Origin of the sequence: Crenalkalicoccus roseus (genome assembly GCF_004761865.1) — a bacterium.
Classification (GTDB): Bacteria; Pseudomonadota; Alphaproteobacteria; order Acetobacterales; family Acetobacteraceae; genus Crenalkalicoccus; species Crenalkalicoccus roseus.
In genome coordinates this window covers 1-48,693 of sequence record NZ_SJDM01000024.1, presented here as the reverse complement: position 1 = coordinate 48,693, position 48,693 = coordinate 1, and the positions used below count along the sequence as shown (strand labels likewise).

Genomic DNA, 48,693 nt, shown 5'->3' with positions numbered 1-48,693 from the left:
CCGCGCCCTGTGCGGCGGCCGCCCGCCCCTCCTCCGCCGGCCGATGCGCCGGATGGCGACGCGCTGGCGCGGGTGCGCGCGCTCGCCGATCTCGGCGCGCTGGGCGAGGCGCGGGCCGCCTGCCGGGCCGCGCTGCGGGAGGCGCCCACCAGCGCGGCGCTGCACTACTACGACGGGCTGATCGCGCGCGCCCTCGGCGAGGCGGCGGAGGCCGAGGCCGCGCTGCGCCGCGCCCTCTACCTGTCCGGGAGCTTCGTCATGGCCCGCTACCAGCTCGGCCTGCTGCTGATCGGCACCGGGCGGGAGTCGGCCGGCCGGCGCGCCGTCGCCGAGGCGCTGCGCATCGCCCGCGCCCTGCCCGACGCCGCGGCGCTGGAGGAGGGCGACGGGCTGACGGCGGCGGGCTTCAGGGCCCTCGCCCGGCCGCACCTGGCGCCGGGGGCCTGAGGATGGCGGGGGAGCGGGAGGCGGCACGGGCGCGGCGCATCCTGGAGGCGCGGGCGGCGCAGCTCGCGGCGCGGCGCGGCAGCACGGCGGAGGAGGCGGCGCCGCGGGCGCGGCTGCTCGCCTGCGCCGTGGGGGCGGAGCTCTGCGGCATCGCGCTCGACGCCCTGGCCGAGGTGCTGCCGGCGCGGCCCTGGGTGCCGGTGGCCGGCGCCGCCCCGCCGGTGCTCGGCGCCATCGGCCTCGCCGGGCGGCTGTGCAGTGTCGTGGACCTCGCCACCGCGCTCGGCCTCGCCGCGGAAGCGCCCTCCCCCGCCCGCGGCCACCTGCTGCGCCTGCGCCGCCCGGCGCGGATCGCGCTGCGCGTCGAGCGCGCGCTGGCCGTGGTGGAGGCCGAGCCGCTGCCCGACGCGCGGGCGGGCGGGGTGGGCGGCGCCGCGGTCGTCGGCTATGCACGCGCGCCGGCGGGCAGCCTCGGGCCGGGGGAGGCGCTGCTCGGCCTCATCGATCCCGAGGCGCTGCTGCGCCCCCTCCTCTCCCCCGCATCCGCTTCCGGAGCCTGACCGGCGTGTCCATCGTCAATCGCGTCCTTCTCGGCTTTGCCGCCCTCGCCCTGCTGATGCTCGGGCTCGGCGCCTACGGCCTGCAGCAGCTCGGCTCGGTGCGGGAGACGACGGAGACCATCGTCTCGCGCGATCTCGCGCTGCTGCGCCAGCTCTTCGTCATCCAGGAAGGCCAGCACCGCATGCGCGAGGCGCGGCAGGCGGCGGTGACCCGCCACCTCGCCGCCGCGCTCGGCCAGCCGGCGCCGGGTGAGGATCCGCTCGCCCTCTGGTCGCGCCACGCCGTGGCCACCGAGGCCGCGCTGACCGACGGCCAGACGGCGGCGCGCCTCTACGCCTCCCGGGCGGTGTCGCCGGAGCGGGCCGAGGCCTGGCGACAGGTCGCGCAGAATCTCGGCCAGGCCGCCGGCATCCTGCGCCAGATCGTGGCGCAGACCGAGGCGCAGCTCCAGGCGATCCGCGCCGGCGACACCGCCGGGGTGCTGGCGGCCGGGGCGGCGCTCGCGGCGAGCAACGCCGAGTTCGACCGGCTGATGGACCGCGCCGCCGCGGTGCTGGACGAGGTGATCACGACCGGCCAGCGGCGCATCGTCGCGGTCCACGAGCGGAGCTGGCTCTCGGTCATGCTCGTGCTCGGCCTCGCCGTCCTGCTCGGCCTCGGCATCGCGCTGCTGATCCGCCGCTCCGTCCGCCAGCCCCTCGACCGGTTCACCGCCTTCATGGAGCGGGTCGGGCAGGGCGACCTCACCGGCGGGACGGCGGCGACCGGGCGCGACGAGTTCGGGCGTCTCGGCGCCTCGCTCGAGGCCATGGTCGAGGGGCTGCGCCAGCTCGCGCGCCAGGGCCGGGAGGCGACGGAGAACCTGAACGCCGCGGCGGCGGAGATCCGCGCCTCCACCCAGCAGCAGGCGGCGAGCGTCGAGGAGCAGCTCGCCGCGGTGCAGGAGACGGCGGCGACGGTGGACGAGATCACCCACGCCGGTACCCAGATCGGCAAGCGCGCCCAGGAGGTGATCGCCTCCGCCCAGGCCACGGCGCAGACCAGCGCCGCCGGGCTGCGCGCGGTGGAGGAGACGGCGCGCGCCATGGACGCGATCCGCGAGCAGGCCGAGGCGGTGGCCGGGAACATCGTGGCCCTCAGCGAGAAGACCCAGGCGATCGGCGAGATCATCAGCACGGTGAACGACATCTCGGAACGCTCGCACCTGCTCGCGCTCAACGCCGCGATCGAGGCGGCGGCGGCCGGGGAGCAGGGGCGGAGCTTCGCCGTGGTGGCGGCGGAGATGAAGACGCTGGCCGACCAGGCGAAGGAGGCGACCGCGCAGGTGCGCTCGATCCTCGGCGACATCCAGCGCGGCATCAACACCTCGGTGATGCTGACCGAGGAGGCGGTGAAGCGCGTCAACGCCGGCAAGGAGCGCACCGACACCACGCAGTCCACCATCCACGAGATCACCGGCCGCATCCAGGAGAGCGTGCAGACCTTCCAGCAGATCGTCGCCTCGACCAACCAGCAGCAGCTCGGGATCGAGCAGGTGATGACGGCGCTGCAGAACATCCGCCAGGCGAGCCAGCAGACCGCCGCCAGCACGCGCCAGCTCGACGGCGCGGCGGCCAACCTCGCCACGCTGTCGCAGCAGCTCGTCGCCCTGACCGACCGCTACCGGCTGTGACGGCGGCCGGGCGGGCCCCAGGATGGAGCCGGATCTCCGCCAGGAGCTGCTCGCGGTGTTCGAGGCCGAGCACCGCGAGCATCTCGGCGTGCTCCGCGCCCTGCTCGAGGAGGCGGAGCGGGGCCTCCGCCCCGACCTGCGGGAGGCCTCGCGCCGCGCCCACACCCTGAAGGGCGCGGCGCGGGCGGTGGACCTGCCCGCCATCGAGCAGCTCGCCCACCGGCTGGAGACGCTGTTCGAGGGAGTGGAGGCGGGTGCGCGGGCGCTCGACGCCGGGGCGATCGGGGCGGTGCAGCGCGCCCTCGACGCGATCGAGGGCCATGTCGCGGCGCTGGCCGGGGGGGCGGAGCCGCCGGCGCCGCGCGGCGCGCTGGCCGCGCTCGACCGGCTGCTCGGCACCGCCGCGCCGGAGGCCCCGCCGCCGCCCGCCGAGCCGCCGCCCGCCGAGCCGCCGCCCGCCGCCGCCCCCCCGGCCGAGCCCCCCGCTCCGGCCGAGTACCTGCGCGTCGGCGCCGAGCAGGTGGATCGCCTGGGCGGGGCCGTGCACGGGCTGGTCGCGGCGCTGCAGCGCCGCGCCGGCCATGCCCGCGCGCTCCGCGAGCTGGAAGGGGAGGCGCGGAGCCTGGCACGCGCCTGGGAGGAGCTGCGCCGCCGCGCCGCCCCCGCGCGCCCGGCGGAGCGGGCGCGGCTCGAGGCCTTGGGCGGCGGCATCGAGGCCCTGGCGCGGCGCCTCGCCGCCCTGGCCCGCGCGCAGCAGGACGAGGCCTTCGCCCTCGACCAGGCGGCGCGGCGGCTGCGCGAGGAGGCGGGGCGCCTCTCCCTGGTGCCGGCGGAGGAGGTGCTCGGCCCGCTTGCCCGCATGGCCCGCGACCTGGCGCGGGAGGAGGGGCACGAGGTGGCGCTGCGCCTCGAGCATCTCGACCTGCAGGCGGATCGCGGGCTGCTGCAGGCGCTGCGCGACCCGGTGCTGCACATGCTGCGCAACGCCATCGGTCACGGGCTGGAGCCGCCGGCGGAACGCGCCGCGAAGGGCAAGCCGGAGCGGGCGGAGATCGGGCTGCGCCTCGCCTCCCGCGGGGGGCGGCTGCTGGTGACGGTGTTCGACGACGGGCGCGGCCCCGATCTCGACCGCATCGAGGCGGTGGCGGTGCGCCGCGGGCTGCTGCCGCCGCGCGCGCCCGGCGAGCCGCCGCGGCCGGCCGACCAGCTCCTCGCCCTGGTGTTCGAGCCGGGCTTCTCCACCGCCGCCGAGGTGGACCGGCTCTCCGGCCGCGGGATGGGCCTCTCGGTGGTGGCGGAGGCGGCGCGGGCGCTGCGCGGCGGCGCGCAGCTCCGCCCGCGCCGGCCCTGGGGGGCGGAGGTGGAGATCGCCGTCCCGCTCTCGGCGGCGCTGCAGCCGCTCTTGCTGGTGGAGGCGGGGGGGCGGAGGCTCGGCCTGCCCACCCATGGGATCGTGCGCCTGATGCGGCTGCCGCGGGAGGCGCTGGAGCAGGTCGAAGGCCGGCCGGTCGTGCGGATCGCGGAGGGGGATGGCGACGTTGTGGTGCCGCTCGTCGCCCTCTCCTCCCTGCTGGGGTCCCATGATGCGCCGCCCTTTGCCGATACCGGCCATATCCTCGCGGTCCTGCTGCGCCGCGGCGCCCGGCGCTGCGCGGTCGCGGTCGAGGCGCTGACCGAGGTGCGCACCCTGATGGTGGGCGAGGCCGACACCCCGGGCACGGATGCCGGGATCGTCATCGGCGCGGCGCTGCTCGAGGACGAGGCGCCGGTGCTGGTGCTGAGCCCGGAGGGGCTGGTCGGGCGCTGGATGCGCGAGGAGGGGCGGCTCGCCGCCTCCGGGCTCGGCCTCGCCGCGCCGGGGGCGGCGCCGCAGCGGGCGGCGCCCACCATCCTGGTGGTGGACGATTCCATCACCACGCGCACCCTCGAGAAGAGCATCCTGGAGGCGCAGGGCTACCGGGTGCTGCTGAGCGTGGACGGGCTCGACGCGCTCGCGGTGCTGCGCGGGGGCGAGGCGGTGGTGGATCTGGTCATCGCCGATGTCGAGATGCCGCGCATGGACGGCTTCGCCCTGCTGCAGGCGATGAAGACGGATCCGCGGCTGGCACCGGTGCCCGTGATCCTGATGACCTCCCGCACCGACCCGGCGGATGTGCGCCGCGGCCTGGAGCTGGGCGCCAGCGCCTATGTGACGAAGCAGACCTTCGACCAGGGCGAGCTCCTCGCTACCATCGGACGCCTGCTATGAGGAACGCCGCCGCGAAGCCCCGCATCCGGGTGATGATCGTCGAGGACTCGCCCGTGGTCCGCCGGCTGCTCACCCACATCGTGGCGCGCGACCCGCGGCTCGAGCCCGTCGCCGCCGTCTCCTCGGCCGAGGAGGCGCTGCGCGAACTGCCCCGGCTGCGCCCGGACGTGATCTCCATGGACATCCGCCTGCCCGGGATGGACGGGCTGGAGGCGACGCGCCGCATCATGGCCGAGCAGCCGACGCCGATCGTGGTGATCGCCGACGCGGTGGAGGATTCCGCGCTGCGCATCTCCATGAACGCGCTGCGCGCCGGCGCCCTCAGCGTGGTGGAGAAGCCGGTCGGCACGGCGAGCGCGGGCTACGAGGCGCTGGCCGAGGAGATCTGCACCCAGCTCCGCATCATGAGCGAGGTGCCGGTGATCCGCCGGCGCGCCCTCGGCCCCCGCTCCCTCCTTGCCCCGCGGGAGGCCGAGGCGGCGCAGCGCCCCTCCGTGGTTGCGATCGCCGCCTCCACCGGCGGGCCGGCGGCGCTGGCGAAGCTGCTCGGCGCGCTGCCGGCCGACTTCCCGGTGCCGATCCTGCTGGTGCAGCACATGGGCGCGCCCTTCCTTGAGGGGTTCGCCGCCTGGCTCGACGGTCTGGTGCCGCTCGCGGTGGCGCTGGCCGAGGACGGGGAGGTGGCGCGGCCGGGGCGGGTGCACGTGGCGCCCGGCGACCGGCACCTGCTGCTCGGCCCGGAGGGCAGGCTGCGCCTCAGCGCCGAGGCGCCGGTGGACGGCCAGCGCCCGGCGGCGACGCTGCTGTTCCGCTCCGTCGCCCGCGCGGCGGGAGCACGGGGGCTTGGCATCCTGCTGACCGGCATGGGAGAGGACGGCGCGCGCGGCCTGCTCGACCTGCGCCGGGAGGGAGGGATGACGATCACCGAGCACGAGAGCACGGCGGTGGTCTACGGCATGCCCGCCGCGGCGGCGCGCCTCGGCGCCTCCGCCCTGTCGCTGCCGCTCGAGATGATCGCGCCGCGGCTGCTGCGCATGGTGCGCGGCGCCGCGGCGGGGGAGAGGCGGTGAGCGGCCCGCCGGAGGCGCCGCCGCCCGCCGCCGCGCCGACGCGCTGCGGCCTCGTCGCCGTGGTCGGCGCCCCGAACGCCGGCAAGTCCACCCTGGTCAACGCGCTCGCCGGGACCAAGGTGAGCATCGTCTCGCCCAAGCCGCAGACCACCCGCTTCCGCATCCGCGCCGTGGTCCTGCGCGGCCCGTCCCAGGTGGTGCTGGTGGACACGCCCGGCATCTTCGCCCCCCGCCGCCGGCTCGACCGCGCCATGGTCGCCGCCGCCTGGGGCGGGGCACAGGACGCCGACCTCGCCCTGTTCGTCGTGGATGCGCGCGGCGGGCTGGGCGCGCCGGTGCGTGCCATCGCGGAGCGGCTGGCGCGGGCGCGGCGGCGGGTCTGGCTGGTGCTGAACAAGGTGGACCTGGTCGCGCCGCCGGCGCTGCTGCCGCTCGCCGCCGAGCTCAACGCGCTCGTGCCGGCCGAGGAGACCTTCATGGTCTCGGCCGAGAAGGGCAGCGGCCTCGACCGGCTGCTCGACCGGCTGGCCGAGGCGATGCCGCCCGGGCCGTGGCTGTTCCCCGAGGACGAGCTCACCGACCTGCCCGACCGCCTGCTCGCCGCCGAGATCGTGCGCGAGCAGGTGCTGCGCCAGACGCATGAGGAGGTGCCCCACCACGCCACGGTCGAGACCGAGCAGTGGACCGAGCGCCCCGACGGCGGCGTGCGGGTGGACTGCACCATCTACGTCTCCCGCCCCGGGCAGAAGGCGATCGTCATCGGGGAGGGCGGCGCCCGCATCCGCGAGATCGGCCGCCGCGCCCGGGCGGAGCTGACGCGGCTCCTGGAGCGGCCGGTGCACCTCTTCCTCAACGTCAAGGAGCGTCCCGGCTGGGACGAGGAGCGGGCGCGGCTGCGCGCCCTCGGGCTCGAGGAGGAGGGCTGATCCGCCCCCCTACTCCGCCGGCGCCGCCGCCTCCACCGGCGCCTCCCCGCGGCGGCTGCCGCCCAGGCGCCGCGCCAGGCCGTCGAAGCCGAGATAGAGCACCGGCGTCACGAACAGCGTCAGCGCCTGGCTGACCGCGAGGCCGCCCACCACGGCAAGGCCGAGCGGCTGGCGCAGCTCCGCCGCCGCGCCCCAGCCGGCGGCGATCGGGATGGCGCCGGCGCCGGCGGCGAGCGTCGTCATCATGATCGGGCGGAAGCGCACGAGGCAGGCCTCGCGCACCGCCGAGAGGGCGGGCGCGCCGGCGCGCTGGCGCTGCAGCGCCACGTCCACGATCATGATCGCGTTCTTCTTCACGAGGCCGATCAGCAGCAGCACGCCGATCACCGCGATGACCGAGAGCTCCATGCCGAAGGCCCAGAGGGTGAGGAAGGCGCCGAGCGCCGCCGAGGGCAGGCCGGAGAGGATGGTGAGCGGGTGGACCAGGCTCTCGTAGAGGACGCCGAGCACCACGTACATGATCAGCACCGCGGCGAGGATCAGGATCCACTGCCCGGCCAGCGCCTGCTGGAAGAGCTGCGCGGCGCCGGAGAAGCCGGTGACGATGGTGGGCGGCATCCCCATCTCGCGCTCCGCCGCCTGGATCGCGCGCACCGCGTCGCCGAGCGCCACGCCGGGCGGCGTGTTGAAGCCGATCACCACCGCCGGGAGCTGGCCCTGGTGGCTGATGTTCAGCGGCCCGACGCGGCGTTCGATGCTCGCCACCGCCGAGAGCGGCACCAGCCGCCCGGTCGAGGAGCGGAGATGGATCTTGGCGAGGCCGCTCTCGTCCCGCTGGTCCTCCGGCAGCGCCTCGAGGATCACCGGATAGGCGTTGGCCTGGCCGTAGATGGTGCTGATCTGGCGCGAGCCGAAGGCGGAGAACAGCGCCTGGCGCACCTGCTCGACCGAGACGCCGAGGGCGGTGGCGCGGTCGCGGTCCACCTGCACCTGCACCACCGGCGCGTCGAGCTGCATGTCGGTGTTCACGTCCTGGAGCTGCGGCAGCTCGAGGAGGCGCGCCTCCAGCCGCTGCGCCCAGTCGTAGAGCTCGTCCAGCCTGAGGCCCTGCAGGGTGTAGAGGTACTGGGTGCGGGTGATGCGGGCGCCGAAGTTGATGTTCTCGATCGGGCTCAGGAACACGCGCAGGCCGGGGAAGCGGGCGGCCTCCCGCCGCAGCTCCTGGATCACCTGCCCGACCGGCGGGCGCTCGGCACGCGGCTTCAGCTCGAGGAACATCCGGCCCTGGTTGATCGAGATGCTGCCGCCCACCGCGCCGAGGGAGGAGACCACGTTCTCCACGTGCGGATGGCGGCGGAACGCCTCGGCCAGGCGGTTCTGCATCTCCGCCATCGCCTCCATCGAGGCGCCGCGCGGCCCCTCGGTGGAGACGCGGATCTGTCCCGTGTCCTCGGTCGGGAAGAAGCCCTTGGGGATGCTCACCGCCATCCAGGCCGCCGCGGCGAGCGAGCCGAGGAAGGCGAGCCAGACCACGGAGCGCCAGCGCAGCGCCCGGTCGAGCAGCCAGGCATAGGCCCCCTCCATGCCGCGGAAGCCGCGCTCCAGCGCCCGGTCCCAGAGCGGCGGGCGGGCGTGGTGCTTCGGCGCCTTCAGCCGGCTGGTCATCAGCGGCGTCAGGGTCAGCGAGACGACGCAGGAGGCGAGGACGGCCAGCGAGACGGTGGCCGCGAAGGCGTTGAACACCCGCCCCACCACGCCGCCCATCAGCAGGATCGGCAGGAACACCGCCACCAGCGACAGGGTGATGGAGAGGATGGTGAAGCTGATCTCGCGCGAGCCGGTGAAGGCCGCCTGCAGGGGCGGCATCCCCTGCTCCATGCGGCGGATGATCGCCTCCATCATCACGATGGCGTCGTCCACCACCAGCCCCACCGCGATGGTCAGGCCGAGCAGGGTCACGTTGTCGATGCCGTAGCCCAGCAGGTACATCAGCCCGAGCGCCATGCAGAGGCTGATCGGCACCGCCACGGTCGGGATCAGCGTGGCGGAGAGGCGGCGCAGGAACAGGAAGCAGACCAGGGCGACGAGGCCGATCGCGATCATCAGGTGGTGCTGCACGTCGTGCACCGCGTCGCGGATCGAGACCGAGCGGTCGAGCAGCACGTCGAGCCGCGCGCCGGGCGGCAGCGCCGCCTGCATTCCCGGCAGGCTGGCGCGCACCCCGTCCACCACCTCGACCGTGTTGGCGTCGGGCTGGCGCTGCACGGCGAGCACCAGCGCCCGCTCCCCGTTGCGCCAGGTGGCCATGCGGGTGTTCTGCACCCCGTCCACCACCTCGGCGATCTCGTTCAGCCGGACCGGCGCCTGGGCCCGGCCGGCGACGACGAGCCGGCCGAAGGACTCGGCGTCCTGCGGCTGGTCGTTGGCGCGCAGCGTGAACTGCTGCCGCTCCCCCTGCAGCAGGCCGACCGGGGTGTTGGAGTTGGCCTGCACGATCGCCTGCTGCACCGCATCGAGGGAGAGGCCCATGGCGGCGATGCGGTCCGGCGCCAGCCGCACCCGCACGGCGTAGAGCTGCTCGCCGAAGGTGACCACCTGCGCCACCCCGGGCACGCGCGACAGCGCCGGGGCGATGATGGTGCTGGCGATGTCGTTCAGGCGGTAGAGCGGGATGTCCCCGCCCGAGAGGGCGAGCAGGATCACCGGCGCATCCGCCGGGTTCACCTTCCGGAAGGAGGGCGGGATGGTCATGTCGATGGGCAGGCGCCGCTGCGCCCGCGTCATCGCCGCCTGCACGTCCTGCGCCGCCGCGTCGATGTTGCGGCCGAGCACGAATTGCAGCGTGATCTGCGTGGTGTCCTGCCCGTTGATGGAGGACATGCTCTCGAGCCCGGCGATGGTCGAGAATTCGCGCTCGAGCGGCAGGGCGACGCTGGTCGCCATGGTCTCGGGGCTGGCGCCGGGGAAGTTGGCGAAGACGGTGATGACCGGGAAGTCCACCCGCGGCACGGCGGCCACCGGCATGCGCAGATAGGCGACGATGCCGCAGACCACCGCGGCGAGGGTGAGCAGCCCGGTCATCACCGGGCGGCGGATGCAGATCTCGGACAGCCTCATCCCGCCGCCCTCCCCCTCACCGCGCGCTGGAAAGGCGCGGCGCCGCCGGCGGCGGCGGGTTGCGCTCCACCGCCCGGCTGCCGTCGGTGACGCGCTGCGCGCCGTCCACGATCACCTTCTCCCCCGCCGCCAGCTCGCCGCGCACCACCACGCGGTCGCCCACGGGGCGGACCAGCTCCACGCCGCGCCGCCGCGCCGTCCCCTCCTCCAGCACGTAGACGAAGCGGCCCGACTGGCCGGTCTGCAGCGCGGCGGAGGGGATGGTGAGCGCCTCCTCCACCCGCGGCACCAGCGTCACCTGCACGTACTGGCCGGGCCAGAGCCGGAGGTCGGGATTGTCGAAGCGGGCCTTGAGCAGGATGGTCCCGGTCGCGGTGTCCACCGCGCTGTCCACGAAGACCAGCCTGCCCTCCGCCGGCGGGCCGGCGTCGCCGTCGGGGCGCGCGCGCACCACCGGCGCGCCTTCGGCGAGCGCCGCCTTGATCTCGCGCAGCCAGCGCTCCGGCACGGCGAAGCTCACCATGATCGGGTCCATCTGGGTGATGGTGGCGAGCGCCACGTTCTCCGCCTGGCGGACGAAATTGCCCTGCCGCAGCGGCAGGGCGCCGAGCCGCCCGTCGGCCTCGGCGCGGATGGTGGCGAACTCGATGCCGAGGCGGATCTGGCGGATCACCGCCTCGTCGGCGCGCACATTCGCCGCCGCCGCCAGCGCCTCGGCCTGCGCCTGCTCGAAGCGCTGCTGCGCCGCGAAGCCCTGGCCGCGCAGCGCCTCGTAGCGGCGCATGTCGGCCTCGGCGCGGGCGAGCAGGGCGCGGTTGCGCGCCATCTGCGCCTCGCGCTCGGCGAGCTGCGCCTCGGCCTGGCGCGCATCCAGGGTGAACAGGGGCTGGCCGCGGCGCACCATCTGCCCCTCGGTGACGTGCACCTCGGTGATCTGCCCGTCCACGCGGGTGCGCACCGTCACCACGGATTCCGCGGCGACGATGCCGTTGGCCAGGATCTCCACCGGCACCGGGCCGAAGCGGACCGGCTCGGTCGTCACCGGCACGCCCGCCTGGGCAAGCGCCGGACGCAGGGGTGCGCCCGCCGCCAGGAGCGCGCAGGCGAGCAGGGCGAGCAGCACGCGTCTTGTCATGCGGTCTGTCCAAGAACGCTTGGATATGGGCGCGCCGTGGGAAAAGCGCGAGGCGTCGTTACAATCCGTCACGGAACCCGCGCGGTGGGAAAGCGGCGGGCCCGGCGCAGCATCGCCGCGCGCGGCGGGGCTGGCAACGTGCCCGCCCGGCGGCGCATGCTGCCCGCCCGCGCCGCACCGGTCCCGCCCCCATGCGCCTCGCCGCCCTGCTGCTCGCCCTGCTGCTCGCCGCCACGCCGGCGGCGGCGCAGGGCTTCGACCTGCCCGGCCTCGCCCGCGACGCCGAGGCCTATGCCGGGGAGCTTTCCCGCCGCTTCCCTGCCGGCGCCACCGCGGCGCAGCGCGCGGCGGCGGAGCGGCGCGCGGCGGAGGCGGAGCGGCGCGGCGACTGGGCCGGCGCCGCCGCTGCCTGGGAGGAGCGCGTCGCCGGCGGGGAGGCGCGGCCCGAGCACTGGCTGGCCCTGGCCCGCGCCCAGCTCCGCCGCGACCCGCCCGAACCCGCCCGCGCCCTGCAGGCGGCCTGGGCCAATTTCCAGGCGGTGCCGCCCGGCGCGCCGGAGATCCCCGCCCTGCTCGCCATGGCCGAGGCGCTGCACCGGCTCGGCCGCCCGGCGCAGCAATTGCAGGCGCTCGCCGCCGTGGTCGAGCGCGCGCCGGAGGAGGCCCGCTACCGCGAGATGCTGGCCGAAGCCCGCCGCGCCGCCGGCCTTCTGGTCGCGCGCATCAACACCGAGCCGGAGGCCGAGCCCGCGCGCGCCTGCCTCGCCTTCACCGCGCCGCTCGCCCGCCGCGACGACTGGCGGCCGGAGGACTGGGTGCGGGCCGACCCGCCCCTCGCCGTGACGCGGGAGGGGGATGCGCTCTGCGTCGCCGGCCTGCCGCACGGCGCCACCACGCGGCTGGTGCTGCGCGCCGGCCTGCCGGGGGAGGACGGGCTGCGCCTCGCCCGCGACACCGAGCTTCGCATCGCCATGCCGGACCGCGCGGCGCGCATCGCCTTCGACACCCGGCACTTCCTGCTGCCGCGCGGCCAGGCGGCGCGCGTGCCGGTCGCCACCGTCAACGTCGCCAGCCTCTCCCTCCGCCTGGTGCGGGTGACCGAGCGCAACCTCCTGCCCTTCGGCCGCGCCTGGCGGCCGGGCGAGGCGATCGAGGCCTGGGCGGCCGAGGACATCCCGGAGAGCTGGGGCCGCACGGTTTGGGAGGGCCGCGCCGAGCTGCCGCGCTTCGAGGCCAACCGCACCCTCCGCACCCCCCTGCCGCTGCCGCAGGCGGCGCGCGAGGCCGGTCCGGGCCTGCACGTGCTGGTCGCGAAGCCCGCCGACGGCTCCCGCGCCCGCGCCGCGGCGCTGCCGGTGATGGTGACCGATCTCGGCCTCACCGCCTGGCGCGGCGGGGAGGAGCTGGCGGTGCAGGCGCGCGGCCTCGCCTCCGGCCAAGCGCTGCCGGGGGTGCGGGTGCGGCTGCTGGCCACCGGCAACGACGTGCTGGCGGAGGCGGAGACCGGGCCGGAGGGGCTCGCGCGCTTTCCCGGCGCGCTGCTGCGCGGCCGGGGGCCGGCGGCGCCGCGTGCGCTCCACGCCTTCGGGCCGGAGGGGGACATGGCGGCGCTCGACCTCGAGGCCGCGGCCTTCGACCTCTCCGACCGCGGCGCCGCCGGGGCGCCGCGGCCCGGGCCGCTCGACGCCTTCCTCTGGCTCGACCGCGGCATCTACCGCCCCGGCGAGACGGTGCAGGTGGCCGCCCTGCTGCGCGACGGCGGCGGCCAGCCGGTGGACCTGCCCGCCCGCTTCCGGGTGCGCCGCCCGAACGGCAGCGTGCTCGCCGAGGCGGTGCCGGCGCGCGCGCCGGGCGCGGCGGCGTTCTGGCCCGTGGCGCTGCCCGCCGCCGCCCCCGCCGGGGTCTGGACGGTGGAGGCGCTGGCCGACCCCGACGCGCCGCCCATCGGCCGCGCCGAGTTCCGCGTCGAGGCCTTCGTGCCCGAGCGGCTGGAGGTGACCGCCGGCCCCGCCCCCGGCCCGCTGGTGCCGGGCCGGCCCCTGGCCCTGCCCGTCTCCGCCCGCTTCCTCTACGGTGCGCCGGGCGCCGGCCTCTCGGGGAGCGCCGAGTTGCGGCTGCAGGCGGTGCGCTCCCCCTTCGGGCAGTGGCGCGACTTCGTCTTCGGCCTCGCCGACGAGGCCTTCGCCCCCGACCTGCTGACCTTCGAGGTCCCGCCGCTCGACGCGCGGGGCGAGGGCGGGGTCGCCCTGCTGCTGCCCCGCGCCCCCGACACCACCTGGCCGCTGCGGGCCGAGGTGACGGTCTCGCTGGACGAGCCGGGCGGCCGCGCCTCCCGCGCCCGCCTCTCCCTGCCGGTGCGGGCGGCGGAGCGGCTGATCGGGCTGCGCCCGCTCTTCGCCGGCCCCGCCGTGGATGCGGGGGCGGAGGCGGGGTTCGAGATCGTGGCGCTGGACGCCGAGGCCCGCCCCGTCGCCGCCACGCTGCGCGCCCGGCTGGTGCGGGAGCGGCCGGACTGGCGCCTCGTCACAAGCGGCAGCCTCGCCCGCTACGAGACGGTGTGGCGGGACGAGCCGGTGGACTCCGCCGAGATCGCCGTCTCGCCGGAGGCGCCGGCCCGCTTCGCCCGCTCCCTCCCCTTCGGCCGCTACCGGCTGGAGGTGAGCGAGCCGGGCGGCATGGCCGTCACCTCGCTCCGCTTCCGCAGCGGCTGGGCCGGGGCGGAGGGCCCCGAGGTGCCGGACCGGGTGGACGTCGCCGCCGACCGCCGCGCCTACGCCCCCGGCGAGGTGGCGCGGCTGCGCATCACCCCGCCCTTCTCCGGCCCCGCCTCGGTCGCGGTGCTGACCGACCGGCTGGTCTCGCTGCGCGAGATCGCGGCCGAGGAGGCGGGGACGGAGATCGAGGTGCCGGTGGACCCCGGATGGGGCGCCGGCGCCTACCTCGCCGTCACCGTGTTCCGCCCGGGCGAGGCGCGGGAGGGGCAGCCGGCCCGCGCCCTCGGCCTCGCCTGGCTGCAGCTCGACCCCGAAGCGCGCCGCATCGGCGTCGAGATCGGCGGGCCGGAGCGGGTCACGCCGCGCCGGCGCCTGGAGATCCCGCTGCGCCTGACCGGTGCCGGGGAGGGGGCGATGCTCACCCTCGCCGCGGTGGATGAGGGGATCCTGCGCCTCACCGGCTTCGCCAGCCCCGACCCGCTGGCGCACGCCACGGGCCAGCGCCGCCTCGGCGTGGACATCCGCGACGACTACGGCCGGCTGATCCCGCCGCAGGAGGGCGAGGCGGCGCTGCTGCGCCAGGGCGGCGACGGGCTGCTGGAGGCGGCGGCGCTCGACATCCCGCAGCGGACGGTGGCGCTGTTCTCCGGGCCCGTGCGCGTCGCCGCGGACGGTACCGCCACCGTCGCCCTCGACCTTCCCGACTTCGCCGGGGAGCTGCGGCTGATGGCGGTGGCCTGGGCGGGGGCGCGCAGCGGCGCGGCCAGCCGCGCGCTGACGGTGCGCGACCCGCTGGTGGCGGAGGCGCTGCTGCCGCGCTTCCTCGCCCCCGGCGACGAGGCCCGCCTGCCGGTGCTGCTGCACAACCTGGACCTGCCGGAGGGCGAGGCGGTGGCGACGCTCTCGGCCGGGGGCGCGATCGCGCTGGCGGGGCCGGAGCGGCTCTCCGCCGTCCTCGCCCCCGGCGCCCGCGCCCTGCCGGCCAGCGCGCTGCGCGCCGTGGCGGCGGGGGAGGGGGTGCTGCGCCTCGCCGTCACCGGCCCGGACGGCTTCGCGGCGGAGCGGGAGGCGCGGATCACCGTCCGCTCCGCCCGGCCCCCCGCCGCCGCCGTGACCGCCGGGGAGATCCCGCCCGGCGCCGAGTGGCCGCTGCCGCTCGACCCGGCGCGCTTCCTGCCCGGCACCTGGCGCGCCTCGGCGAGCTTCGGCGGGGCGGTGCGCTACGACGCCGCCGGGATGCGGCGCCTGCTGGAGGATCATGCCTTCGCCTGCCTGGAACAGGCGGCGAGCCGGCTGCTGGCCTTCGCCGCCACCGCCGGGGAGGGCGGGGCGGGGCCGCTGCAGCAGGCGGCGGAGCAGGTGCTGGACCGACAGCGCTTCGACGGCGGCTTCGGCCTGTGGTCGGCCCAGGACGCGCCGGACCCCTGGACCGGCGCCTACGCCGCCGAGGCGCTGCTGCGCGCCCGCATGGCCGGCGCCGCCATCCCCGAGGCGGCGCTGGAGGCGGCGCTCGGCGCCATCGCCGCGCAGGTGGAGGAGCCGACGCCGGACACGCCGGAGGGCCGCGCCGCCCAGGCCTACCGGCTGCACGTGCTCTCCCTCGCCGGCCGGCCGCGCCCCGGCGCCGCGCGGCGGCTGCTGGAGGGGCTGGAGGCGCTGCCGACGCCGCTGGCCAAGGCGCAGCTCGGCGCCGCCTTCGCCCGCGCCGGCGACGCGCCGCGCGCCGAGGCCGCCTTCGCCGCCGCCCTCGCCGACCCGGCGCGCCGGCCCTGGACCTACGATTACGGCAGCGCCGCGCGCGACGCGCTGGCGATCGCGGTGCTGCTGCGGGAAAGCGGGCTGCTGCCCGAGCGGCTCGCCGCGCTGCGGGCCAGGCTGCCCGGGCCGGAACTCACCCCCGAGGGCGCGAGCACCCAGGAGCGGGCCTGGGCCGTCGCCGCGGCGGCGGCGCTCGGGCGGGAGGGGCGGCCGGTGCAGGTGGCGGTGAACGGCGCGGCACAGCCGCCGGCGCCGCTGCTGGCGGTGGCGCTCTCCGCGCCGGGGGTGGCGCGCAACCTCTCCGACGCGCCGGTCTGGGCCAGCGTCTCGGTCACCGGCATCCCGGCCCGGCCGCCGCCGGCGGGGCGGGCGGGGATGCAGGTGCGGCGGCGCTTCCTCGACCTCGCCGGGCAGCCGCTGGCCCTCGATGCGCTGCGCCAGGGCACGGTGTTCGTGCTGCTGCTGGAGGGGCGGGCGGAGACGGGGGAGGCGCACCGCGCCCTGCTGCAGCAGGGGCTGCCGGCGGGGTGGGAGATCCTCGGCCGCCTGCCGGCGGGCGAGGTGGCGGGGATGCCCTGGCTCGGCACCCTATCCGGGGCGGCGGCCATCCCCGCGCTCGACGACCGCCTCGCCGCCGCGCTCGACCTGACGCCGGAGCGGCCGGAATTCCGCATCGCCGCGCGGCTGCGCGCGGTCACGGCGGGGCGGTTCGAGCTGCCTGGCGCGCTGCTCGAGGACATGTACCGCCCGGCGATCTTCGCCCGGCAGAACGCCGGGCGGATCAGCGTGCTGCCGGCGGAGGAGCCGGGGGGCGCGCGGTGAGGCCCGCGCGGGCGGGGAATGCCGCGGCGCGGCGGGGGTAGGGAGGTGCGGATACCCCCCTCCCGGCGGCGCGGGGCGGCCCTCGCCGCCCTGGCGCTGCTCGGCGCCGGGACGCTGGCGGTGGCGCTCGACCGCGCCTTCCCGCCCGACCTCTCCCGCCTGCACGCGGTGGGGACCGAGGTGCTGGACCGCGAGGGCCGCACCCTCTCCGTGCTGCCGGCGCCGGGCGGGGTGTGGCGGCTTCCCACCGCGGCGGCCGACGTGCCGCCGCACCTGCTGGCGCTGCTGGTCGCCGCCGAGGACCGGCGCTTCCACCGCCATCCGGGCGTGGACCCGCTCGCCCTGGCGCGCGCCGCCTGGCAGTGGGCGCGGGCCGGGCGGGTGGTCTCGGGCGGCTCCACCCTCTCCATGCAGGCGGCGCGGCTGCTGGAGCCGCGGCCGCGCGGCCTGCGCGGCAAGGCGGCCGAGATGCTGCGCGCCCTGCAGCTCGAGGCGCGGTTCGGCAAGCAGGGGGTGCTCCGCATCTGGCTGACCCTGGCGCCGATGGGCGGCAACCTGGAGGGGGTGCGGGCCGGCTCGCTCGCCTGGTTCGGCCGGCCCGCCGCCGCGCTCGACCCGGCCGAGGCGGCGCTGCTGGTCGCCCTCGCCCGCCGGCCGGAGGCGCTGCGCCCCGACCGCCATCCGGAGCGCGCCGCGGCGGCGCGCGATGCCGTGCTGCTGCGCCGCGCCGCCGGGGCGCCGGGCCTCTCGGCGGAGGACGTGGCCCTCGCCCTCGCCGCCCCGGTGCCGGCGGCGCGGCGGCCGATGCCGCGCCTCGCCCCGCACCTGGCGCGGGAGCTGGCGCGGGGGGCGGCGCCGCGCCTCGTCACCACCCTCGACCTTTCCCTGCAGCGCGCGGCGGAGGAGATCGCGGCCGAGGCGCTGCGCGCGCTGCCCGAGCGCGCCTCGCTGGCGCTGCTGGTGGCGGAGCTCGGCCCGCGCGAGGTGCGCGCCCTGGTCGGCGGCGATTTCGGCGCCGGGGCGCGGGCGGGGTCGCTCGACCTGACGCGGGCGGTCCGCTCGCCCGGCTCGGCGGCCAAGCCCTTCCTCTACGCCATGGCCTTCGAGGCCGGCATCGCCGCGCCCGGCACGCTGCTCGACGACCTGCCGCGGCGCTTCGGCGCCTACGCGCCGGAGAATTTCGACCGCGGCTTCGCCGGGCGCGTCACCCTGGCCGAGGCGCTGCGCCGGTCGCTGAACCTGCCGGCGGTGGCGCTGCTGGCCGAGGTCGGGCCGGCGCGCCTGGCCGCGGCGCTGAAGGCCGCCGGCGCGCCGCCGCGCCTGCCGCCGGGCGCCGACCCCTCCCTGCCGCTGGCGCTCGGCGGCTTCGGCGCCACGCTGCGCGAGATGGCCGCGCTCTACGCCGTGCTCGGCGACGGGGGGCGGGCGGGGCCGCTGCGCCTGCTCCCCGGCCCGGAGGCGCGGGGGGCGCCGGTGCTGGAGCCGCGCGCCGCCGCCCTTGCCGCGGCGATCCTGGTGCAGCCCTTTCCGGGCGGCGGGCCGTCGGGCATCGCCTGGAAGACCGGCACAAGCTGGGGCGGGCGGGATGCCTGGGCGCTCGGCTTCGACGGGCGGCACGTCGCCGCCGTCTGGGTCGGGCGGCCGGACGGCACGCCGCTGCCCGGCGCCGGCGGCGCGCGCACCGCCCTGCCGCTGCTCGCCCGCCTGTTCGAGCGCCTGCCGCCGGCGCCGCTCGCCCCCCTGACGGTGCGCCCCGGCACCCCGCCGCCGCTGGCCGCGGCGCCCGACCGGCTCAGGCTGCTCTTCCCCCCGCCCGGCGCCGTACTGGCCGAGGCGCCGGGGCCGGTGACGCTGCGTGCCGCCGGCGGGCGGCGGCCGCTGACCTTCCTGGTGGACGGCCGCCCCCTGCCCGCCGACCCGGCGCGGCGCGAGGCCGCCTGGACGCCGCCCGGCCCCGGCTTCTACCGGGTGACGGTGCTGGACGCCGAGGGCGCGGCAGCGGCGGCGGAGCTGCGGGTGCGGTAGAGGGATCGCGGACGGCGGAAAGGGCCGTTCGCGCGACGCCGCCGCGCGAAGGGCGGGAGCAGGCGGCACCGGCCGGAGCGCCGGCGCCGCCGCGCCTCACGCGGCGCCGGCCCGCCGCGCCGGCAGGGCGGCGATGGCGGCGGCGAAGGCCTCGAGGGTCTGCGCCACGTCGCGCTCCTCATGCGCGAGCGAGAGGTAGAATTTGCTTTCCCCCTTCAGGATGCCGCCCTGGCGCAGATGGGCGTTGACATGCGCCTGCACCTCCCTGTCGGCGCGCAGCGTGCCGCGGTAGTCGCGCACCTCGCCATCGGCGAACACCACGTCGAAGAGCGGCGGCTCGCCGACCACCTGCGCGGGCAGGCCGGCGCGGCGGAGCTGGTCCGCGATGCCCTCCATCAGCGCCCGGCCGGTGGCGAAGACCTTCTCGTAGGCGCCGGGGCGGCGGAGGATCTCCAGCGTCTTCAGCCCGGCCACCGAGGCGACCGGGTTGCCGGAGAGGGTGCCGATCTGCAGCAGGAAGCGGTCCTCGCCGACCTGCGCCTTGTCGAAATGCGCCATGATCCCGGCGCGGCCCGCCACCGCCGCCAGCGGGAAGCCGCCGCCGATGATCTTGCCGAGCGTGCAGAGGTCGGGCGTCACGCCGTAATAGGCCTGCGCGCCGCCATAGGCGAAGCGGAAGCCGGTGACGACCTCGTCGAAGATCAGCAGGATGCCGTGGCGGTCGCAGAGCGCGCGCAGCGCGGCGAGGAAGCCGGGCGCGGGCGGGATCAGGCGCTGGAAGGGCTCGACGATGATGGCGGCGATCTCCTCGTGCCGCGCCGCCACCAGCCGCTCCACCGCCTCGGCGTCGTTGAAGGGGGCGACCAGCACCTCGTCGCGCACCGATCGCGGGATGCCGGCGGAATCCGGCACGGGGAGGGGGAAGTTGCCCGGCTGGCGCGGCGCCAGGCTCATCAGCCCGTAGTCGCTCATGCCGTGGTAGCCGCCCTCGAATTTCAGGATCCTGTCGCGGCCGCGGAAGGCGCGGGCGAGGCGCATGGCGTAGAGGTCGGCCTCGGTGCCGGAGGAGAGGAAGCGCACCTGCTCGGCGCAGGGCACCGCCTCGACGATCGCCTCGGCGAGCGCGATGCCGTGCTCGTTGTTGGCGAAGAAGGTGGTGCCGCGCCCGACCTGCTCCCGCACCGCCTCCACCACCTCGGGGTGGCAGTGGCCGATGAACATGGGGCCGGAGCCGAGCAGGTAGTCCACGTACTCGTTGCCGCTGACATCCCACACCCGGCCGCCGCGCCCCTCGCGGATGACGATGTCGGCGGCGAAATTGCCGAAGCTGCCGGCGGGCAGCACGCGGCGGGCGCGCTCGATCAGCGCCGTCTCCTCCGCGCTCCTGGCGATGGCCATGCGGACGCTCCCTCCCTTGTCCGGTGTCCGGGCGGGAGTAGAGCGGTTTCCGGCCGCGGACGCTACCGCCCCGCCCCGCCGGGGAGCAGCTTCGGCGCCACCTCCTCCAGCACCCGGTCCACGAAGGCGCCGGCCATGCCGGTGTAGCCGCGCGGGTCGAGCAGGCGGTCGATCTCCCCGGCCGGCAGCGCGGCGACGATGCGCGGGTCGGCGAGCAGCGCCTCGCGCAGCGGCCGCCCAGACTCGAAGGCGGCCATGCACACCTCGTAGACCATCTCGTGCGCCTCCTGCTTGCCGAAGCGGTGGCCGAGGGCGAACATCACCCGCTCGCTCATCAGCAGCCCGTCCAGCGCCGAGAGGTTGCGCGCCATGGCCTCCGCGCGCACGGTCAGGCCGCGCATCACCCAGGCGGACTTCACCAGCGCCGCGTGGGTCAGGCAGCAGAGCCGCGCCGTCCATTCGCGCTCGGACTGCAGCACGATCTTGTCGCGCTCGTGCTCGGCCATCACCCCCTCGATCGCCTGGGGCGCGACGGCGCGCGCGGCGCGGGCCAGGGCGGCGATGGTCTCGCACACCGCCGGGTTGCGCTTGTGCGGCATGGTGGAGCTGCCGACCTTGCCGTGGGCGAAGGGCTCCTCCAGCTCGGCGGTCTCGGTCTTCTGCAGCGCATAGACCTCCTGCGCCATCTTTCCCGCCGTTCCGGCGACGATCGCCAGCACGCAGGCGCACTCCGCCATGCCGTCGCGCGCCGTGTGCCAGGCAATGAGCGGCACGCCGAGGCCGAGCTCCTCGAACAGCCCCCGCCGCACCGCCTCGCCCTCCGCCCCCAGCGCGGCCAGTGTGCCGACGGCGCCGCCGAACTGCCCGACCAGTACGCGCGGGCGCATCTCCGCGATCCGGTCGAGGTGGCGCGCCACCTCGGCGGCCCAGACCGCGGCCTTGAAACCGAAGGTGACGGGCAGCGCCTGCTGGCCATGGGTGCGCCCTGCCATCACCGTGTCGCGATGGGCGCGGGCGAGGGCGCAGAGCGCGCCGAGCAGATCGCGCAGTGCGGCCTCGATCTCCGCCAGCGCGTCGCGGAGCTGGAGCACCGTGCCGGTGTCCATGATGTCCTGGGTGGTGGCGCCCCAGTGGATCCATTCGGCGGCGTCGCCGGGGCAGATCGCCTGCACCGCGCGCAGCAGCGGCACGATCGGATGGCTGGTGCGGTCCATCTCCCGCTTCATGGCGTCGAGGTCGAGCAGCTCCACCCGCGCGTGCTCGCAGATGGCGCGCGCCGCCGCCTCGGGGATGATGCCGAGCCTGGCCTGCACCCGCGCCAGCGCCGCCTCGACGTCGAGCCACCGCTGCACCGTCGCCTCGTCGGAGAAGATCTCCCGCATGCGCGGCGTGCCGAACTGGTCGCCGAACAGCCGGCTGTCGGTGACATGGGTGCCCATCCGGCGCGTCCTCCCGCTGGTTTTCCCGCAGCCTGCCGCCCGCGGCGGGGCGGCGCAACGGGGCGGGGGATCAGTGGCCGGGCGGCGCCCCGGCGAGCAGGCTGGCGTGGATCCAGCCCCAGGGCTCGCCGTCGCCGACGCGGACCCAGCCGCCCGGCGCCTGGTCGAACACCTCGAGCGTCCGGCCGCGCGGCACCACGGAGAGCACCGAGGCGCCGCCGCCCGGCCCGGCGCGCAGATTGGCCGGGGAGTGGACCAGCACCCGCTCCCGCGCCCCGCCGCCGGCGGCCGGGGGCGGCGGCATGGCGGTCCCGGTCGCCGCGACCGGGGGCCGGGGCGGCGCCTGGGCGGAGACGGGCTCCGGCCGCGGCGCCTCGGCATCGCGGCAGAAGCGCTCCCGCGCCCAGGGGGTGGGGCGGATCACGCCGGGCCCCTCCTCCAGGATGGTCGTGGCGCCGCGCGGGCGGATGCGGGCATCGGCGGGCAGCGCCGCCCCGTCCTCGGGGAGCACGACGCGGAGGACGAAGCGAGCGGTGCCGCCGGGCAGTTCGGGGGAGGCGATGGTGCCGCAGACGGCGCGCTCATCCTCGGGGCCGTAGCGCCAGACGCCGAGCACGGCGAAGCGCGCTTGGTCGGGGTCGCGCAGCCGCGCGCGCAGGCTCTGCAGCGCCAGCGCCTCGGCCTGCGCGGCGGGGTCGGGCGGCGGGGGAAGGGCGGAGGCGGCCACCACCTCCTCCGTGCCGGCGCGCAGCAGCAGCACGGCGGCGAGGGCGGCGAGCAGCCCCGCGCCGATTACCGGTGGCCATGCCCTGCGAGTCACTGCCTCCTCCTCCGGCTCTGACAGCGGAACGAAAGCGCTTGGGTGGTGACGGGTTTCCGGCCCGCCACGAAAAAGCCATAAATTCGCATGGTCCGAAACAAAACAGGACGGGAGCCTCACGGCCCCCGCCCCCTCCTGGGCGGTGATGCGCCCGTTCCACCTGCCGGGGACGGGCGGCCCGTCCCCGCGCGGGATCTCAGGCCCTGAGCGCCCGCGGCAGCTCGGCCACCGCGCGGTCGATCAGCTTCGCGTCGGCGGCGGCGTCCATCCGCTCGGCGATGACGTTGCGGGCGGCGGCGGTGGCGATCTCGGCCGCGGCGGCGCGCACCTCGGCGAGCGCGCCGGCCTCGGCCGCGGCGATGCGGTCCATCGCCATGCGCTCGCGCCGCTTCGCCGCCGCCTCCGCCTCGGCCGCCGTCGCCTCGGCGACGCGCTGCGCCTCGGCGCGGGCGCGGGCCAGCAGCTCCTCGGCCTCCTTCAGCGCCGCGGCGCGGTCGGCCTCGGCCTGGCGGCGCATCGCCTCGGCCTCGGCGCGCAGGCGCGCGGCCTCGTCCAGCTCGGCGCGCACGCGCTCGGCGCGGGCGTCCAGCAGGGCGGCGATGCGCCGCCAGGCGAGGCGCCCGACCAGCACGACAAAGAGGATGGTGCTGGCGGCGACCCAGAATTTGGGATCGTGCCAGAAATAGGCGTAGCCGTTGGGCATGGTCAGGCCCTCCCCCGCGCGGCGAGCTCGCGCTCCACGGCGCGCTCCACCGCCTTGCGGTCCGCCCGGCCGATCAGCCGCGCGACCAGCGCGTCCGCGGTCTCCGCCGCCACCTGGCGGAGCGCGCCCATCGCGGCGTCGCGCGCCGCGGCGATGCGCTTCTCCGCCTCCTGGATCTGGGAGTCGAGGCGGGCGTTCAGCGCCTCGGTCCGCGCCGCCGCCTCGGCCTGGGCCTGCTGCAGCGCCGCGGCGATCGCCGCCTGCGCCTCGGCCCGCGCCCGGGCGGTGGCCGCCTCGTGCTCGGCCACGGCGCGGTCGGCGCTGTCCTTGGCGGCGCGGGCCGCCTCGAGGTCGGCCTCGATGCGCCGGCGCCGCTCCTCCAGCACGCTCCCCACCTGCGGCAGCGCGTAGCGCGCCATCACGTAGTAGAGCAGGCCGAAGATGATCAGCAGCCAGACGACATGGGAGATCAGCAGCCGCCCCTGGACGGGGTGACCGAAGGCGAGCTGCGGCATGCCCGGCACGGGCTCGCCCGGCGGCGGCGCCCCCAGCGCCACGCATGGCACCGCGGCCCCGATCAGGGCGGCGGCCAGAACCAACCGACGCATCGTGGATCTCCTCCTCGCCCGGATGGATACGCCGGCGCGCCCGCCCCGGCCAGGGGCGCGCGCCCGGCGCAGGCTCAGGCGAACAGGATGAGGAAGGCGATCAGCAGGGCGAACAGCGCCACCGCCTCGGTCAGCGCGAAGCCCAGGATGCCGATCGGGAAGACCGCGTCGCGGGCGCCCGGGTTGCGGGCCACGCTGTTGATCAGCGAGGAGAAGATGTTGCCGATGCCGAGGCCCACGCCGAACAGGGCGATCACGGCGATGCCGGCCCCGAGGGCCTTGTAGGCGGCGACGTAAGCGGCAGGATCCATCGTTCGTGTCCCTCTTGCTGGACCGGGTTGGAAGGCGTTCTGCGGGGGACGCTCAGTGCAGGTGCACCGCGTCGTGCAGGTAGATGCAGGTCAGGATGGCGAAGACGTAGGCCTGCAGGAAGGCCACCAGCACCTCGAACGCGACCAGGGCGACGTTCAGCGCCAGCGGCAGCAGCGCGACGAACGGGCCGATCACGGCGAGGCCGCCGAGCATCACGACGAAGCTGGCGAACACCTTCAGCATGACGTGGCCGGCCACCATGTTGGCGAAGAGGCGGATCGAGAGGCTGACCGGGCGCGACAGGTAGGAGACGATCTCGACCGGCACGATGATCGGCGCGAGCCACACCGGCGCGCCCTCGGGGAAGAAGTAGCCGAAGAACTTCCGCCCGTGGATCGCCAGCGCCACCACCGTGATCAGCACGAAGACGATCGCGGCCAGGGTGAAGGTGACGGCGATGTGGCTGGTGTAGGTGAAGGCGTAGGGGAACAGCCCCAGCATGTTGCCGAACAGGATGAACATGAACAGCGAGAACACGAAGGGGAAGAACCGCTTGCCCTTCTCCCCCACCTGCTCGGTCACCAGCCCGTGGACGAACTCGTAGGCGGATTCCGCGAGCGCCTGCATCCGTCCCGGGATGAGGGCGCGCTTCGCGGTGCCCCACATCATCAGCGCGGTGATCAGCCCGACGGCGATCAGCATGTGCAGGTTGGACTGGGTGAAGCCGACGGACTCGCCGACCCTGCCGAGGACGGGAACCAGGATGAACTGGCTCAGCGCGTCGATCGTGTTGCCTTCGGCGGCCACGGGCTGTGCTCCCCCAACGCTGCGGCTACGAACCGGTGCCGCGGCGCGGGTTGAACAGCCTGTACACGTTCAGCACCCCGGCGGCACCGCCCACCACGAAGAACAGCAGGAAGAGCCACGGCCAGGTCCCGAGCCATCGGTCCAGCAGCAGGCCGATGAGGATCCCGACCACAAGGGCCGAGAATACCTCGACGCCGGCGCGGAAGCCGATCCCCCAAGGACCGGCGGGAAGGCCGCCCCGGCCTGCTTCGCCCGGCCTGTCGAGGCCCCTTCGGGCCCGTGCCGCGCGCAGCCGATCCTCGAACCCGTCCCGATCGTTCACCGTGCTCCTCCGTCGGTTCCCCGCCGGAAGGCACCGGGCTGCTACGGCACCCCCCGCGGCATGTCAAGCAAGCGCCGGCGGGGGCAGACGGCCCGGCACGGTCCGGATGGCCCCGCCCGGCCCGAGTGTGTCACGCCGGCCACCGCGCCGGCCAGGGGCGCGCGCCGCGATCAGCCGCCGTCCATCGCCCGCATCCGCCGCGCCATCTCCTCGGGCGGCACCTCCTCGACATGGGAGGCGACGTGCCAGATGTGGCCGAAGGGATCCTGCACCGTGCCGGAGCGGTCGCCGTAGAACTGGTTCTCCACCGGCCGCTGCAGCGCCGCGCCGGCGGCGACGGCGCGCGCCACGGTGGCGTCCACCTCCGCGACGTAGAGGTGCAGCGTCACCGGCGAGCCGCCGAGCGCGCGGGGGTCGCGTATCCCGTGTTCCGGCACCGCGTCGGCCAGCATCACCACGCTGTCGCCGATCTCGATCTCGGCGTGGCCGATGCGGCCGTTCGGCATCGGCAGGCGCATCCGCTCGCGCGCCCCGAAGGCCTCGGCATACCAGGCGAGGGCGCGCGCGGCGTCCTCCAGGATCAGGTAGGGGGTGACGCTGCGGTAGCCGGGCGGGATCGGGGGCACGGGCATGGCTTGGGGTCCTCCTCCACGCGGCGCGTCGGCCGCGCGCCATGCTGGCCCGGGGCGCGGCGGGAATTCAAGAACAGAATAAGAACAAAAAAGAGATTGGGCGCACCCGCCCGCGCCCGTACGGGCATCCCCCTCCCGCTCCGGCGCGCGATCCGCCCCCCCTACAGCCGCCGCGCCAGCGCGGCGAGGCCGACCATCGCCGCGTCCGGACGCACGATCAGGGCGGCCGGCACCCGCGCCAGCCAGTCGCGGAACCGCCCCTTCGCCTCGAAGCGCGTGCGGAAGGCCGAGGCGGCGAGGAATTCCGGGAAGCGGGGCGCGATGCCGCCGGCGACGAACACCCCCCCGCGCGCCCCATAGGCCAGCGCCATGTCCCCCGCCACGCCGCCGAGGATGGCGCAGAACATCTCCAACGCCTCACGGCAGACCGGGCAGGTGCCGGCCAGCGCCGCGGCGGTGATCTCGGCGGCGCCGCGCGCGGGCACCGCCACGCCGCCGATCTCCGCCAGGGCGGCGTACAGGTTCTCGATCCCGCCGCCCGACAGCGCCCGCTCGGCCGAGACGTGGCCGCCGAAGCGCGGGCGCAGCGCTTCGATCACCGCCGCCTCCCGCGCGTCGTGCGCGGCGAGGCTGGTGTGGCCGGCCTCGGTCGGCAGCGCCCGGTCGGGGGGGAGGAAGCAGGCGACGCCGAGGCCGGTGCCGGGCCCGAGCACCGCCATCGGCGTGCCCGGCACCGGCGCCCCCCCGCCCAGCGCCAGCAGGTCCGGCCCGGAGAGGTGCGGCAGCGCCCAGGCCAGCGCCTCGAAATCGTTGATCACCCGCACCGCGGGAATGCCGAGCGCGGCGGCGATCGCCGCCCCGTCCACCCACCAGCCGCGGTTGGTCAGCCGCACCCGGTTCTCCTCCACCGGTCCGGCCACGGCGAGCAGCGCGGCGCAAGGCGGCCGAGCGGGCGCGGCCTCGGCCAGGAAGGCGGCGATCGCCGCCTCGATGTCTGCATAGGCGTCGAGCTTGACGCGGTGCAGCGCCCCCGGCCCGGCGGCGCCGAGCAGGGCGAAGCGGGCGTTGGTGCCGCCGATGTCGGCGATCAGCCGGGGCGCGTCGGTGTCTGGCATGGTGCTCCCGCGTCAGGTCGGCAGGTATGGTGGCCGGCGCGCGGCCGGCCCGGGAAGCTTCGCCGCAACGCCAGGGGGAAGGGAACGCCCATGAGGATCACGCATGTGTCGCTGACGCTGTTTGCCTGGGAGGGCATCCCGCCCACCTCCTACCATTCGGCGGCGACCCAGGCCGGCGGCGCCTCCGCCCTCGGCCTGCTGCGCATCGGCACCGATGCCGGGATCACCGGCCACGCCTTCCTCGGCTCGGCGACGCATACGGCGGAGAACGACGGGCCGGGGCTGATCCGCTTCCTGAAGCCGCTGCTGCTCGGCAAGGACCCGCTGGAGCGCGAGCGGATCAACGCCGCGCTCTGGCCCTTCTCCCGCCTGGTCTCGGTGCGCGCGATCGGCGCCGTGGACGTGGCGCTGTGGGACATCGCCGGCCAGGCGGCGGGGCTGCCGATCCACCGCCTGCTCGGCACCTGCCGCACCGCGATCGGCGCCTACGCCTCCTCCGCGCGGCTCGCCTCGGTCGAGGCCTACGCCGAGGAGGCGCAGCGGTTCAAGGCAGGCGGCTGGAAGGGCTACAAGATCCACCCGCCGCAGGACCCGGCCACCGACATCCGGGTGTGCGAGGCGGTGCGCCGCGCGGTCGGCGACGACTACACGCTGATGCTCGATTCCACCTGGGCCTACGACTTCCCCTCGGCGCTCCGGGTCGGGCGCGCGGCAGAGCGGCTCGGCTTCCTCTGGTACGAGGACCCGCTGCACGAGCAGGACATCACCGGCTACGTCAAGCTGCGCCAGAAGCTCGACATCCCGATCATGGCCACCGAGTATCCGGCGACCGGCCTCGAATCCTACGCGCCGTGGGTCATGCTGCAGGCCACCGACTACCTGCGCGGCGACGTCGCGGTGAAGGGCGGCATCACCACCATGGTCAAGACCGCGCACCTCGCCGAGGCCTTCCGCATGAACTACGAGGTGCACCACGGCGGCAACTCGCTGAACAACGTCGCCAACCTGCATGTCTGCATGGCGATCCGCAACACCACCTTCTTCGAGGTGCTGCTGCCCGACGGCGCGCACAAGTACGGCCTCGTCGAGGACATCGCGGTGGACCGCGACGGGCTGGTGCGCGCCCCCGAGGGGCCCGGCCTCGGCGCCGAGATCGATTTCGACCTGATCGGGCGGAAGCGGATCGCGGTGCTGGAATGACCCTCCGCCGGGTCAGGCGCCCAGCGTGTCTGCGGCGATGACGGGGCGGCGGATCTCCCCGCCCCATTCCTGCACCACCTCGCCGCCCGCCACCGTCTCCGGCGCGTGCTCGGGGTCCTGCACCAGCACGTCGGGGCGCAGCAGGCGGATCAGCTCCACCGGGCTGTCGCCCGTGAAGCGCGTGACCAGGTCCACCTCGGCGAGTTCGGCCAGCGCCTCGGCGCGGCCATCGGCCTCGTGCAGGGCCACCACCAGCCGGTCGCACCAGGCGCGGGCCTGGGCCAGCACGCCGGGCAGGTCGGCCATGGCGCTGCCGGCGATCAGGCCGATGCGCCAGCCGGCGCGGCGCCAGCGCTCCGCCCGCTCCATCGCCTGCGCCCGCGTCACCAGCTTGCGCCGCGCCAGCCAGCCGGGCTGCAGCACCTCCAGGAACTCGTCCTCGCGCACCACGGAGATGCCGGTCTTGCCCATGACGATGCCGGCGGCGAGCGCGCCGAGCCGGGCCGAGACGCGGAGCGGCAGCCCGGCCGAGAGCCCGGCCGCGGCCACCGCCACCACCGCGTCGTCGGCGCCCGCGGGGTCCACCACGTCGGCGACGTCGCAGGGCATGTGGCTCACCCGCTCCTCGCCGCCCGGCTCCTCGGGGGCCTCGACCAGGGTGAGACCGGTCTCGCCGCGCAGGACCAGCACCGCGCCGAAGCCGTGCGCGGCGCGCAGCGCCCGCGCCGCGGCCACCGCCTCGGCCCGGGTCGAGGCGGGCAGGCCGGTGCTCTCGGCCAGCTCGGCGCTGGTGGCGATGATGAGGTCGGCGCCGGCGAAGCGGGCATGCGCCCCGCCCTTCGGATCCACCACCACCTTCCGCCCGGCGGCGCGCGCCGCGGCGATGAGCTGCGCCGCGGTGTCGGCGGCCAGCACGCCCTTGCGGTAGTCGGACAGCACCATCACCGCCGTCGCCGCCACGGCGTCGGAGGCGATGCGCACCAGCCGCTCGGCGAGGCGGGGGTGGATCGGCGCGGTGTTCTCGTGGTCGGCGCGCAGCAATTGCTGCCCGGCGGCCATGAAGCGGGTCTTGGTGGTGGTGGCGCGCCCGCCCTGCACCAGCAGCCAGGGCTCGACCCCCGGCTGGCCGCCGATCAGCCCGGTGAGGTCGCTGCCCGCCTGGTCGTCCCCGACCACCGAGACGAAGGCGACGGCGACGCCGAGCGCGGTGAGGTTGCGCACCACGTTGCCGGCGCCGCCGGGCAGCGCCACCTCGCGCTCCACGCACAGCACCGGCACCGGCGCCTCGGGGCTGACGCGCTCGACCCGGCCGAAGACGTAGCGGTCCAGCATGGCGTCGCCGACCACGAGGGCGGTGCCGCGGCGAAGCTGGCGGACGGCGTCCGCGAGATCCGCCGTGGGCGGGGTCGCGGGGTCGGCGGAGACAGGCGCGGGGCCGTGCATGGGGCTGCGGTAGCCCAAGCCGTGGCCGGGGCGCAAGGCATGGCGCCGCGATTCGGGCCGGCGCGCCCGCCGCGCGCTCAGGCGACCAGGAAGCCCAGGCGCTGCTCCTCGAGCACGAGGCAGGTCAGGTCGCCGCCGTAGCAGGCGCCGGTGTCGATGCCGATGCGGTGCGGCCGCACCGCGGGCGACGGGCTCGGCGTGTGGCCGTGCACCACCACCATCGGCAGCTCCCCCTCCCAGGAGAGGAAGGGCTCGCGGATCCAGAGCAGGTCGAACGGGTCCTGGCGGTCGAGCGGCACGCCGGGGCGGATCCCGGCATGGACGAAGAGGTAGTCGCCCGCCGCCCAGCGCAGCGGGCAGCGGCGCAGCAGCGCCAGGTGCGCCGCCGGCAGCGCCTCGGCCAGGCGCGGATCGCCGGGGTCGACGCCGTAGCTCGCCAGGGTCTCCTGGCCGCCATTGTCCAGCCAGAAGGGCATGGCCCCGGGATGGGCGCGGGGGTCGCAGGCGTCGAGCATCATCGTCTCGTGGTTGCCGACCAGCGTCACCACCTCCGCCCCCGGCACCGGCGCGGGGCGCAGCAGCAGGTCGAGCACCCCGGCGCTGTCCGGGCCGCGGTCCACGTAGTCCCCGAGATAGACGAGCGCCACGCGCCGCGCCGGGCGCGCCCGCGCATGGGCGGCGATGCGGGCGTGCAGCGCCGCCAGCCGGCCGGCGCAGCCATGCACGTCGCCGACGGCGTAGACGCGCAGGCCCGGCGGCAGGGAGCCGGGCGCTAGCTGTTCGTTCAGCATGTCGGTGCGATTCTGGTCCCCGATCGCCGGATCCCGGCTCCTGTGCCGCTGCCCGCCCCGGCGGGCCCCCCGGACACTAGCCGGAACGTCGCCGCCTTGCACCGCGCCAGGACCGCGCATGACCGTGACCCTCCCTCCCGCCGCCCTCCCCCCCGCCGCCTGGCGGCGGGACGCGGCCGCCCCCTTCGCCGCCCGGCTGCGCCGGCTCCTGGCCGGGGGCGGGGCGGGGCAGGCGGCGCTGCGCCTCGCCCCGGCCGCGCCGCGCCGGCGCCGCGCCCTGCGCCTGCTGCTCGAGGAGGCGGCGCGGGAGGGAAGGGGAGAGGTGCTGGAGGCGCCGGGGGGCGCGCTGCTCCTGCTCGGGGAGGCGGGGGCGGCGGCGCGCGCCCGCGCCCTGCTCGACGAGGTGGGCCTCGACGCGGCGGGGGCGCTGTGGCGCCTGCCGGAGGAGGCCCCCGCGCTGCTGGCCTGGGCCGAGGCCGCTCCCCCGCCGGATCTTGCCGCCGCCCCCCTTGCCGGCCTCGACGCGGCGCTGCAGCGGCTGCCGCTGCCCCGCCTCCTCCGCCGGCGGGCGGTGCTCCGCCTCGGCCCCGGCCGGCCGCCCCGCGTCGCGCTGCGGCGCCTCGTCCTCTCCCGCGCCGCGCTCGCCGCCGCGCTCGGCTCGCCGGGCGAGGATCCGGACCTGCTCGACCACGCCGCCGACACCCTCGCCCGCCGCCTCGCCGCCGCGCCGTCCCTGCCGGCGGGGCCGGGCACGCTGCTGCCGCTGCCGCGCGGCGGAACGGTGCCGCCGGCGCCCGCCGAGGGGACGCTCGGCGCCCTGCCGCTGGAGGCGCTGGCCGCGCCGGACATGCCGGCGCGCCTCGCCGCCGCCGGCTGGACTCCGGCGATCGAGGGGCTGGACGCCGTGGCGCTGCGCCTGCTCTCCCCGGCGGCGCTGCCGGAGGGGGCGCCGCTGCTGCTGCTGCGCTGGTCCCCGGCCCTGGCCGACCGCGGGCCGGTGCAGGCGCTGCGCGCCCTCGACCCCGGGCGGCTCGTGCTGCTCGGCTGCGGCGGGGCGGAGGCGATCGCCTGGGGGCTCGCGCGCGGCATCGGGCTGTTCGCCGGCCCCGCCGTCGAGGCGCTGCTGCCGCCGGGCGAGGCGGAGGGCGCGGCGTGAGCGCGCTCGGCCCGGCGACGCCGGAGGCGGTCGGCCTGCCGCGCGCCGAGGACGCGGCCGCGCTGGCCGCCCTGGTGCGCGAGACCGTCGCCGCCGGGCTGGAGCGGGAGGCGCTGCACCTCCGGCTCGGCCCCCTCGCGCCCTGGCTGCGGCGCGCGCACCACCACCGGCTGCTGCGCGAGGCGCTGGCGCCGCTCGAGCGGCCGCACCGCGCACGGGTCTTCGCCCTGCCGAATGGCGACCTGGTGGCCCTGGCCCCGCCCGGGAACGCCCATCTCCGGGCGGCGGCGGAGACGCTCGGCGCCCTGCTGCCCGAGGCGCCCCCGGCGCTGCTGCGCCTGCCGCGGCAGGCGGCGGCGCTGCTCGCGGCGCTGGAGGCGGCGCTCGCCCCGGCCCCCGCGCCGGAGCCGCCGGCCGGGGGCGCGGGCGCCGGGGCGGCCGACCTCGCGGCGCTGGAGCGGACCCTCGGCACCGCCAGCCTCGCCGCCTTCCTGCGCTGCCGCCCGGTGCTGCACCTGCCGCCGGAGGGCGGGGTGAGCGAGCCGCGCTGGACCGAATGGCGCCTCGCCCTGCCGGAGCTGTGGGCGGCGCTGCTCCCCGGCCTCGACCCGGCGGCCTCGCCCGGCCTCGCGCGGCGGCTGCGCGGCGTGCTGGACCGCCGCCTGCTGGCCGAGCTGGCGCGGCCGGAGGAGGCGCGCCGCCTCGGCGCCGCCGGGCTCTCGCTCGGCCTCGCGGCGATCGCCTCGCCGGAGTTCCGGCGCCTCGACGCCGCGCTGGGGCGGGAGGGGCGGGCGGCGCTGCGCCTCGGCCTCCCGGCGGCCGAGGCGCTGGCCGACCCGGAGGGGTTCCTCGCCGCCGCCGCCCTCTGCCGCGGCCGCGGCTACCGCCTGGTGCTGGAGGCGGAGGGGCCGGCGGTGGCGGCGCTGCTGGCGCCGGAGCGGCTGGGGGTGGAGGCGGTGCGGCTGCCCTTCTCGCCGGCGCTGGCCGCGGCCGGCCTGCCCCCTTCCCTGCCGCCCGGCCGGGTGGTGCTGGCCGGGGTGGACCGCGCCGGGGGCATCGGCTGGGGTTGGGAGGCCGGCATCACCCTGTTCGAGGGGCGCCTGCTGCGGGGCTGAGCCGCGGCGCCCGCGGCTTGGCAGGCCGGCGGGCCGCCCGCATATGCCGCGCATCATGCACGCGCCCCTCGCCGCGCCGCCCGCCATCCTGGCCGAGCACCTCACCAAGCGTTACCGGAAGGACGCCCCGCCGGCGGTGGAGGACCTCTCCTTCGCCCTGCCGCGCGGCGAGACCTGGGGGCTGCTCGGGGGCAACGGCGCGGGCAAGACCACCACCATCGCCATGCTGCTCGGCCTGCTGCTGCCGACCTCGGGGCGGGTGCTCTGCCTCGGCCACGACATGGCGCGCGACCGCTTCACGGCGCTGGCGCGGATGAACTTCTCCTCCCCCTACATCGCGCTGCCGCACCGGCTCTCCGTCGCCGAGAACCTGCGGGTCTACGCCCACCTCTACGACGTGCCGCGGGCCGAGCGGCGGATCGCGGAGCTGGCCGAGCAGCTCCAGCTCACCGGGCTGCTCGACCGCCCGGGCGGCGAGCTCTCGGCAGGGCAGAAGACCCGCGTGGCGCTGGCCAAGGCGCTGATCAACCGCCCCGAGCTCCTGCTGCTCGACGAGCCGACGGCGAGCCTCGACCCCGACACCGGCGACTGGGTGCGCGGCTGGCTCGAGCGCTACCGGGAGGAAAGCGGCTGCGCCATCCTGCTCGCCAGCCACAACATGGGCGAGGTGGAGCGGCTCTGCTCCCACGTGCTGATGCTGCGCCAGGGCCGCATCGTGGACCAGGGCAGCCCGGAGGCGCTGATCGCCCGCTACGGCCGCGACGACCTGGAGCAGGTGTTCCTCGACATCGCCCGCGGCCGGCGCGCCGCGGCGGAGGCGCCGGCATGAGCGCCCCGGCGCGGGCCCTCGCGCCCGGGCGGACCGGCTCCCTGCGCGCCAGCGCGCGGCGCGTCTGGGGGCTGATGTACCGCCACCTCGCGCTCTACCGCCGCTCCTGGCCGCGGCTGGTCGAGCTGATGTACTGGCCGGTGCTGCAGATGGTGGTATGGGGCTTCGTCACCGCCTACCTGGCCGGGGTGCAGCACGGCGTCGGCAGCGTGGCGGCGGGCGTGCTGCTCGGCGGCGTGCTGCTGTGGGAGGTGGCGCTGCGCGGGCAGATGGGCTTCTCCATCTCCTTCCTCGAGGAGGTGTGGAGCCGCAACCTCGGCCACCTCTTCGTCAGCCCGCTGCGCCCGCAGGAGCTGGTGCTGGCGCTGATGGGCATGAGCGTGGTGCGCGTGCTGGTCGGCGTGGTGCCGGCGGTGCTGCTCGCCTGGGCGCTCTACGCCTTCGGGCTGTGGCGCATGGGGCCGGTGGTGGTGGCCTTCTTCGCGGCGCTGCTGCTGATGGGCTGGGCGGTGGCGCTCGGCGTCACCAGCCTGCTGCTGCGCTTCGGCGCGGGAGCGGAGGCGCTGGCCTGGTCGGTGCTGTTCGGCATCACCCCCTTCGCCGCGGTGTTCTACCCCGTCGCCGTGCTGCCGGAGTGGCTGCAGCCGGTGGCGCTGGCGCTGCCGGCGGCGCATGTGTTCGAGGGGATGCGCTCGGCGCTGCTCGAGGGCGTCGTCGCCTGGGGCCACCTGGCCTGGGCCTTCGGGCTGGACGCGCTGTGGCTCGGGCTGATGGGCCTCGTCTTCGCGCGCCAGCTTCGCGCGGCGCGGGAGAGGGGGGCGCTGCTCAACATCGGGGAGTGATGCCGGGCGCCTCGCGCCCGGAGCGGCGGCGGGGTAGAGGAGGGGCGTGACCGCCCCGACCCGCCTCTTCCTCGTCCGCCACGCCGTGGTCGAGCCCTCGGCCCGCGCCATCCTCTACGGCAGCATGGACGTCGCGCTCTGCGACATCGCGCTGCGCGAGGAGGCGGCGCTCTACCGCTGGCTCGCCTGGCGCCTGCCGCGCCCGGCCGCCTGGTACGTGACGACCCTCTCGCGCACCCGCGCCACCGCCGCCGCCATCTTCGCCGCCGGCTACCCCGCCCAGCCCCTCGCCGAAGAGCCGGACCTGCGCGAGCAGGACCTCGGCGAGTGGCAGGGCATCACCCATGAGGCGCTGGTGGAGCGGCTGCGCCATCCGCCCCACCCCTTCTGGCCGCACGGCGCCGAGGAGGAGCCGCCGGGCGGGGAGAGCTTCGCCCGGCTGCGCGAGCGCGTGGCGCCGACGCTGGAGCGCCTCGCCGAGCGCCACCGTGGCGAGGATGTGGTGATCGTCGCCCATGGCGGCTCGATTCGCGCCGCGCTCGCCCACGCGCTCGGCCTCTCCGCGCACCAGGCGCTGGTGTTCTCGATCCGCAACCTCGGGCTGACGCGGCTCGAGAAGCATGGGCCGGACTGGCGCGTCGCCGCGGTGAACGAGGAGCCCTGGACCGGCCCGCCGGCGGAGGATGCCAATTCGCAACAAGCCCCGGAAGCCTTGGACAGCGCGCCGCCGAGCCGTTAGCCTGCCGGCGATTCAGGGGGGTTGGGGAAAGCGCCTCATGCGCCGTCTCATGATGCGCCATCTCGTGGCGGCCCGCGCGCGGCCGGCACGCGGCACCGGGGGCCGGCCGCCGGGCATGGCGGCGGGCCGCCTCGCGCTCTTCGCGGCGCTGCTCGCGCTCGCGGCCTGCGCCCGCCCGCCGGCGCCGGGGGAGGAGCAGGCGCTGGTGGACCGCGCCACCCTCTCCGTGCAGGAGATCCTCGGCCACGGCAACGACCGGCTGAACGCGCAGAGCCTGCTGCGCCGCGCCCGCGCCGCCATGGTCTGCCCGCGCGTCTTCCGCGCCGGCTTCTTCTTCGGCGGCCAGGGCGGCGGCTGCGTGCTGCTCGCCCGCGACGCCGCCGGCTCCTGGTCCTCGCCCGCCTTCTACACCCTGGGCTCGGCGAGCTTCGGCCTGCAGGCCGGCATCCAGGACGCGCAGGTGCTGATAATGGTGATGAACGACCGGGCGCTGAACGCCCTGCTCGACAGCCAGTTCAAGTTCGGCGCCGACGCCTCCATCGCCTTCGCCACCCTCGGCGGCTCGGTGGAGGGGGCGACCACGGCCGCCGCCGGGGCGGACATCGTCGCCGTCGCCCGCGCCCGCGGCCTCTATGCGGGGCTGACGCTCGAGGGCTCGCTGCTCTCCGCCCGCAGCGACTGGAACCGCGCCTATTACGGGCGCGAGGTGGGGCCGCGGCAGATCGTCATCGGCATGGAGGTGCACAACCCGGGCGCCGACCCGCTGCGCGCCATGCTGCTGCGCTTCGGCGGCGCCGCGCCCGCGGCGGCGGCCCAGGCCCCGGCCGCGCAGCCGCAGCCGGCGATGCAGGCCGCCCCGGCGGGCGGGGTGCAGGCCACGCCGCTGCCGCCGCTGCGCTAGCGATGCCCGGCCGCGGACGGCCCGCCATGCGGAAGGCGCCGGGGAGGCCGCGCGGACTGCCGCGCCTCGCCGCGGCGCTGCTCGCCCTCGCCCTCCCGCTCGCCGCCCCCGCCGCGGCGCAGACGCGCGAGCAGGCGCTCGTGGACCAGGCCGCGCTGACGGTGCAGGAGCTGCTGACCACCGGCGAGCCGTCGGCGCGGCGCGACGCCGAGGGCCTGCTGCGGCGGGCGCGGGCGGTGCTGGTCTGCCCGCGCGTCTTCCGCGCCGGCTTCGTGCTCGGCGGAGAGGGCGGGAGCTGCGTGCTGCTCGCCCGCGACGCCGCCGGCTCCTGGTCCTCGCCCGCCTTCTACGGCCTCGCCTCGGGCTCCCTCGGCCTGCAGATCGGCGTGCAGGACATGCAGGTGATGATGCTGGTCATGACCGGGCGCGGCCTCGCGGCGCTGATGGACAGCCAGGTGAAGATCGGCGCCGACGTCGCCATCGCCGTCGCCACCCTGGGCGCCGGGCTCGAGGGCGCGACCACGGCGGCGGGCGGGGCGGACATCGTGGCGCTGGCGCGCAGCCGCGGCCTGTTCGCCGGCATCGCGCTCGAGGGTTCGCTGCTCTCCGCCCGCAGCGCCTCCAACCGCGCCTACTACGGGCGCGAGGTGGGGCCGCGGCAGATCGTCCTCGGCATGGAGGCGCACAACCCGGGCGCCGACCCGCTGCGCGCGGCGCTGCTGCGCCACGGCGCGGCGGCGCGCTGAGCCGGGAGGGAGGGGCGCGCCGCCCGTGACCGCCCCCGCCCCGCCCGGCGCGCTGCTCTGCCTTCTCGCCACCGGGCGCAGCGGCAGCACGCTGCTGCAGCGCCTGCTCAACCTGCACGACTCGGTGGTGATGTTCGGCGAGCACAACGGCCTCGCCGGCACGCTGCTCGGCCTGTGGCACCAGCTCTTCGGCCCCTGGGCGGGGGAGCGGATCGCGCGGGCCGCGCGCTTCGTGCCGGAGATGCTGGCCTCCCGCCCCATCGCCGCGCCGGAGGGCTGGTCCATCGAATGGGCCAATGCCTGCACCGAGGCCACGGCGCTGCCCGCCTTCCGGCGCTTCCTGGAAGACCTGCTGTTCCCGCCCGCGCTGCGCCGGCCGGGGATGCGCTACTGGGGCTTCAAGGAGATCCGCTACGGCCCGGCGGAGGCCGCCTTCCTGGCGCGGCTGTTCCCCGAGGGGCGGTTCCTGGTGCTGCTGCGCGACCCGGTGGCGATCCAGAGGAGCCGCGCCGCGACCGGCGCCTGGTATCCGGGCCTCGACGCGGCGCAGGCGGCGGCGGCGATGCACCGGGAGTTCCAGGCGCTCTGCGACGCCTGGGAGGTGCTGCGCGCGCTTCCCGGCGGGCGCGCCCGGCTGGTCTCCTGCGAGGCGTTGACCGAGGCGCCGCGGCGCGTGCTGGAGGGCATCGCCGCCTGGGCCGGCCTGCCGCCCTTCGACCCGGAGCGGGTGGCGGCGGTGATGGGGGCGCCGCACCGCCCCGGCGGCGGCGACCCGCACCGCGTCGCCGCCTTCCTCGACGCCTACCGCGCCGGGCCGGCCGAGGCGGACCGGGCGCGCTGGCGGGCGGCGCTGGCGGAGGCGGCGGGCGGCTGACACGGCCGGCGGCCTCGCCGGAGGTGCCCGCGCGCGGGCCCGCCGGCATGGGCGGCGGGCGGGACGGTTGCGCATCGCGCCCCGGGGCCTGATGTATGCGCCGCCCCGTCTGCCCGAGGATGGTCCCTTGCCGGAGCCCCTCCCCTTCTGGAAGGCCAAGCCGCTCGAGCGCATGAGCCGCGCCGAGTGGGAGAGCCTGTGCGACGGCTGCGGCCGCTGCTGCCTGCACAAGCTGCGCGACGAGGACACCGGCCGCCTCGCCTTCACCAACGTCGCCTGCCGGCTGCTCAACATCCCCTCCTGCCGCTGCGCCGACTACGAGAACCGCCGCAAATGGGTGCCGGACTGCGTCCGCCTCACCCCGGCGCGGGTGCGCCGGCTCGACTGGCTGCCGCCGACCTGCGCCTACCGCCTGCTGGCCGAGGGCAAGGACCTGCCCTGGTGGCACCCCCTCGTCTCCGGCGATCCGGAGACGGTGCACAGGGCCGGCGTCTCGGTGCGCGGCCGCGCGGTGCGCGAGCGCGACGCCGGCGCGCTCGGGGATCACGTCGTGCGCTGGCCCGGCCTGGTGCCGCCGCGCGCGCAGGCCCCCGCTCCCCCAGCGAAAGGACCCGGAACCGGATGAAGGACGCGCTGTTCGGCGGCATCAACGCCGCGGTGCTGACCGCGATGCGGCAGGACCTCTCCCCCGACCCCGACCGCATGGCGGCGCATTGCCGCTGGCTGCTGGCGCATGGCTGCAACGGCCTCGGCGTGCTCGGCACCACCGGCGAGGCCAACAGCTTCGGCCTCTCCGAGCGCAAGGAGATCCTGGAGGGGCTGATCGCGCGCGGCATCCCGGCCGCGCGCATGATGCCCGGCACCGGCTGCGCCAGCCTCTCCGACACGGTGGAGCTGACGCTGCACGCGAGGGCGCAGGGCTGCCGCGGCGTGCTGGTGCTGCCGCCCTTCTACTACAAGAATCCCTCCGACGACGGACTGTTCGCCTACTTCGCCGAGCTGGTGCAGCGCACGGGCGGCGGCATCGCGCTCTACCTCTACCACTTCCCGCAGCAATCGGCGGTGCCGTTCAGCCTCTCGCTGATCGAGCGGCTGCTGAAGGCCTTCCCCGGCGCCTTCCGCGGCGTGAAGGACAGTTCGGGCGACTACGCCAACATGAAGGCGATGATCGACGCCTTCGCGGCCGAGGGCTTCGAGGTCTATTCCGGCTCGGACGAGTTCGTGCAGCGCATCCTCGCCGATGGCGGCGCGGGCTGCATCACCGCCGCCTCCAACGCCAACTGCCCCTGGGGCGGCATCGTCTACGCGAAGCGCACCGGGCCGGAGGCCGACGCGGCGCAGGCGGTGCTGACCGCGACGCGCCGCGCCGCGACCTCGGTGCCGCTGATCCCGGGGCTGCGCGAGATCATCGCCCGCTCCACCGGCGACGATGGCTGGCGCACCATCCGCCCGCCGCACCTGCCGCTGACGCCGGCGCAGGCGGATGCCGTCTGGGCCGCCTGGGAGGCCGCCGGCGCGCTGCCCCTGCAGGGCCTCGCCGCGCCGAAGGCCGCCGAATGAGCGGCGCGAGCCCGCCCGCCGACGGCGGCGGGACGCTGCGCTGCCGCGCCCCGGCGGTGGCGACGGTGCAGCAGGACGATGCGCAGCTGCGCGTCACCCGCTGGGATTTCGCGCCGGGCGCCGAGACCGGCTGGCACCGCCATGGCTGGCACTACGTGGTGGTGCCGGTCACCGACGGGACGCTGCTGCTGGAGCTTCCCGGCGGCGAGAGGGTGACGGCGCGGCTGACGGCGGGCGTCTCCTACAGCCGCCCGGCCGGGGTCGAGCACAACGTGGTCAATGCCGGCGACCGCCCGCTCTCCTTCGTCGAGATCGAGCTGAAGGGGCTGCCGGGCTAGGGCGGTTTCCACCCGGCTGTGGGGCGGAAACCGCTCTAGTCGGGGCGGATGTTGCCGGCGCGGATCACCTCCGCCCATTTGCGGATCTCGTTGGCGTTGAACCGCGCCAGCTCCTCCGGCGTGCCGCCCCCCGCCACCGCGCCCTGCGCCTCCAGCGCCTCGCGGAAGCGGGGCGAGGCGATGAAGCGGCCGACCTCCTCGTTCAGGCGGCGGATCACCGGCTCGGGCGTGCCCGCCGGGGCGTAGAGCGCGGTCCAGGTGTAGGCGTCGTAGCCGGGCAGGCCGCTCTCCGCGATCGTCGGCACATCCGGCCAGGAGGGGATGCGCCGGGCGGTGCTGATCGCCAGCACCTTGAGCCGCCCCGCCCGCACCTGCGGGCCCGAGGAAAGGGCGCTGTCGAACAGCACGTCGCACTCCCCGGCCATGGCGGCGAGGATGGCGGGGCCGCTGCCGCGGTAGGGGATGTGCTGCATCTCGATGCCGGCCATCGCCTTGAACAGCTCGGCCGCGAGGTGCGAGGGCTGGCCGTTGCCGATCGAGCAGTAGTTCAGCCGCCCGGCCCGTTCGCGGGCATGGGCGACGAACTCCTGCACCGTGTTCGGCGCGCGGTCGGGCGGCGTCACCATCAGCAGGGGATAGGTCGCGGTCAGGATCACCGGCGCGAAGTGGTGCACCGGATCGTAGGGCAGGTTTGGGAACAGGCTGGGGTTGATGCTGTGGGTGCCGGAGGAGCCCATCAGCAGCGTGTGGCCGTCCGGCGCGGCGCGCGCCACCGCCTCGGCGCCGATCATGCCGGAGGCGCCGCCGCGGTTCTCGACGATCACCGGCTGGCGCAGCGGGCCGGTGATGCCCTCGGCGATCAGCCGCGTGACCACATCGGTGGAACCGCCCGGCGGGAAGGGCACGATGATGCGCACCGGCCGCTCCGGCCAGGCGGCCGGCGTCTGGGCAAAGGCGGGCGCGGTGGCGAGCGCCGCGCCGAGCGCGATCAGGCCGCGGCGGCGCATGGGCGTGTTCCTCCTCCTCTCGGGCCATGCCCGCGGGCCGGCCGTTGCGGCGGAGTGTAGCCGGGCCCGCCGGGCGCTGTCGCTGCCGGGGCGCGGGGGCGGCTTGCAATTCGCAAGCCAGCCTGCTTGCCTCCCCGCTGGCTTGCATCCTGCAAGCCATGCCCGCCAGGGAGCCGCCCATGGGCCGCACCGATTTCGCCCGGCACCGCTGCCCCGTCGCCCGCTCCATGGCGGTGCTGGGGGAACGCTGGGCCATCCTCGTGCTGCGCGAGGCCTTCTACGGCACCACTCGCTTCGACGACTTCCAGCGCCATCTCGGCATCGCCCCCAACATCCTGAGCGCGCGGCTGCGCAGCCTGGTGGCGCACGGGTTGCTGGAGCGGGGCGAAGGCCCCCGCGCCGAATACCGCCTGACCGAGAAGGGGCGGGACTTCTTCCCCGCCTACCTCGCCCTGAAGCGCTGGGCGGACCGCTGGATGGCCCCGCCGGAGGGGCCGGTGGTGGTGCTGCGCGAGCGCGTCACCGGCGAGGAGGTGACGGCGCCGCCGCCGCTCGGCCGCGACGGCAGGCCGCTCGGCCCCGAGGATGTGCGCGCGCTGCCCGGCCCCGGCGCCTCGCCCGCGCTGCGCGCCCGCCTCGGCGGCGCCGATGCCTGAAGGCGCCGCCTCGGCCGCGGCGCGCGCCACGCCCCCCGTCCCCACTTGGCGGCTGGTTCTCGCCCTCGCCGCCCCCACCACCGCGGTGGCGCTGCTGCAATCCGCCTGCCAGCTCGTCGAGCCGGTGCTGGCCGCCCGCCAGGGCACGGCGGCCCTGGCCGGCTGGGCGGTGGTGCTGCCCTTTGTCCTGCTGCTGCAGCAGATGTCCACCGGGGCGATGGGCGGCGGCGTGGTCTCGGCCATCGCCCGCGCCCTCGGCGCCGGGCGGCGGGAGGAGGCCTCGGCCCTGGTGGTGCATGCGCTGGTGATCGCCTGCGGCTTCGGCCTCGCCTTCGCGGTGCTGCTCGCGGGCTTCCCGCGCGCCGTGCTCGGCCCGATCGGCGGGGCGGAGGCGGCCGCGGCGGCGGCACCCTACGCCGCCTGGCTGTTCGGCGCCGGGGCGGTGCCGGCCTGGCTCGCCAACACCCTGGCCTCGGTGCTGCGCGGCGGCGGGCGGCATGCTCTGGCCTCGCGCGTGCTGAGCCTCGCCTGGCTGGCCTATCCGCCGCTCGCCTGGGCGCTGATGGAGCCGGCGGGGCTCGGCCTCGCCGGGGCGGGCATCGCCTTCGCCCTGGCCATGTGGGGGGCGACGCTCGGCATGGCGGCGGTGGTGCTGGCCGGCGGGGCGGGATTCCGGCCGAGCTTCGGGGTGCCGCTGCAGGCGGCGCTGTTCCGGCGCATCCTCTCGGTCGGGCTCGTCGCCTGCGGCACCGCGGTGCTCGCCAACCTGACGACGATCCTGGTCACCGCGCGCATCGCCCGCCACGGGGCGGCGGCGGTCGCCGCCTATGGGGTGGCGGCGCGGCTGGAGTTCCTGATGGTGCCGCTCGCCTTCGGCATCGGCTCGGCGCTGACGGCGCTGGTCGGGCGCGCGGCGGGCGCCGGGGATTGGGCGGCGGCGCGGCGCATCGCCTGGACCGGCGGGGCGATGGCGCTGGCGGCGACCGGCGCGGTCGGCCTCGCGGTCGCCCTCTTCCCCGGGGCCACGGTGCGGATCTTCACCCAGGACCCGGCGGTGGGGACGATCGCGGCCGAGGCGCTCTCCATCATCGGCCCCGCCCTGCCCGGCTTCGGCCTCGGCATGGCGCTCTACTTCGCCGCCATGGGCGCGGGGCGGATGGCCTGGCCGGTGGCGGCGGCGCTGGCGCGGATCGGCATCGCGGTGGGCGGCGGCTGGGTGCTCGCCGACCTGTTCGGCCTCGGCCTCACGGGACAGTTCCTGGCCGTCGCGCTCGGCATCACCGCCCTCGGCGCGGTCAATGCCGCGGCGGTGCGGCCGGGGGTCTGGCCGGGGCGGGGGTGACCCTGCCCACAGGCAGCAGGGAATCGCAAGACAGGCATTTCAACCCATACGTTCGGGCGGTAATCTGCCTTTCCGTATTCTCACGAAAGAATGACGTGAAGGACATGATTCCTCCCGTCCCGCATCCGCTGCCCGGCGACCCCGCCCCCTGGTTCCACGCCGAGACCGTCAACAATCCCCGTTACAATTTCGCCTCCGTCGCGGGGCGTTACGTGCTGGTGGCCTTCCCGGGCCCGTCGGCGCATCCGGCGGCGATCGCGGCGCACCGGGCGCTGCGCGAGGCGCGGGCCGAGGGGCTGCTCGACGATGCGCGCTGCGCCGGCTTCGCCGTCAGCGTGGACCCCGCCGACGACGCCGAGGGCGGGCCGCGGGACGCGGTGCCGGGGCTGCGCATCCTGCGCGACCGCGACGGGGCGGTGAGCCGGCTCTGGGGCGTGCTGCTGCCGCTGGAGGGCGGGGTGGCGCGCTACCTGCCGAGCGCCTTCCTGCTCGACCCCATGCTGCGCGTGCTGGCCTGCGGCGCCATCGCCGATCTGCCGGCCCTGCTCGACCTGCTGCGCCGCCTGCCGCCGCCGGCTTTGCATGGCGGGGCGGAAGCGCCGGCGCCGGTGCTGCTGCTGCCGCGGGTGTTCGAGCCGGAGCTGTGCCGCCGCCTCGTCGCGCTCTACGAGGCGGAGGGCGGCACCGAGAGCGGCTTCATGGTGGAGCGGGAGGGCCGCACCGTCGGCGTGCTCGACCCGCGCCACAAGCGCCGCCGCGACTGCGAGATCCGCGAGGAGGCGCTGCGCGCCGCCATCCGCGAGCGCGTCAGCCGGCGCATCGCGCCCGAGATGCGGAAGGCCTTCCACTTCGCGCCGACGCGCATCGAGCGCTACATCGTCGCCTGCTACGACGCGGCCGAGGGCGGGCATTTCCGCGCGCACCGCGACAACACCACGCCCGGCACCGCGCACCGGCGCTTCGCCGTCAGCATCAACCTGAACGACGACTATGAGGGCGGGGCGCTGTGGTTCCCCGAATTCGGCCCGCGCCGCTACCGCCCGCCGATGGGCGGGGCGGTGGTGTTCTCCTGCTCCCTCCTGCACGAGGCGACGCCGGTGACGCGCGGCACGCGCTACGCCTGCCTTCCCTTCCTCTACGACGAGGCGGCGGCGCGGCTGCGCGAGGCGAATCGCACCAGCCTCGCCGAGGCCGGGGCGGCGGAGGGCGGCTGAGCGCAGCCCGGCGGGCGGAACAGGCCGCCGGCGGCGGCGTTGCGCCGGAGCCGCGGGAGGACGCGGCGCATCCGCAGCCGGGGCGGATCGCGGACGGCCGGAACGGCCGGAAGGGCGAATCTGCTCCGTGCGCAACGAACCGGAGCCGCCCATGCCGCGCCCCCCGCTGCCCTACCGCCCCGACATCGAGCGGCCCGAGCCACGAGAGGCCGAGACCGCGGCGGCGCTGCGCCGGCGCATGCGCGGCATCCAGGAGACCACCTTCCGGCACTACGGCCACGCCATGCGCGGCATCCACACCAAGAGCCACGGCCTGCTCGAGGGCGAGATGGTGGTGCCGGAGGGCCTGCCGCCGGAGCTGGCGCAGGGGATGTTCGCCCGGCCGGGCCGCTACCCCGTGGTGATGCGCCTCTCCACCAACCGGGGCGACGTGATCGACGACGACATCTCCGTCCCCCGCGGCATGGCGATCAAGGTGATCGGGGTCGAGGGCGAGCGCCTTCCCGGCTCCGAGGGCGAGGTGACGCAGGACTTCGTCATGGTGAACCAGCCCGCCTTCACCGAGCCCGACCTGCGGGTCTTCCTGCGCAACATCACCGTCGTCGAGGCCACGACCGACACCGGCCAGGCGTGGAAGAAGGGCCTCGCCGCGCTGCTGCGGCCGGCGGTCAGCACCCTCCGGGCGCTCGGCTTTCGTCCCTGGACGCTGACCACCATGGGCGGGCACCCGGCGACCCACCCGCTGGGCGAGACCTTCCACACCCAGGTGCCGTTCCGCTACGGCGAGCATGTCGCCAAGCTTTCCCTTGCGCCCGCCTCCCCGGCGCTGCTGGCGCTGCGGGGCGCGCCGCTCGACCTGCGCGGCCGGCCGAACGGGCTGCGCGAGGCGGTGATCGCCTTCTTCCGCGAGCATGGCGCCGAGTGGGAGCTCCGCGTGCAGCTCCGCACCAACCCCGACACCATGCCGATCGAGAACGCATCCGTCGTCTGGCCGGAGGCGGAGAGCCCCCACCGGACGGTGGCGCGTCTCATCGTCCCGCCGCAGCCCGCCTGGAGCGAGGCGCGCGCCCGGCAGGTGGATGACGGCCTGGCCTTCAGCCCCTGGCACGGGCTCGCGGCGCACCGGCCGCTCGGCGCGATCAACCGCGCCCGGCGCGCCGCCTATGAGGAGGGGGCGCGGTTCCGCGCCGAGCGCAACCGCCGCCAGATCCGCGAGCCGCGGGCGCGGCTCGTCCTCGCGCCGGATCCGCCCGCGGTGTTCGGCGCCGCGCCCGGGCGTGAGGGACGGCGCCCCGGTACGCCCGACGCGCCGCCCGGCGCCTGGAGCCCGCCGATGCGCCCGACGGCGCGCGGCCTCGCCATCGGCGCGGCGGCCGGGCTCGCCCTCGTCCTCGGCGGCGCGCTGCTCCGCCACGCCCCTGGGGGCGCGGTGCGGCTCGCGCTGCTGGCGGCGCTGCTCGGCACGGCGGCGGCCGGGCGCCTCCTCCTCCGCCCCGGGCGGCGCGCCCTGGCAGGCCGGCGCGGCGCCTGATCCGCGGAGGCTCGACCCCGCCGCGCTTCCGCGCGATGGTGCGCCCCGCCGAGGGCTGCGGAGGGAGCGGGATGAGCGGTGCGGTGGGCAAGGCCGTGGTGGTGGGCTTCGGCCTGATGGGCTGCGACATCGCGGCCGTCTTCCTGGCCGGGGGCTGGCACGTGACGGCGGTGGAGCCCGACCGCGCCGCCTGGCCGGAGCGGCTGGATCGCGTGGCACTCTCCCTCGACCAGCTCGGCGCCCGCCCGGCGCGGGTGGAGCTGCTCGACCTCGTCACCACCCTCGCCGATGTCGGCTTCGCCGATGCCGGGGTGGTGGTGGAGGCGGTGCCGGAGCGGCTCGACCTCAAGCGCGAGGTGTTCGCGGCGCTGGACCGGCTGGTGCCGGAGGGGGTGCCGGTGGCCTCCAACGCCTCGGGCTTCCGCATCACCGACATCGCCGAGGGCTGCGCTACCCGCGCGCGGATGGCCAACCTGCACTTCTTCCTGCCCGCGCACCTGGTTCCCGGCGTCGAGGTGGTGCAGGGCGAGCACACCGATCCCGCGGTGTGCGACCGGCTGGCGGAGATCATGGCGAGCCTCGGCCGGGTGCCGATCCGCGTCGCGCGCGACGTGCCGGGCTTCCTGGCCAACCGCATCCAGCACGCCATGGTGCGCGAGTGCTTCCACGCCCTGGACCAGGGCCTGGCGAGCGCGGAGGATGTGGACAACGCCGTGCGCTTCACCTTCGGCATGCGGCTGATGGGCGCCGGGCCGATCCTGCAGAAGGAGCTGGCGGGGCTGGAGACGCAGCTCGCCGCGGCGCGCACCATCTACCCCACCCTCTGCAACAGCGCCGAGCCGAGCCCGACGCTGGCGCGGCTGGTGGCCGAGGGGCGCCTCGGCGCCAAGACCGGGCGCGGCGTCCGCGACTGGCCGCCGGAGGCGGTGGCGCGGGAGCGGGAGCGCTACGAGCGGATGCTGCGCGCGGCGCTGGCGCTGCTGCGCCAGGAAGGCTGATCCGTTGGGCGGCCTCCCGCGGACGCCCCCGCGCGCGGGGCGGCGGCCACGGACAGGCGAGCCGTGAAGGCGGCCGGTGGCATGGGCGGGGCGCGGTTTTGCTGCGCCTCGCCACCGTGCTAGAGCAGATCCCGTTCAGGTGGCCCCGCCTGAACGGATGAAGATGCCTGCGCATCAAGAGGCCGGGGCGTTTGCCGTGGGTTGGGGCGAACGGAAAATGCTCCAGGAGCCAAGCGGGCCGGGTTAGCACAGCGGTAGTGCAGCGGTTTTGTAAACCGAAGGTCGGGGGTTCGAATCCCTCACCCGGCATCGCCAGACTCCCCGGCGTCATCAGACGGATAAAGGCCGGAGGGCGGCGGTTTCCGCTACGGCCTGCCGGACCGGCCTCGCGCCCTGCTACGGGGTCCCGCATCGGTCCACAGCCGCGCGCCGTCAGCCCGGCGCCCGCCGCAGCCAGCGCACATAGCCCTCGGTGGTCTGCACGGTGGCATGGCTGAGGTGACGCGACACCTCGAAGATCGGCATGCCGCGCCGCAGCGCGCGGACACCTCAGGTGTGGCGGAGGTCGTGGCAGCGGAAGGGGTGGAAGCACGCCACCATCCGGCCGTAGGCGTAGGCGAACCCCCGCCGCCTCGGCGCGCGCGATAGCGGTCGCGGCACCCCAAATAGGGAGAGTCATCTCGCGCGTGAAGGTGCCGAGAGGCATAGGGGGGGGTGGCCGCCTCGCCCGGCGCCTGCCGAGCTGTAGCAATCGGCGTCCACCGACCGACGCTGGCGCTGCGTGTCAGCACGAAGCCGCCGCGCGTGTCCCGTCGAGCGCGCACCACCATTACCAGGTATTGCCGGCCGCGGCCCGCCAGGTCGGCCACCGCTCGCACCGACTCGGCCAGGTCCGCCACCGTCACTGGCTGGTCGCCGTAGGCCGACCACCAGGCGGTGAAGAGTTCCGCCACCCGCTGCCGGCGCGGGTCCTTTGCCTTGGCGTCCGCCACGCGAAGCACCGGGTCGCGGCAGCCGAGCGCCACCAGCGGGTCGCGGCACTACCGAGCCCAATCGGCGAAGCTGCCGAGAGACCATTCCGCCAGCAGCGCGTCGACCATCTGCCGGCCCCACCGCCAGACCGTCAGCGCATCCGTCAACAGCGCCCCGCGCGCGGCGAGCGTGTCGGCACCGAAGTTGCCGCGGAAGTCGCGCGCCGGAGGCCTCCGTCCCGGCGTCGAGTTCCACTGTCAGGAACTGCCGCGCCATGTCCTCCGACAACAGCAGCCCCTTGCCGGTGCCCGCGCCGGAATACTCGGGCGCCCGCACCAACAGCCCCGGTGCCAGCCAAAGGCAGGGGCGGCAAACCGCCGTCAGCAGCGCGCAGAGGAACGCGCTTTCGTCCGCGCCGGGCGGCTTCGCCATGTCCAGCACCGGCACCGGCGCGCTTGCCTCCGCCACGCGCTCGGCATCGGCAAAGGCGAAGGTGCGGAACCACCGCCGCAGCCGCAGCAGCGCCGCCGCGGCATCCTCGCGCGACGGCGCGGCCGGCACCGTCACCGCGGGCACGCGCTCGCACCACAGGCGCGTCTCGGGGTCGTATCCCTCGGCGGCGCGGATCGTCCCGTCGGGATGCAGCAACGGCGCCGATGTGATGCTGTCGAGCGGGCGCAGCTCCCACCCGTCATGATTGTCGAGGTAGAGCTTCGCCACGCGCTCAGGCAGCGTAATGTCCTGCCCACTTCATCTCGCCGCTGCCGCGGTTCCTCACCCATTGCCAGGGGCGGGCGATGCGGTGCGCCTCGTTCACCACCCCGTTGAGCGTCAGCGGCTCCACCACGAAGCCGTCGCGCGTCCAGTCGCGGGCGATGCGCGCCGGGCCGTCGCGGTCGAACAGATGCGGCACGGTGGCGAGCATCGCGGGCAGCTCGCCTGCCGTGTCGGGCAGGTCGGCGCCATTCACCAGCAGGTCGGCCCAGCCGCGCGGATCAACCGGCGGCTCGGGCGCCTCGCGCTCGGCTTCCTCGGCCTGCCGCTGTGTGCGCAGCGCCGCGGCCCGCAGCGCGTCGAGTTCGGCCACCGGCACGCGATGCTTGCGCGCCATGTCCAGTCGAGCGGCAAGCCAATCCTCGCGCGCCATCGCGGCAGCCCGCGCCACATCGGCGCGCAGCGCGTCGCCCGGCGTCTCCGCCCGTGGCGGCTCGGCCATCGCCTGCGCCAGCATGGCGCGCAGCGTGTCGGCGGTGGTGCCCTCCGGCAGCGGGTCCGCCACGTCCATCCCGCGGGCCAGTCGCGCGGCACCGGCACCACCACCGCGCGGGCAGCCCCGGCAGCGCTGGCGGCCTTCGCCACCTCGGCCGCGGCCTTGTGCCCCGGCGCGTCGTTGTCGGGCCACGTGGCCACCAGGCGCCCGCGCAGCGGGGTCCAATCCGCCCTGCTCACCGCCTGCGCGCCGCTGGGCGTGCGGCGAGCGTGTCGAGCCCATAGAACGGCGCGGCTCGGGCGGTGCCTTCCACCGCCAGCCCTCCGCCCCGCAGGACAGGGGCAGGATTTGCTTGCGCACGCTGGGCGGATCGAAGCGGCAGACCGCGAACAGCAGCGCGCCAGCCGCGTCGCGGTAGTGCCAGGTCGCGGCGGGCGTGCCGTGGCGGCGATGGGTTGACGTCGCGGTCAGGGGTACGGGCCGGAACTGCGCGGGCGGGTGCTGACGGCCTGCGATGGCGGGGTGAGGGTGCGCGCGGTGGCGGAGCGGCTGATGGTCAGCCCGTCCCATGTCGTGAA

The 48,693-nt window shown here is 76.5% G+C and carries 41 protein-coding genes, 1 tRNA gene and 1 pseudogene; 27 read left to right on the top strand and 16 right to left on the bottom strand.

Features of this window, described 5'->3' with window-relative positions:
• From ET526_RS14635 to era, 6 genes and pseudogenes are all read left to right on the top strand, one after another.
• A pseudogene (locus ET526_RS14635) lies at positions 1 to 447 on the top strand (CheR family methyltransferase); the annotation flags it as partial.
• Between the two features lie 2 nt (positions 448 to 449).
• Positions 450 to 1,007, top strand: a complete 558-nt coding sequence (locus ET526_RS14630) for a chemotaxis protein CheW (RefSeq protein WP_135468445.1) — start codon at positions 450 to 452, stop codon at positions 1,005 to 1,007.
• A 5-nt stretch (positions 1,008 to 1,012) separates the two neighbouring features.
• Positions 1,013 to 2,680, top strand: a complete 1,668-nt coding sequence (locus tag ET526_RS14625) for a methyl-accepting chemotaxis protein (protein WP_204623645.1) — start codon at positions 1,013 to 1,015, stop codon at positions 2,678 to 2,680.
• A 22-nt stretch (positions 2,681 to 2,702) separates the two neighbouring features.
• Positions 2,703 to 4,928 (top strand): hybrid sensor histidine kinase/response regulator, encoded by a 2,226-nt coding sequence (locus ET526_RS14620; protein WP_135468444.1) that lies wholly within the window; start codon positions 2,703 to 2,705, stop codon positions 4,926 to 4,928.
• Positions 4,925 to 5,998: a chemotaxis-specific protein-glutamate methyltransferase CheB gene (gene cheB / locus ET526_RS14615; protein ID WP_135468443.1), complete on the top strand. Its 1,074-nt coding sequence runs from the start codon at positions 4,925 to 4,927 to the stop codon at positions 5,996 to 5,998. The genes ET526_RS14620 and cheB overlap by 4 nt, the downstream gene beginning before the upstream one ends.
• Positions 5,995 to 6,924 (top strand): GTPase Era, encoded by a 930-nt coding sequence (gene era, locus ET526_RS14610; RefSeq protein WP_135468442.1) that lies wholly within the window; start codon positions 5,995 to 5,997, stop codon positions 6,922 to 6,924. Before cheB ends, era begins: the two co-directional genes overlap by 4 nt.
• Positions 6,925 to 6,933: 9 nt before the next feature.
• Here the strand turns inward: era and ET526_RS14605 are convergent, their stop codons facing one another.
• Both ET526_RS14605 and ET526_RS14600 read right to left on the bottom strand, forming a co-directional pair.
• Positions 6,934 to 10,041, bottom strand: a complete 3,108-nt coding sequence (locus ET526_RS14605) for an efflux RND transporter permease subunit (RefSeq protein ID WP_135468441.1) — start codon at positions 10,039 to 10,041, stop codon at positions 6,934 to 6,936.
• Positions 10,042 to 10,057: 16 nt separating this feature from the next.
• Positions 10,058 to 11,176 (bottom strand): efflux RND transporter periplasmic adaptor subunit, encoded by a 1,119-nt coding sequence (locus ET526_RS14600; RefSeq protein ID WP_135468440.1) that lies wholly within the window; start codon positions 11,174 to 11,176, stop codon positions 10,058 to 10,060.
• 191 nt (positions 11,177 to 11,367) lie between these two features.
• Here ET526_RS14600 and ET526_RS14595 point away from each other — a divergent pair, with 191 nt between their 5' ends.
• Both ET526_RS14595 and pbpC read left to right on the top strand, forming a co-directional pair.
• Positions 11,368 to 16,470: an alpha-2-macroglobulin family protein gene (locus ET526_RS14595; protein WP_135468439.1), complete on the top strand. Its 5,103-nt coding sequence runs from the start codon at positions 11,368 to 11,370 to the stop codon at positions 16,468 to 16,470.
• Positions 16,471 to 16,515: 45 nt separating this feature from the next.
• Positions 16,516 to 18,495 carry a penicillin-binding protein 1C gene (gene pbpC / locus ET526_RS14590; protein ID WP_240048407.1) on the top strand — a complete coding sequence of 660 codons (1,980 nt, stop codon included), beginning with the start codon at positions 16,516 to 16,518 and terminating at the stop codon, positions 18,493 to 18,495.
• Between the two features lie 96 nt (positions 18,496 to 18,591).
• Here pbpC and ET526_RS14585 read toward each other — a convergent pair whose 3' ends face one another.
• The 10 genes from ET526_RS14585 to glk form a co-directional block, all read right to left on the bottom strand.
• Positions 18,592 to 19,893 carry an aspartate aminotransferase family protein gene (locus tag ET526_RS14585; protein WP_135468437.1) on the bottom strand — a complete coding sequence of 434 codons (1,302 nt, stop codon included), beginning with the start codon at positions 19,891 to 19,893 and terminating at the stop codon, positions 18,592 to 18,594.
• A 62-nt stretch (positions 19,894 to 19,955) separates the two neighbouring features.
• Positions 19,956 to 21,332, bottom strand: a complete 1,377-nt coding sequence (gene purB, locus ET526_RS14580; RefSeq protein WP_135468436.1) for an adenylosuccinate lyase — start codon at positions 21,330 to 21,332, stop codon at positions 19,956 to 19,958.
• Positions 21,333 to 21,402: 70 nt separating this feature from the next.
• Positions 21,403 to 22,152: an SH3 domain-containing protein gene (locus ET526_RS14575; protein WP_135468435.1), complete on the bottom strand. Its 750-nt coding sequence runs from the start codon at positions 22,150 to 22,152 to the stop codon at positions 21,403 to 21,405.
• 196 nt (positions 22,153 to 22,348) lie between these two features.
• Complete coding sequence (locus ET526_RS14570; protein WP_135468434.1) at positions 22,349 to 22,855, bottom strand: F0F1 ATP synthase subunit B family protein; 507 nt, start codon at positions 22,853 to 22,855, stop codon at positions 22,349 to 22,351.
• A gap of 2 nt (positions 22,856 to 22,857) precedes the next feature.
• Entirely contained in the window at positions 22,858 to 23,463 is a 606-nt protein-coding gene (locus tag ET526_RS14565; RefSeq protein WP_135468433.1) for a F0F1 ATP synthase subunit B family protein, read from the bottom strand.
• A gap of 74 nt (positions 23,464 to 23,537) precedes the next feature.
• A complete protein-coding gene (locus ET526_RS14560) occupies positions 23,538 to 23,774 on the bottom strand; it encodes an ATP synthase subunit C family protein (RefSeq protein WP_135468432.1) in 237 nt (78 codons plus the stop codon).
• A 52-nt stretch (positions 23,775 to 23,826) separates the two neighbouring features.
• Entirely contained in the window at positions 23,827 to 24,582 is a 756-nt protein-coding gene (locus tag ET526_RS14555) for a F0F1 ATP synthase subunit A (protein WP_135468431.1), read from the bottom strand.
• 25 nt (positions 24,583 to 24,607) lie between these two features.
• Positions 24,608 to 24,904 carry an AtpZ/AtpI family protein gene (locus ET526_RS14550; protein ID WP_135468430.1) on the bottom strand — a complete coding sequence of 99 codons (297 nt, stop codon included), beginning with the start codon at positions 24,902 to 24,904 and terminating at the stop codon, positions 24,608 to 24,610.
• 170 nt (positions 24,905 to 25,074) lie between these two features.
• A complete protein-coding gene (locus tag ET526_RS14545) occupies positions 25,075 to 25,536 on the bottom strand; it encodes a VOC family protein (RefSeq protein ID WP_135468429.1) in 462 nt (153 codons plus the stop codon).
• A gap of 161 nt (positions 25,537 to 25,697) precedes the next feature.
• Positions 25,698 to 26,651 carry a glucokinase gene (gene glk, locus ET526_RS14540; protein ID WP_135468428.1) on the bottom strand — a complete coding sequence of 318 codons (954 nt, stop codon included), beginning with the start codon at positions 26,649 to 26,651 and terminating at the stop codon, positions 25,698 to 25,700.
• A gap of 90 nt (positions 26,652 to 26,741) precedes the next feature.
• On the opposite strand from glk, the gene ET526_RS14535 reads away from it, so the two are divergent.
• A complete protein-coding gene (locus ET526_RS14535; RefSeq protein ID WP_135468427.1) occupies positions 26,742 to 27,851 on the top strand; it encodes an enolase C-terminal domain-like protein in 1,110 nt (369 codons plus the stop codon).
• A gap of 12 nt (positions 27,852 to 27,863) precedes the next feature.
• Here ET526_RS14535 and ET526_RS14530 read toward each other — a convergent pair whose 3' ends face one another.
• Both ET526_RS14530 and ET526_RS14525 read right to left on the bottom strand, forming a co-directional pair.
• Positions 27,864 to 29,294: a PfkB family carbohydrate kinase gene (locus tag ET526_RS14530; protein ID WP_135468426.1), complete on the bottom strand. Its 1,431-nt coding sequence runs from the start codon at positions 29,292 to 29,294 to the stop codon at positions 27,864 to 27,866.
• Between the two features lie 77 nt (positions 29,295 to 29,371).
• Positions 29,372 to 30,085, bottom strand: coding sequence for a metallophosphoesterase family protein (locus ET526_RS14525; protein WP_135468425.1), 714 nt, complete (start codon positions 30,083 to 30,085; stop codon positions 29,372 to 29,374).
• A 118-nt stretch (positions 30,086 to 30,203) separates the two neighbouring features.
• Here ET526_RS14525 and ET526_RS14520 point away from each other — a divergent pair, with 118 nt between their 5' ends.
• From ET526_RS14520 to ET526_RS14470, 11 genes are all read left to right on the top strand, one after another.
• On the top strand, positions 30,204 to 31,241 hold the full coding sequence (locus ET526_RS14520; RefSeq protein WP_135468424.1) for a hypothetical protein: 1,038 nt from the start codon (positions 30,204 to 30,206) through the stop codon (positions 31,239 to 31,241).
• Positions 31,238 to 32,356, top strand: a complete 1,119-nt coding sequence (locus tag ET526_RS14515) for a hypothetical protein (protein ID WP_135468423.1) — start codon at positions 31,238 to 31,240, stop codon at positions 32,354 to 32,356. Before ET526_RS14520 ends, ET526_RS14515 begins: the two co-directional genes overlap by 4 nt.
• Positions 32,357 to 32,411: 55 nt before the next feature.
• Positions 32,412 to 33,185, top strand: a complete 774-nt coding sequence (locus ET526_RS14510) for an ABC transporter ATP-binding protein (RefSeq protein WP_135468422.1) — start codon at positions 32,412 to 32,414, stop codon at positions 33,183 to 33,185.
• Positions 33,182 to 34,027 (top strand): ABC transporter permease, encoded by an 846-nt coding sequence (locus ET526_RS14505; protein ID WP_338025365.1) that lies wholly within the window; start codon positions 33,182 to 33,184, stop codon positions 34,025 to 34,027. The genes ET526_RS14510 and ET526_RS14505 overlap by 4 nt, the downstream gene beginning before the upstream one ends.
• Before the next feature lie 46 nt (positions 34,028 to 34,073).
• The gene (locus tag ET526_RS14500; protein WP_135468421.1) at positions 34,074 to 34,766 is read left to right on the top strand and encodes a histidine phosphatase family protein; all 693 of its coding nucleotides are present in this window, start codon (positions 34,074 to 34,076) and stop codon (positions 34,764 to 34,766) included.
• A gap of 37 nt (positions 34,767 to 34,803) precedes the next feature.
• Positions 34,804 to 35,667, top strand: coding sequence for a lipid-binding SYLF domain-containing protein (locus tag ET526_RS14495; protein WP_240048406.1), 864 nt, complete (start codon positions 34,804 to 34,806; stop codon positions 35,665 to 35,667).
• Positions 35,668 to 35,693: 26 nt separating this feature from the next.
• A complete protein-coding gene (locus ET526_RS14490) occupies positions 35,694 to 36,413 on the top strand; it encodes a lipid-binding SYLF domain-containing protein (protein ID WP_135468420.1) in 720 nt (239 codons plus the stop codon).
• Between the two features lie 25 nt (positions 36,414 to 36,438).
• Positions 36,439 to 37,287, top strand: coding sequence for a sulfotransferase (locus tag ET526_RS14485; RefSeq protein ID WP_135468419.1), 849 nt, complete (start codon positions 36,439 to 36,441; stop codon positions 37,285 to 37,287).
• Positions 37,288 to 37,414: 127 nt separating this feature from the next.
• Positions 37,415 to 37,912 (top strand): YcgN family cysteine cluster protein, encoded by a 498-nt coding sequence (locus tag ET526_RS14480; protein WP_204623643.1) that lies wholly within the window; start codon positions 37,415 to 37,417, stop codon positions 37,910 to 37,912.
• Positions 37,909 to 38,847, top strand: coding sequence for a dihydrodipicolinate synthase family protein (locus ET526_RS14475; RefSeq protein ID WP_135468418.1), 939 nt, complete (start codon positions 37,909 to 37,911; stop codon positions 38,845 to 38,847). The genes ET526_RS14480 and ET526_RS14475 overlap by 4 nt, the downstream gene beginning before the upstream one ends.
• On the top strand, positions 38,844 to 39,185 hold the full coding sequence (locus ET526_RS14470) for a cupin domain-containing protein (protein WP_135468417.1): 342 nt from the start codon (positions 38,844 to 38,846) through the stop codon (positions 39,183 to 39,185). Before ET526_RS14475 ends, ET526_RS14470 begins: the two co-directional genes overlap by 4 nt.
• Positions 39,186 to 39,220: 35 nt before the next feature.
• On the opposite strand, the gene ET526_RS14465 is transcribed toward ET526_RS14470, so the two are convergent.
• A complete protein-coding gene (locus ET526_RS14465) occupies positions 39,221 to 40,192 on the bottom strand; it encodes a Bug family tripartite tricarboxylate transporter substrate binding protein (protein WP_135468416.1) in 972 nt (323 codons plus the stop codon).
• A 179-nt stretch (positions 40,193 to 40,371) separates the two neighbouring features.
• On the opposite strand from ET526_RS14465, the gene ET526_RS14460 reads away from it, so the two are divergent.
• The 7 genes from ET526_RS14460 to ET526_RS14430 all read left to right on the top strand — a co-directional run bounded on the left by ET526_RS14460 (position 40,372) and on the right by ET526_RS14430 (position 47,602).
• On the top strand, positions 40,372 to 40,848 hold the full coding sequence (locus tag ET526_RS14460) for a winged helix-turn-helix transcriptional regulator (protein WP_135468415.1): 477 nt from the start codon (positions 40,372 to 40,374) through the stop codon (positions 40,846 to 40,848).
• Positions 40,841 to 42,190, top strand: a complete 1,350-nt coding sequence (locus ET526_RS14455; RefSeq protein ID WP_135468414.1) for an MATE family efflux transporter — start codon at positions 40,841 to 40,843, stop codon at positions 42,188 to 42,190. The genes ET526_RS14460 and ET526_RS14455 overlap by 8 nt, the downstream gene beginning before the upstream one ends.
• Positions 42,191 to 42,294: 104 nt before the next feature.
• On the top strand, positions 42,295 to 43,404 hold the full coding sequence (locus ET526_RS14450; RefSeq protein ID WP_135468413.1) for a 2OG-Fe(II) oxygenase: 1,110 nt from the start codon (positions 42,295 to 42,297) through the stop codon (positions 43,402 to 43,404).
• A gap of 151 nt (positions 43,405 to 43,555) precedes the next feature.
• Positions 43,556 to 44,935, top strand: coding sequence for a catalase family protein (locus ET526_RS14445; protein ID WP_204623641.1), 1,380 nt, complete (start codon positions 43,556 to 43,558; stop codon positions 44,933 to 44,935).
• A gap of 71 nt (positions 44,936 to 45,006) precedes the next feature.
• A complete protein-coding gene (locus tag ET526_RS14440) occupies positions 45,007 to 45,933 on the top strand; it encodes a 3-hydroxyacyl-CoA dehydrogenase family protein (protein WP_135468412.1) in 927 nt (308 codons plus the stop codon).
• Positions 45,934 to 46,170: 237 nt separating this feature from the next.
• Positions 46,171 to 46,242: transfer RNA gene (locus ET526_RS14435), tRNA-Thr, on the top strand.
• A gap of 937 nt (positions 46,243 to 47,179) precedes the next feature.
• A complete protein-coding gene (locus ET526_RS14430) occupies positions 47,180 to 47,602 on the top strand; it encodes a hypothetical protein (RefSeq protein WP_135468411.1) in 423 nt (140 codons plus the stop codon).
• 27 nt (positions 47,603 to 47,629) lie between these two features.
• On the opposite strand, the gene ET526_RS14425 is transcribed toward ET526_RS14430, so the two are convergent.
• Positions 47,630 to 48,184, bottom strand: coding sequence for a hypothetical protein (locus ET526_RS14425; protein WP_135468410.1), 555 nt, complete (start codon positions 48,182 to 48,184; stop codon positions 47,630 to 47,632).
• Positions 48,185 to 48,693: the final 509 nt, after the last annotated feature.

Bases quoted from the DNA above. Each gene is read 5' to 3' on its own strand.
- ET526_RS14520 (WP_135468424.1), top strand. From the start codon at position 30,204: ATGACCGTGACCCTCCCTCCCGCCGCCCTCCCCCCCGCCGCCTGGCGG.
- ET526_RS14455 (WP_135468414.1), top strand. From the start codon at position 40,841: ATGCCTGAAGGCGCCGCCTCGGCCGCGGCGCGCGCCACGCCCCCCGTC.
- ET526_RS14475 (WP_135468418.1), top strand. From the start codon at position 37,909: ATGAAGGACGCGCTGTTCGGCGGCATCAACGCCGCGGTGCTGACCGCG.
- purB (WP_135468436.1), bottom strand. From the start codon at position 21,332: ATGGGCACCCATGTCACCGACAGCCGGCTGTTCGGCGACCAGTTCGGC.
- ET526_RS14470 (WP_135468417.1), top strand. From the start codon at position 38,844: ATGAGCGGCGCGAGCCCGCCCGCCGACGGCGGCGGGACGCTGCGCTGC.
- glk (WP_135468428.1), bottom strand. From the start codon at position 26,651: ATGCCAGACACCGACGCGCCCCGGCTGATCGCCGACATCGGCGGCACC.
- ET526_RS14545 (WP_135468429.1), bottom strand. From the start codon at position 25,536: ATGCCCGTGCCCCCGATCCCGCCCGGCTACCGCAGCGTCACCCCCTAC.
- ET526_RS14600 (WP_135468440.1), bottom strand. From the start codon at position 11,176: ATGACAAGACGCGTGCTGCTCGCCCTGCTCGCCTGCGCGCTCCTGGCG.
- ET526_RS14495 (WP_240048406.1), top strand. From the start codon at position 34,804: ATGCGCCGTCTCATGATGCGCCATCTCGTGGCGGCCCGCGCGCGGCCG.
- ET526_RS14525 (WP_135468425.1), bottom strand. From the start codon at position 30,085: ATGCTGAACGAACAGCTAGCGCCCGGCTCCCTGCCGCCGGGCCTGCGC.
- ET526_RS14570 (WP_135468434.1), bottom strand. From the start codon at position 22,855: ATGCCCAACGGCTACGCCTATTTCTGGCACGATCCCAAATTCTGGGTC.
- ET526_RS14450 (WP_135468413.1), top strand. From the start codon at position 42,295: ATGATTCCTCCCGTCCCGCATCCGCTGCCCGGCGACCCCGCCCCCTGG.
- ET526_RS14505 (WP_338025365.1), top strand. From the start codon at position 33,182: ATGAGCGCCCCGGCGCGGGCCCTCGCGCCCGGGCGGACCGGCTCCCTG.
- ET526_RS14565 (WP_135468433.1), bottom strand. From the start codon at position 23,463: ATGCGTCGGTTGGTTCTGGCCGCCGCCCTGATCGGGGCCGCGGTGCCA.
- ET526_RS14620 (WP_135468444.1), top strand. From the start codon at position 2,703: ATGGAGCCGGATCTCCGCCAGGAGCTGCTCGCGGTGTTCGAGGCCGAG.
- ET526_RS14430 (WP_135468411.1), top strand. From the start codon at position 47,180: ATGTCCTCCGACAACAGCAGCCCCTTGCCGGTGCCCGCGCCGGAATAC.
- ET526_RS14630 (WP_135468445.1), top strand. From the start codon at position 450: ATGGCGGGGGAGCGGGAGGCGGCACGGGCGCGGCGCATCCTGGAGGCG.
- ET526_RS14510 (WP_135468422.1), top strand. From the start codon at position 32,412: ATGCACGCGCCCCTCGCCGCGCCGCCCGCCATCCTGGCCGAGCACCTC.
- ET526_RS14460 (WP_135468415.1), top strand. From the start codon at position 40,372: ATGGGCCGCACCGATTTCGCCCGGCACCGCTGCCCCGTCGCCCGCTCC.
- ET526_RS14465 (WP_135468416.1), bottom strand. From the start codon at position 40,192: ATGCGCCGCCGCGGCCTGATCGCGCTCGGCGCGGCGCTCGCCACCGCG.
- ET526_RS14490 (WP_135468420.1), top strand. From the start codon at position 35,694: ATGCGGAAGGCGCCGGGGAGGCCGCGCGGACTGCCGCGCCTCGCCGCG.
- ET526_RS14535 (WP_135468427.1), top strand. From the start codon at position 26,742: ATGAGGATCACGCATGTGTCGCTGACGCTGTTTGCCTGGGAGGGCATC.
- ET526_RS14605 (WP_135468441.1), bottom strand. From the start codon at position 10,041: ATGAGGCTGTCCGAGATCTGCATCCGCCGCCCGGTGATGACCGGGCTG.
- ET526_RS14445 (WP_204623641.1), top strand. From the start codon at position 43,556: ATGCCGCGCCCCCCGCTGCCCTACCGCCCCGACATCGAGCGGCCCGAG.
- cheB (WP_135468443.1), top strand. From the start codon at position 4,925: ATGAGGAACGCCGCCGCGAAGCCCCGCATCCGGGTGATGATCGTCGAG.
- ET526_RS14595 (WP_135468439.1), top strand. From the start codon at position 11,368: ATGCGCCTCGCCGCCCTGCTGCTCGCCCTGCTGCTCGCCGCCACGCCG.
- ET526_RS14560 (WP_135468432.1), bottom strand. From the start codon at position 23,774: ATGGATCCTGCCGCTTACGTCGCCGCCTACAAGGCCCTCGGGGCCGGC.
- ET526_RS14530 (WP_135468426.1), bottom strand. From the start codon at position 29,294: ATGCACGGCCCCGCGCCTGTCTCCGCCGACCCCGCGACCCCGCCCACG.
- ET526_RS14585 (WP_135468437.1), bottom strand. From the start codon at position 19,893: ATGGCCATCGCCAGGAGCGCGGAGGAGACGGCGCTGATCGAGCGCGCC.
- ET526_RS14440 (WP_135468412.1), top strand. From the start codon at position 45,007: ATGAGCGGTGCGGTGGGCAAGGCCGTGGTGGTGGGCTTCGGCCTGATG.